Origin of the sequence: Sutcliffiella tianshenii (assembly GCF_016908565.1) — a bacterium.
GTDB classification, from domain to species: Bacteria; Bacillota; Bacilli; order Bacillales; family Bacillaceae_I; genus Sutcliffiella_A; species Sutcliffiella_A tianshenii.
Genome location: NZ_JAFBED010000009.1, coordinates 1 through 57,275 on the forward strand (window position 1 = coordinate 1; position 57,275 = coordinate 57,275).

Here is a 57,275-nt window from a genome sequence, read left to right on the forward strand (position 1 = left end):
GATCAGGTAGATAGGTTCGAGGTGGAAGCATGGCGACATGTGGAGCTGACGAATACTAATCGATCGAGGACTTAACCCAAAAACAATGAACGACATTTGTGAATCTTGATATGAAAAAGCGTTATCTAGTTTTGAAGGAATATAGCAAATAATGCTTGATTTTCTTTCAAAAGTTTATATAATATTAATAGTCTGGTGGCGATAGCGAAGAGGTCACACCCGTTCCCATACCGAACACGGAAGTTAAGCTCTTCAGCGCCAATGGTAGTTGGGGGCTGTCCCCCTGTGAGAGTAGGACGTTGCCAGGCTAGTATCGTTCCACCATAGCTCAGCGGTAGAGCATTCGGCTGTTAACCGAAGGGTCGTAGGTTCGAATCCTACTGGTGGAGCCATGCTTCCATAGCTCAGCAGGTAGAGCACTTCCATGGTAAGGAAGAGGTCACCGGTTCGAATCCGGTTGGAAGCTTAGTGAATATTATATAGGCCCGTTGGTCAAGCGGTTAAGACACCGCCCTTTCACGGCGGTAACACGGGTTCGAATCCCGTACGGGTCACCATAGTTTTTTCGCGAATACGAAAATAACTAAATTTTTTCACGATAGTGAAAATAACTATCCATTCAATGGAGGATTAGCTCAGCTGGGAGAGCATCTGCCTTACAAGCAGAGGGTCGGCGGTTCGATCCCGTCATCCTCCACCATGATTTTTTCACATAGTGAAATTAATTTCATATCCCTTGGAGGGGTAGCGAAGTGGCTAAACGCGGCGGACTGTAAATCCGCTCCTTCGGGTTCGGCAGTTCGAATCTGCCCCCCTCCACCATTCAACTTCGAAATGCAGATTCCGAAGTTTTTATTTGGAAAGCAGTATAAATCCTCAAGTATTAGAAATAATAATTGAAGTTAGGAAATACTCTTTTCGGGTAATATTACATAGAAGGCATTCAATTTTGAATGTGACTTCATCAATGGGCTATAGCCAAGCGGTAAGGCATCGCACTTTGACTGCGACATGCGTTGGTTCGAATCCAGCTAGCCCAGCCAACGTGCCATTAGCTCAGTCGGTAGAGCATCTGACTTTTAATCAGAGGGTCGAAGGTTCGAGTCCTTCATGGCACATATATTTTTACAAGACGCAGAAGTATTCCTGATACTTCTGTTTGTTTTAGGGGCCTTAGCTCAGCTGGGAGAGCGCCTGCTTTGCACGCAGGAGGTCAGCGGTTCGATCCCGCTAGGCTCCACCAACCCCAAAATACGAATACATACCATATTCCAAACCTTAGATTCCTTAGCGGATCTAAGGTTTTTTGTATCCCTTAAGTAAATAGACTCACAATTCTAAACTGCATATATATTCAAATTTGTGTCGAGTTGAGTCATAGACCCTTTTCACTATACAATAAATGTAATAGGGATAAGGGAGGACACTGTTCATGAAAAAGAATATCAGCATTATTGGGGTGCCTATGGATTTGGGGCAAACACGTCGTGGAGTGGATATGGGTCCTAGCGCGATTCGTTATGCAGGAATAGTGGAAAGGCTGGAACAGATTAATCTTGAAATTGAAGATTTAGGTGATATAGAGATCGGGTCGAGAGAAAGGACTGCCGGTGAAAGTAACCTGAAGAATCTGAAGGCAGTCGCAGAAGCGAGTGAAACGCTTTCCTCAAGGGTGGACGAAGTCGTCAAACAGGGTAAGTTTCCATTGGTATTGGGAGGCGACCACAGTATTGCGATTGGGACGATTGCTGGACTTGCAAAGAATTATTCGAACATGGGGGTCATCTGGTACGATGCCCATGGCGATTTGAATACAGGGGAGACCTCACCATCCGGTAATATTCATGGAATGCCGCTTGCGGTCAGCCTTGGTTTGGGAGACCCGGCTTTGACCGGTATCGGAGGAACCGGGACGAAGCTGAAGCCGGAGAATATTGTAATCATAGGTGCCCGCTCACTGGATGAAGGGGAAAAGGTCCTGATTAAGGAAAAAGGAATCAAAGTGTTTACCATGCATGAGATAGATCGCATGGGTATGACGGCTGTCATGGAAGAAACGATCGCCTACTTAAAGGATAGAACGGATGGGGTGCATCTTTCCCTGGATCTGGACGGATTGGATCCACATGATGCACCTGGTGTAGGGACACCGGTGATGGGTGGTATCTCCTACCGTGAGAGCCATTTGGCGATGGAGATGCTAGAAGAGGCCAATATCTTAACCTCAGCGGAGTTTGTGGAAGTGAATCCGATCCTTGATGAACGGAATAAAACGGCTTCAGTGGCGGTTGCCTTGATGGGCTCCCTTTTTGGAGAAAAGCTCCTTTAGAAGCAAAAAATAAACCAGCAACGTTAATTCGCTGCTGGTTTTCTTTTTATTTGAAGGTAAAGGTATTGATTGATTAATCTATCAAGCGAGGTACTCGCATCAATTACTTCTTTTGATTGAAGGTGATTGGTGGAGGAAAGGGAAATCATTTCTTCTCTTTTTCTCTCGATGGCTTCTTTCAAATGGATGGGAGATTGGGCAGACATCTGGAAACACCTCTCTTAATGGACTGGAAACAGTAATTTTAGTAAATAATACCCTGATTTATCCTTTTTGAAACATTTTTAGTTATTTTTTGTTAAAATATAATTATAGAAAAAAATGAAACCTTTTTTAGGCTAGGCTCGTAGAAAGAGACGACCGCCAGACAACGGGGGAACGGAATGGATGAACTAATAAAAAAGAGAATCAAGCAGATAAAAAAAGGCGATCAGGATGCGTTCGGGGAAATTGTGGAGATATTTAAAGACAAGATTTTTCAGCTTGTCTATCGGATGACCGGGAATGCGCACGAGGCGGAGGATGTTGCACAAGAGGCGTTTATCCGTGCATATATCAATATCAACAGTTATGATACAAACCGGAAATTTTCCACCTGGCTATATCGGATCGCGACAAATTTAACGATTGATCGTATCCGCAAGAAAAAGCCAGACTATTATCTGGATGCGGAAGTGGCCGGGACGGATGGACTGACGATGTATTCCCAGGTGGCAGCAGACATTGCGCTGCCCGAGGAGGAAGTGGAAAGCATGGAGCTGCAGGGTGAGATCCAAAAGCAGATCTTGAAGCTACCAGACAAATACCGATCTGTCATCGTATTGAAGTATATCGATGAGCTCTCCTTGATAGAGATCAGCGAGATACTTGAAATTCCGGTCGGGACTGTAAAAACAAGGATACACAGAGGGCGAGAAGCACTGAGGCAGCAATTGCGCCATGTTTAATTCTGGAGGTGTAAATGAAAATGAAGAAATGTCCGGAACAAATCGTCCAGTATATGCATGAGTATTTAGATGGTGATCTAGAGAAAGATCGAGAACAGGAGCTGAAAAACCACCTTCAGGAATGTCAGGATTGCTATCAGCAATTTCACGAACTGGAGAAGGCGATTGCCCTTGTACAGAGCACCTCTCATATAACAGCACCAAATGATTTCACGCAGAGAGTGATGAATAGTTTACCGAAAGAGAAGAAAAGGATCGGAATGAACCGCTGGATGAGAACGCATCCGGTGTTTGTGGCAGCAGCCATCTTCTTTGTACTGATGGCCGGGAGCATGTTCGGCGGCTGGCAGGAGGATAAATTGTCCTTCACCAATCAGTCAGGTCTGGTTGTCGAGGATAATACAGTGGTCGTGCCTAAAGGTGAGATCGTCGAGGGGGATGTCGTGGTGAAAAACGGCAATATCCGTGTCGAAGGGGAAGTGGACGGAAATGTCACCGTCATCAATGGAGAAGTCATCAACGGTGAGAACTATCTGGCTTCCGCGGGACAGGTAACAGGCGAGATCGAAGAAATCAACCAAGTCTTTGAATGGATCTGGTTTACGATGAAGGACGGCTTTAAAGAGGTTGTAGGAGTTTTTACAGAGTAAAGTGATAAGCGAAGGAGATGCTTGAATGATCAAGCATCTTTTTTGCTTGTTTTCTGGTTATATTAACTATAATTGAATTTATGCTATAATAACATAGTTACGGTTTTCGTACTTGATACATAAATCTCGTACTGACAAAGGAAGTGATAGGATGCCTTTTGAGATACCTTTTGGAGATATACCATATTTAGGTTATTTAGCGAATGTAATTGATATATTATTGGTCTGGTTTGTGATTTACAAACTCATCATGGTGATACGGGGTACAAAGGCGGTCCAGCTGTTGAAGGGGATCACGGTCATTGTCGTTGTCAGGATCATCAGTAGCTTTTTAGGACTGAGCACCCTGCAGTGGCTGATGGACCAGGCGTTGACCTGGGGATTCCTCGCGGTCATCATCATCTTCCAGCCGGAGCTTCGTCGTGCCCTTGAACAACTGGGACGCGGGAAATTGTTCTCAAGAAGCGGCATACCGGATGAGGAAGAGCATGCCAAGATGGTGGAGGCTGTCGTAAAATCGGTGCAGTATATGGCAAAGCGCCGTATCGGGGCACTTATCACCATTGAACGGGAAACTGGAATGGGCGACTACATAGAAACAGGGATACCTTTGAACGCAAAGGTATCATCCGAGCTTCTGATTAATATCTTCATTCCGAATACGCCCTTGCATGATGGGGCGGTCATTCTGCAAAAGAATCAGGTTGCGGCGGCAGCTTGCTATCTGCCCCTGTCTGAGAGCCCTTTTATATCCAAGGAGCTGGGGACTAGACATAGAGCGGCACTCGGAATCAGTGAAGTGACAGATAGTGTGACCATTATCGTATCAGAGGAAACGGGTGCAATTTCCGTTACGAAAAACGGGGAGCTGCACCGCGATTTAGAACCGGAAATCTTCAGTGACCTGTTGATGAAAGAGATGGATACAAGCCTTAAAACAGCTTCCTCAACACGTTGGCAATGGAGGGTGAAGAAGGATGGATAGATTTATCACCAATCGATGGATCATGAAGATAATTGCTCTTGCATTGGCCTTCATGCTCTATATGTCTGTGAACATCGATACAACATCCACTCAGCAGCGCAATAATACTGCTTCCCCTTTTCCGAGTTCACCGAATGTGGATGTGGAAACTGTGACAGATGTCCCTGTAGAGACGTACTATGACCGGGACAATCTCGTCGTAAGCGGGCTTCCGCAAAGTGTCGCAGTGACTCTGGAAGGACCTACCGGCACGCTGAAACCGACTGCATTGCAAAAGGATTTTGAGGTGTTTCTGGATTTAAGCGACCTGGAACTTGGAACGCATCAGGTGCCATTACAATGGAGAAATATCTCCGAAAAGCTGGATGTGACAGTGGAGCCGGGCTTTGCAACCGTGACGATCCAGGAGAAAGTAACACAGGATTTCCCGGTAGAGGTTGATTTTATTAATAGAGCACAGATTGAAGAAGGCTATCAGCCGGAACAGCCGATAGTGAAACCGAACATCGTGAAGGTGACCGGTTCCCGTGAGTTGATTGATAGCATCGCACTAGTGAAGGCACGGGTGGACTTGAAGGGCGTCAATGAGGCGATCAATCAGCAATCCAGGGTGACTGTATATGACAGCGAAGGGAATACCTTGAATGTGGAGGTTGAACCGGCTGTTGTGGATGTGAGTGTCCCTATTACGAGCCCATTTAAAGCGGTGCCTTTAAAAATCAACCGCAAAGGCACGCTCAAGGAAAACCTGAGCATCACCAAGGTGGAAGCCGTACCTGGCGAAGTGACGGTCTACGGTCCAAAAGGTGTGATTGATGGGTTGGAGTATATCGATAACATCGATCTGGACCTTACAAAAATAACGGAAAGTACCACCATTGAAGTGGATGTTCCTGTACCGGATGGCGTAAAGCGTGTGGTACCGGAAAAAATCAATATTAAGGTAGAGGTAGAGAAGGAAGAACAGAAAACGTTCACCAATGTACCTATCGAATATATCGGATTGCCTGAAAATATGGAGCTTGAAATGGTAGACCCGGAGAGCGGGAAGATGGATCTGACAGTCCGTGGTGCCCCAAGTGTGCTAGAAGGCTTGGAAAGTACGGATATGGAAATGTACATTAATGTCACAGACCTTGGAGAGGGGGAGCATGAGCTGCCTCTTGAAATCACCGGTCCGCAAAATGTATCCTGGGACCTGCCGAAGCGAAACGTGAAAATCAGATTAATAGAAACTATAGAGTAGGAAAAAGGAGCGAGTTACTTATGGGTAAGTATTTTGGAACGGATGGAGTGCGTGGGGTTGCCAACTCGGAACTGACGCCGGAACTGGCATTTAAATTGGGGCGTTTGGGAGGATATGTGCTGACAAAGGACCATTCCCGTCCAAAAGTATTAATAGGAAGAGATACACGCATTTCTGGTCATATGCTTGAAGGCGCACTTGTTGCGGGACTATTGTCCATCGGTGCGGAAGTGATGCGTCTTGGCGTCATTTCGACTCCTGGGGTTGCACATCTGACAAAGGCATTGGGGGCACAGGCCGGTGTCATGATCTCCGCCTCCCACAACCCGGTACAGGACAACGGAATCAAATTCTTCGGTCCGGACGGCTTTAAATTATCCGATGATCAGGAAGCGGAAATCGAAGCGCTCCTTGATGAGCCGACAGACAGCCTGCCACGTCCAATAGGTGCAGACCTTGGACAAGTGAATGATTATTTCGAAGGTGGACAAAAGTACCTTCAATTCCTGAAGCAATCAGTGGATGAGGATTTCTCCGGCATACATATCGCATTGGATTGCGCGCATGGTGCAACTTCTTCCCACGCAACCCATCTTTTTGCGGACCTTGAAGCGGATATCTCCACCATGGGATCTTCTCCGAACGGGTTGAATATCAATGATGGTGTCGGGTCGACTCATCCTGAGACACTTGCAGAACTTGTAGTGGAAAAAGGAGCGGACATCGGTCTTGCATTTGATGGAGACGGCGACCGTATCATTGCAGTGGATGAGAAAGGTCAGATCGTCGATGGCGACCAGATCATGTTCATCTGTGCCAAATACTTGAGCGAGCAAGGGCGCCTGCGTCATAACACAGTGGTATCAACGGTAATGAGTAACCTTGGCTTCTACAAAGCGCTTGAAGCGGCGGGTGTGGAAACGAAGCAGACGGCAGTCGGGGACCGCTATGTAGTGGAAGAGATGAAAAAGGGCAACTACCTATTAGGTGGAGAGCAATCCGGACATATCATCTTCCTTGACTACAATACAACTGGTGACGGAATGCTGACAGGACTTCAACTGGTCAATATCATGAAGCTGACGAAAAAGAGCCTTTCCGAGCTTGCGGCTGAAATGATAAAGTTCCCTCAGCTCCTTGTGAACGTAAAGGTGTCAGACAAGCACCATGTAACCGAAAATGAGAAAGTGGCAGCCGTGATCGCGGAAGTCGAAGCGGAAATGGAAGGCAACGGACGTATCCTTGTCCGTCCTTCCGGTACGGAGCCGCTGGTTCGCGTCATGGCAGAAGCGCCGACACAGGAGCTTTGCAACGAGTACGTAGAACGCATCGTAGCAGTCGTACGTGCTGAAATGGGCATCGAATAATATACACCAGTAACGCTAAAGATATGCATACATCGCACGTAAAACGCGGTGTGTGCATATCTTTTATTATAATTGCTTCTATTAATTGGAAGATAATTAACATAATGATTGACGGACTGGCCAAAGGAAGGTAAGATATTATTTGTTGTCATTGATGACGGAAAGGAGCATAGAGGAAATATTTTTTACAAAAGCGCCTGAACTAAGCGACGAACGGGTATTAATAGCTTAGTTGACGAGGTGGAGGTTTATCGATCTATCGGCGGATGCCTCCCGGTTGCCCATCAAAACCGACTAAAGACAGGTTCAAAGCATAAAGGCAACTTTATGTACAAAGACTTGTACTATGATGGAAAAATAATATGTCAAAAGGTAATGTGGGGGCAGGATGGTCCCCTTGTTAAGGTGTGCTTTCCTGTCCCTGCTACTTTAGGGAGGAAATCAAATTATGTGCGGAATCGTAGGTTATATCGGAACACAAGATACAAAAGAAATTCTTTTAAAAGGCTTGGAGAAGCTGGAGTACCGCGGTTATGACTCAGCTGGTATCGCTGTCATGAACGAAGATGGCGTACACGTATTCAAGGAAAAAGGCCGTATTGCAGACCTTCGTGAAGTAGTGGACGCAAACGTTGCAGCAACAGTCGGAATCGGTCACACTCGCTGGGCGACTCACGGTGTACCAAGCAAAGTCAATGCGCATCCACACCAAAGCACTTCCGGTCGTTTCACACTTGTTCATAACGGCGTAATCGAGAACTATGCAATCCTTAAGCGCGAATACCTTCAAGGTGTGAACCTTGTTTCTGATACAGATACAGAAGTAATCGTTCAGATCATCGAGAAGTTTGCCAACGAAGGGCAGCATATCGAGGTTGCCCTCCGCAACACGCTTGCGATCCTTAAAGGTTCTTATGCGATTGCATTAGTGGACAACGAAGATCCTGAAACGATCTATGTCGGGAAAAACAAGAGCCCATTGCTTGTTGGTGTCGGAAAAGGCGACTTTAACGTAGTGGCAAGTGACGCAATGGCGATGATCCAGGTAACAGACCAATTCGTGGAATTGATGGACAAAGAAATGGTTATCGTACGCAAAGAAGCGGTAACTATCAAAAAGTTGAACGGTGAAATCGTTGAGCGCGCTCCATATACAGCAGAATTGGATGCAAGCGATATTGAAAAAGGCACATACCCACATTACATGTTAAAAGAAATCGATGAGCAGCCATTGGTAATCCGCAAGCTCATCCAAAAATATCAAGATGAGAACGGCACATTGACGATCGATGCCGACATCATCAAAGCTGTGAACCAGTCAGACCGCATCTACATCGTAGCAGCAGGAACAAGCTACCATGCAGGTCTTGTCGGAGCACAGATGATTGAAAAGCTTGCAAAGGTGCCTGTTGAAGTGCACGTAGCAAGTGAATTCAACTACAACATGCCAATTCTATCCGAAAGACCGCTATTCATCTTCATTTCTCAAAGTGGAGAAACAGCGGACAGCCGTGCAGTACTTGTACAGGTGAAAGAATTAGGATATCCGGCATTGACTGTAACAAACGTACAAGGCTCCACGCTTTCCCGTGAAGCAGACTTTACGTTACTATTGCATGCAGGTCCTGAAATTGCAGTTGCATCCACAAAAGCTTACACAGCCCAATTGGGTGTACTTTCAATCTTCGCGGCAGTACTTGCTGAGTCAAAAGGCTACAACCTTGAGTTTGACCTTGTCCAAGACCTTGGAATCGTGGCAAACGCAATGGAAGTACTTTGCGACCAGAAAGAAGAACTTGAAGACATTGCACGCAAATTCCTATCTACAACAAGAAACTGCTTCTTCATCGGCCGTACAATGGACTACTATGTAGGCCTTGAAGGTGCATTGAAACTAAAAGAAATCTCCTATATCCAAGCGGAAGGCTTCGCTGGAGGAGAATTGAAGCACGGAACAATCGCCCTGATCGAAGAAGGTACACCAGTTATCGCGATCTCTACACAAGAACACGTAGACCTAAGCATACGCGGTAACGTCAAAGAGGTAGTAGCACGCGGTGCAAACCCTTGTATCATCTCCATGAAAGGCCTGGAAACAGAAGAAGACAGCTTCGTTGTACCACCAGTAAACGAATTGCTATCTCCACTGGTTTCTGTTATTCCGTTGCAGTTGATTTCTTACTATGCAGCACTTCACAGAGACTGTGATGTTGATAAGCCACGTAACTTGGCTAAATCAGTGACTGTAGAATAATAATCAAAAAAGACTCAACCAAATTTTCTTGGTTGAGTCTTTTTTATATGGTTTAATTAACTCGCTCTTTCCTCAAGCTGTACTGTTTGAGGCTTTCCTTTTTTAAAATTCCCCCAAACATACCCTAACACAGCACCGATAATCGCCGGGAAGATCCAGCCTAAGCCTACTTCATATAAAGGAAGGATGGTAGCAAAAAGGTTTTCAAGAGGCGCAATGCCCATACCCGCAGCCTTTAATGCATCAGATATTGCAACGATAGACGTGAAAATCATGCTTCCCTGATACACTTCTTTTCTTCCGTCAAAGAATGAATGTAAGAATGTTAAGGCCATTAGACAGACGACAAATGGATAAATGGCGACTAATACCGGTACGGATACGGCGATCAATTGTGTTAAGCCGACGTTTGCGAATATGGCACTGATCGTGGATAACAGGATGACAAATGTCTTGTACGAAATGCTTGGCAATAGCTTATGGAAATAAGAAGAACATGAAATGATAAGGCCGATACTTGTGGTTAGACAAGCGCCAATTACGATCAGGCTTAACAGAAGTCCACCGTAAGATCCAAAAAAGTGAGTGGAAGCACCTGATAGCACCGCTCCTCCATTTTCTAATTGCCCAAGAGCTTCTACACTTGTAGCACCAATATAGGATAGTGAAGTATAGATGATGGCAAGAAGTCCTGCCGCGATACTGCCTGCTTTTGCTACAGCGATCATGATTTCCCTTTTAGTTGTCGCACCTTTCGCTTTAACGGCGTTGATGACAACGATCCCGAATACAAAGGCAGCAAGGGCGTCCATTGTAAGATATCCCTCTTGGAATCCTGTGAAAAAGGAGCTATCTACGTAACTTTCTGCAGGGGCTTGGAAGCTTCCGATAGGAAAGATAAATGCCGTTGCTATTAAAATACCTAAGAAAATCAGTAAAAGTGGCGTTAAGACTTTCCCTACAATATCGACTATTCTAGAAGACTTCAAAGAAAAGAATGCAGTTATTCCAAAAAATAGAATGGTATAGATGATTAAACCGGCGCTACTGCTTTCCTCTGATAAGAACGGCCTGATTCCCATTTCAAAGGAAGCAGTCCCCGTTCTCGGGATTGCAAAGAGAGGGCCTATTGCTAGATATAAAATAACGGTAAATATAAGCCCAAAAACAGGATGTACCCTACTTGCTAAAGACTGGAGATCACTTTTTCCCGAATACCCCAAAGCTAATACACCGAGTAAAGGCAATCCAACTCCGGTAACGATAAAGCCCGCATTGGCAGACCAGATATTCGTTCCTGCAGATTGACCGAGCATGGCAGGGAAAATCAGATTTCCCGCACCAAAGAATAAAGCGAAAAGCATAAAACCTATGGCTAGTACAAATGAAAATGGCATTCTATTATTCATCCAAAGTCCTCCTGGCAGTCTAGTGATCTAGTTGTTGCTAAGTAAATATATATATAATTTTTCAGTGAGGTAATATATTGCATACCACAAGATATCATATGCAAAATATTTATGCAATATATCACGCCTGGTTAGTGCATGTAATATATTGTATTTAAACGCAGAATACTATACACTTTTAACATATCTAACTTGAATTCATATTGTTTTTTGTGAAATTTTTAAAGGTGGTTGTTCATAATGCCCATACCTACCAACTATTCTTCCCCCACTCGCGTGTCTGCAAAAAAGCGCGCCTTTGCTCAAATTCAAGAGTGGATTATCGATGGAACGCTTAAACCGAAAGAAAAGCTGAATGATGCGGAACTTGCACAAGCTTTGGGTGTGAGCAGAACGCCTATAAGGGAAGCGCTGCAATTACTTAATGTTCAAGGTTTAGTGGAAATGTTTCCGGGGGTAGGCACTCAGGTCACCTCTGTTAAAAAGGAAGACATAACGAAAATCCTGCCTCCATTAGGCGCTCTGCAGGCCCTGGCCGCTGAACTTGCAACACCCATCATTAGTCAGCATACGATTGATGCATTGCGTGAGATAAATGCTACATTCGCCCAAGCCATTAAAAAAGGTGATTTTTATTCGGCTTTAAAGCAGGATGAACAGTTTCATAATATTATTGTAGAGAATGCACAGAACCCTTATCTAGCAAGCTCAGTGTCAAATCTTCAGGCACATGTTCTGCGTCTCTATTTTTATCAGTCCATTATTCTTACGGATACCTCCATAGAAGAACATGAGAGCATCTTAAAAGCATTCGAGAATCGGGATAAAGAAACAGCTGCCAAAATAGCCCGCACTAATTGGCTGCGTGCGATTGATGAGTATTATGCAGGACAGGATGATAGTGGGGAATAGACAAATTATACTTTCGAACGGAGCATATCTATGGAAATTATCGAACTAAGAAATAAGGATAGGTTGCTTGATCAGGCAATCGAAGTATTTTGGCAGCAGTGGGGGAGTGAGGAGAACTTCAAGTTTTATGAAGATGCGATTCTTCATTCAGCTGCAACCTCATCTGATATACCAAGATTTTATGTGGCAGTTGAAGCGGGAGAGATCATTGGTACGTATGCCATTTTAAGAAATGATTTGAATAGCCGTCAGGATCTGTGTCCATGGTTGGCATGCCTTTATGTGGCTGAGGAGCATAGGGGGAAGGGGATAGGTGCAAAGCTGTTGGATCACGGATTAAGCGTGGCGGCAGAAAAAGGCTATGAGAATCTATACCTCACGACAGATATAGAAAATTACTATGAAAAGTACGGCTGGAAAAATAGCGGTATCGTATATGGAGCAGGCGGCGGCTCGATCAAGCTTTATGAAAAAGGGACCGCCAAATAAAAGAAAATCCGGATGAAGGGCCATAACCCCATCCGGATTTTTTTGCATTATTTTTTCACTTTTACATCATAACGATCTGCATCCATCACTTTCACCCATGCAGCCACAAAGTCCTTCACAAACTTCTCCTGGCTATCGTCTTGCGCGTACACTTCGACGAGTGCGCGGAGGACGGAGTGGGATCCGAATACGAGGTCTACTCTTGAAGCGGTACGGACGAGTTCGCCTGTACGGCGGTCTCGTGCTTCGTAGTAGCTTTCCCCTTCAGCAGGCTTCCACTCGACGCCCATATCAAGTAAGGTCACAAAGAAATCATTTGTGAGCGTACCTACCCGTTCGGTGAAGACGCCGTGCTTGGTGTCGCCGTGGTTGGCACCCAGCACACGCAAGCCTCCGATGAGAACGGTCATATCTTTTGCAGAAAGGTCCATGAGCTGAGCCTTGTCCACCATGAACTCTTCCGGTTTTAAGGAATAGTCTTTCTTATGGTAGTTGCGGAATGCGTCTGATACAGGCTCAAGCACTTCGAAGTTTTCTTCGTCTGTTTGGTCCTGAGTGGCATCACCGCGACCTGGTGTGAATGGAACTTTAACATCAAAGCCGGCGTCCTTGGCAGCTTTTTCAACGGCTGCACTTCCGCCAAGTACGATAAGGTCTGCAAGGCTGATGTACTTGTCGAGGCTTTGTTGCAAATCTTCTAATACATTGATGGCTTTTGCAAGCTGTTCTGGCTCGTTAGCTTCCCAGTCCTTTTGCGGGGAAAGACGTACACGGGCACCATTTGCACCGCCGCGCTTATCTGAATGGCGATAGGTGCTGGCAGAAGCCCAAGCCGTTTTCACAAGCTCGCTGACAGAGAGACCGCAATTCAAAAGTTTCCCTTTGAGATCTTCAATTTCAGCATCGTTTAATGTGTAGTCAACCTTCGGGACAGGATCCTGCCAAATGAACTCTTCTTCTGGCACTTCCGGACCAAGATATCTGTCGCGCGGTCCCATATCACGGTGGAGCAGCTTGAACCATGCGCGTGCGAAGGCATCGGCAAACTCGTCCGGATTCTCATAGAAGCGGCGAGAAATCTTTTCATATTCCGGATCCATGCGCATCGCCATGTCGGCTGTCGTCATCATCGTTTTTACTTTCTTGGACGGATCGTGGGCGTCTGGAGCCAGGTGATCTTCATCCGGATCGATCGGTGCCCACTGATAGGCGCCAGCTGGGCTCTTCGTCAGCTCCCATTCATAGCCGAACAGCATTTCAAAATAGCTCATATCCCATTGAGTCGGTGTCGGTGTCCATGCACCTTCGATTCCACTTGTTATTGTGAAAGCACCGTGTCCGGTTTCGTGTGTGCTTTTCCAGCCAAAGCCCTGATGCTCAAGGCCTGCTCCTTCCGGCTCTTCTGTCACATGAGACGGGTCACCGGCGCCATGTGCTTTTCCGAAGGTGTGACCGCCGGCAGTGAGTGCCACGGTTTCCTCATCGTTCATACCCATGCGCTTGAAGGTATCGCGGATATCAAAGGCACTTTTCTTCGGATCTGGTTCGCCATTCGGCCCCTCCGGATTTACATAGATCAAGCCCATCTGCACAGCAGCAAGCGGATTCTCGAGGTCACGCTCACCGGAATAACGGTTATCGCCAAGCCATTCCTTCTCTGGACCCCAGTTCACGTCCTCTTCAGGATGCCAGATATCTTCGCGGCCGCCGCCAAATCCGATCGTCTTTCCACCCATGGATTCAATCGCCACATTCCCGGCAAAGACGAGCAGGTCTGCCCAGGATAGCTTGTTGCCATATTTCTTTTTTATCGGCCAAAGAAGACGACGGGCCTTGTCCAGGTTCCCATTGTCCGGCCAGCTGTTAAGAGGAGCAAAACGCTGGGAGCCGCTTCCGCCGCCTCCGCGGCCATCCGCCTGACGGTATGTACCTGCAGCATGCCATGACATCCGGATGAAGAACGGGCCATAATGACCATAGTCCGCCGGCCACCAATCCTGGCTGTCTGTCATCAGATTATGTAGGTCCTGTTTCAGGCCAGCATAATCCAGCTTTTGAAATTCCTCTGCATAATTGAAATCTTCCCCGAGCGGGTTTGTCTTCGTGTCATGCTGGTGAAGCACATTCAGATCAAGCTGATTCGGCCACCAGTCCTTGTTTTTTGTACTTTTGATCGGTTTTTCAGAACCACTTTCACCCGTAAATGGGCACTTTCCAACGTTCTCATTGCTCATACATTTTTCCCCTTTCTGTTTTGAGAAGAGTAAACAGCAAACATTCATGCCTTTCAACGTACGAAATTGCAAATAGAGACAACATCAATTCTTACATTATAATTATAATAAATAATCCTTGAAATAAAAAGAAATATGCAGAAAATTTTAAAAACTAATGCAATATTACTAATAATAAGATAACTATTAGTTGGTTTTTTATACCATGAATTAAAAAATGGCTTTGGACCGGAAAGTAGTGAGTACAAAAAAGACCGCAGGAAAAATAAAAATACCCTCCAAGATTTTTTGTCCTGGAGGGTATTGATAAGATTGACCTTATCTTGGCAGGTCAAAGGTTACTGTTTTTTCACCAAATAAATATTCCTTTTCGCCAAAGAATGGACCAACTTCCATCTTGAAGGTCTTAAAGAGCTCAAATTCATCCTTGCGGAAAAGAAAGACGAAATATCTTTCAGCCTCTTCGCCGGGCTTGACGATATCAGGCTTGCTGGGCTCAGCAAAACCGTTGTTTCGGGCATAGCCACGATCACGATCAATCTCAACCTTTGCTGGAAGGTTGAACAGGGTCAGATCCTGGTCGGTATTGTTTTTCACCTTCGTCTTTACCGTCAAGGCGACCATTTCCACATCCTCAAAGCGGGATTCGTTCCCGTCTGTCGGGATGACCGTTGTATATTGGACGCCTTCGAGGGTGATTTCTGTGTCTTCGATCTTCTCTGTGGTGTTGATATCGGTTTTCTCAAAAATCATTTCCTTATCGGCGATATTGTTCGTGGTAAGCTGATCAGGATAGAAGGACTGTGCCCCAGCAGAGGACTCCTCATGGTCTCCGCTGTATGTAAAATCAAAAACCTTCTCTGTCATAAAATCTCCTGCGCCTTGGAAATCCTCGCTGTGGGAAGCGCTGGATTCAATGATGAATTTAGGATTGACACTTTTCATCATTTCGTACTCGTCCTCGCTCATTCTAAAGGTGACAAGGCCAGAAACCTGTTCCCCGTCCTCATACATGTTAATGTTGCCGTCCATACCAGGCTCATATCCCTTTGGCCTTAACCCTTTTCCGTCCTCGATGTAATCCTTTGAATTAGAGGGGACATAGGTATATTCATCCTGCAGACGAATATTCATGGTGCCGTTAAAATAAACAGGCTTACCGGTTTGATTGTCTACAGACACTAGCGCAGAGATGATGTACCCTGTGGTAGAATCATTGAACCTAGTTGCATTAGACTGATTCATGTCTGTCACTTTTACGATTTCATACTCGTCCACCGTTACCTTAAATCCGTTCTCATCACTAACAAAGCCTGGCTCTTTGTTGCTATATAAGACTTCCGATTTACCGCCTGTGCTTTCTTCGATGTAGGGATTCAGTGTCTCCCCATCGCTTGCGCTTGCAGCTTCTTCCTCATCTGGAGGAGTTTTCTCGCCATTCTCGGCATCCTCTACATTCTCTTCAGGTGCAGAAGCAGTTTCCTCCACCTCAGGCTCTTTATTTTTAGGTGCTTCCTCAGATCCTTGTTCACCGTTCCCGCATGCTCCAAGTAATAGGGCTGTGCACAGGAAAGATGTTAACATCCAAAACTTATTTGCTGACAACAAAAACCACATCCTTTTCTTTTAATTAATTGAAGGAAATATCCAATTTTATACGCACCTTTAATAATTTTCCATTTTAATAGACTGCTAAACCTTTTTCTGAGAGCTCGTAATGTAAGAGTGTGCTGAAAACTGCGATGGAGTGGACGCCAAGGTAATTTGGCATAGCCTTCCCACCGGCATAAAAGACTCCTCCCGTTCCAACATGCTCTTATAACTTTTGGTAGAATCCAAGCGCATTTTATTGAAAAGCCATCACAAATAAGCTAACGTTCAAGATAGAAACAATACCTGAATGGAGAGAGCGTTCATGATGTTAGCTTTAGGTATTCTAGGTGCACTAGTTTTAATAGGGGGACTTTTTGCAACAATCCAGTTAGCGGGACGGGGGGACAAAGAATATCAAAATGAAACAAAGGGGAATGTTACCCGCCTGACCCTTATGTATATAGCATTATTAATACTAATCATTCTAGGTTTTTTCATTTATTTAAAATGGTTTGTATGATTCCCATACGCATCGCGAAAAGGCCCCTGTCTTTGAACAGGGGCCTTTCATTTTATAACTTAAAAGAACTCTTCAGCGATACTATCTCATTGAACACGACTTGATCCTTCGTTGTAAGCTTAGGATCGACATTGAAGTAGCCGTGGCGGAAGAATTGGAATTTCTCCTGTGGCTCGACGCCCTTCATGTTTGGCTCGACAAAGCCGTTCATCACTTGAAGGGAGTTCGGGTTGACGTAATCGAGGAAGGATTTTTCCGTTTCCGCGGCTGCATCATCATTCGCTTCTACATCTGCTACATCCTTCACTTCCGCTTCTTCAGGCTCCTCATTTAGAAGCAATGGCTCGAACAGGCGGAATTCAGCCGGTACGGCCTGTGATGCTTCGACCCAGTGGAGGGTGCCTTTTACTTTACGTCCGGTGAAGCCTGTGCCGCTCTTTGTTTCCGGATCGTACGTACAGTGGATTTCCACGACATTGCCGTTTTCGTCTTTGATGAAATCCTCGCACTTGATGAAATATGCATGCTTCAGGCGAACCTCGTTGCCAGGGAAGAGGCGGAAATATTTCTTTGGCGGATCTTCCATGAAGTCATCCTGCTCGATATAGATCTCCCTTCCGAATGGAATTTGTCTAGTGCCCATTTCCGGATTTTCCGGGTTGATCTCCGCATCCAGCATTTCCACTTGGCCTTCCGGGTAGTTGGTGATCACCACTTTTAAAGGACGAAGGATTCCCATTGTACGCGGAGCCTTCAGCTTCAAGTCCTCACGGATGAAGAAGTCGAGCATCTGGGAATCGACAAAGCCGGATCCTTTGGTGACGCCTGTTTCACGGACGAATGCACGGATCGCTTCCGGTGTGTAGCCTTTTCGGCGCAGACCGGAGATCGTCGGCATACGCGGGTCATCCCAGCCATCGACGAAGCCTTCATCTACAAGCTTCTTCAGTTTACGCTTACTCATTACCGCATTTGTAACGTTTAGACGGCCGAATTCAATCTGTTGCGGGGAGGCTGTCATTTCCGTCTCTGCTACTACCCAGTTGTAAAGGGGACGTTGGTCTTCGAACTCGATCGTACAGATGGAATGGGTCACGTCCTCGATTGCATCCTCGATCGGGTGGGCGAATGCATACATCGGATAGATGCACCATTTATCTCCCGTATTATGATGTGTAGCGTGAGAAATACGGTAGATGACCGGGTCACGCAAATTGATGTTAGGTGATTTCATATCAATTTTTGCACGCAGCACCTTTTCGCCGTTTCCGAATTCACCGTTGCGCATGCGCTCGAAAAGGTCCAGGTTCTCCTCGACGGAACGCGTGCGGTAAGGGCTGTCTTTTCCAGGCTCTTTCAACGTTCCGCGGTATGCGCGGATCTCGTCCGGTGAAAGGTCATCCACATATGCTTTTCCTTTATTGATGAGCAGGACGGCCCTGTTATACATTTCCTCAAAGTAATCGGAAGCGAAGAATAGTCCGTCCCAATCATATCCGAGCCATTTGACGTCCTCTTTGATTGCCTCCACATATTCGGAATCTTCTTTTAAAGGATTGGTATCATCGAAGCGCAGATTCGTCCTTCCGTTGAATTCATCTGCAAGGTCGAAGTTGATGACGATGCTCTTGGCATGTCCGATATGTAAGTAACCATTCGGCTCCGGCGGGAAACGGGTGATCACATGGTTCCGTTTACCAGATTCCAGATCCTCTTTTATGATATTTTTAATGAAGTTAGAATGTTCCAAGTTATTCAACCTTCCTTATTTGGATGATGGGGAAGCCCCACACTTATGATAGTCAATATTGTAACACAAGATATGGGAGGCGCAAAAGCTTATCGGAGGCATTCCGGCAACTTTCAACCCTGTTGATGACCGCTGTTCACAGGCGGCTTCTTAGGGAAAACAGTATAGCTGAAACTGTAAAGGAAATCTGCCCCAAGAATGATGGCCCACAGTCTCATGATGTTGACCAATTCCTCTGTACGCGCGGGATCTCCTACAAGGACGATCATCCCCAATAGAAAGGCATTTCCGATTATCCATCCGAGCAGGTGGCGGAACCAGCCGTTTCTTTCCATTTTTGCATGGGAAGGTCCATGTGTACTCTTTTTGAGCGGTTTAGGACCATTTGAAAAGTGGTAGGCAAAGCGCTCATCCGCCCATCGGATCATGCTTTTACCGAATGCAACCGTCACACCGAGATAAATGGCCGCCAACCCGTGGATGGAAGTAGCCTGCTGGCCATTTTTCAGATCAATGATGGTTGCGACGACAAGCACAAGGTCGATTACCGGAGTGCTTGCCAAGAACATCATTCCGGTCTTTTTCCATTTAAATATGTATCGAGATATCAAACCCAGCAGAATAAAAATCCAAAAGCCAATTTCACATGCAATGATAAGCCAACCAATCATTTATAACCGCTCCTTTTTTAATACAAGTGTGTTAAAAAGATGATAACACAACTGTATTAAAAAAGGCAAGATGTGGTACAATAAATGCATGCCTAAAATAGTAGATCATGAAAAACAAAGACAATTGGTTGCAGAAGCAGTATGGAGAATCATCCGTCGTGAAGGGATGGAGGGAGCCACTGTCAGGAGGATCGCCGAGGAAGCTGGCGTGTCTCCTGGCTCTCTGCGGCATTATTTCGGGACACAGTCTGAGCTGCTTGCATTTTCGATGAGCCTTGTGTCGGAGCGGGTGAAGGAGCGGATTGCCCGTTTGGAGTTTACTGGCGAGCCTCTTGAAGATGCAGAGAAGCTGCTCCATGAATTTTTACCGCTTGATGAAGAAAAACGTGCGGAAATGGAGGTATGGATGGCTTTCACGATCAAAGCACTTTCGGATACCACCCTATATGAATTAAGTTCCCGGGTCTATGCAGAAATGAAAATGGCCGTAAGCTTGATCATCGATACGCTGATAGAAAAAGGTCTTGCACGAGAAGAAATAGACCGGGACGCACAAATCGAAATCCTGTACTCGCTCCTCGACGGCCTGGCACTCCACGGTATCATGCAGCCGGACCACGTGAATGCGGAGGCCATGAAAAACAGTATAGGGTACTACTTGAGAACGATTTGCCGTTGAAATGTCTTGGAACAAATAAACACCACCAGCTAGCTTGTATACCGTTCGTTTTGTGGTGCTTGACAGTTTTGAAGAACCAGCAAAAGTAAAATAAGCGGAGAATTTCCGGTTAAATGCAAAATGTAGCTTGTTTCGGGGGAAATAAGGGGAGTTTTTCCGCTTAAGTACACCCTAAACCCCAATTTTCGCTCTTTTAGAGTCAATAGGCGGAATTTCTCCGCCTATTTCAGCCTTTTTTCATGGTAATTACTAATTAAGCGGAATTTCTCCGTCTATTTATCAGCTCTAATGCTTAGCCTGAACTCCCAACCGTTAAGTGCGAACCCTCTTGAACCTTACAGCTTTCCTACCACCGGTGGTGTTCCTCTATTCTTCCTTAGGATGCCTGAATGAAAAATAACAGACAGCCAAAGACACGACCGTCAAGAATAGAAAAAATAAAGCATAGAGAGGCTTAAATTCAATCAAGAAAAAGTGATAGGTGGTGATTGCGGTAATCAAACCTATCACCGCAAAAACTATTCCTGTAAAAAGATTGCCCAACACGACTAGACAACCAGATGCTCGGTACAATGCTTTCATAATTTCCTTTCCTCCCCATGGTTATTCTGGATCGCGAAAACGGAACATGGATTCATAATAGACTGTCCGCTCGTCGGTCTTGAAGGAATACTTGCTCCAGACGCTCGTCTTTTCGATGGTTTCCTCTGTTTCCACCACCCTGAGCTCATTTGGACCGATTTTCATTACAAGTGAATCGATTACTTTCAATTCTTCGTTATCCTCATTCAAGGCGCGGATCTTCACTTGTACTTCCTTTTCCTTGTCCAGATTGTTTTTTACAAAAAAGATATTGTCATATTGATAGTCAGTGCAATCGCTCAAGCAATCCTTCGTCGACTCGAGGAAAAGGACTGTCATTTCCTCTTCCTGCGCGGAGGCTTCTATCTCACTCATGGCCGCCTCGATATTCAGGACATAGTTCGCCTTCTCGCTAAAAGGCAGGATCCATGCAAACAATAGAAGGAATACGAACCCTAAAGTACCGGTAAACGCCCACATCGCATTGGGATTATGTACTTCTTTTGGCATTCCGCGATGCAAAAATGAAACAAATAAATTGATCAGGGTGAGGATCAGTACAATGCTTCCTGTTACAATGAGCCCGATCGTCAAATCGTGTACATTGGGAAAGATGGAAAGATTGTATGTCTGATAGAAGTAGAAATTGGCGATTCCGGATAACAGGATCAAAACTAGCAGAAGCAGCATCGGCTTTTTCCACTCCGCTTTTTCCCTTTTCCCGCTTTTCACATCCATTAAAGACCATACGATCCAGATGAACGGGAGAGTAAAGATAATAATCATGATAGCGACCATAGGCAGTATCTCTTCCTTTCATAATGTATTGAACACTTTTGTTCTTTACCCGTTATGATGTAAAAAAATCCCACTTGCAAAAGAATTTCTGCCACATTTTATCATAGAAGACCAATCCCTATTTGTAATCTGCAGAAATACCCAATTTAATTGGATGCTGTCCAAAATGAAACATAAGAATGATAAAATATAAGAAAGTAAATCCAAAAGGAGTTCAAACCATGAATTCGGATAAAACGATCATTGAAAAATTGAATCTTACCAAATATTCCAGCCGGCTTGTAATGGGGGCGCCGGAGGACTTGAAGGACTTCAAGGGACTCGAGCATGATGCTTCCATTCAAAAGGATAAGTACGATCTGGTATTCCTGTTTATCTATTCACTCGAGGAGTTCGCCGACTATATCAAGCTTTTGGTGGAGCGTGACCTTGTATTGGACAAAGGCTATGTATTTTTTGCCTATCCGAAGAAGAACAATCCAAAGTACAAGGAATATATCGAACGCGACCGTTTCATCGAAGCGGCCAACATGGATGAAGAGGGCTATATTCCAGGGAGCAACCTGAAATTTTCCAGAATGGTCAGCTTGAATGACGTATTTACCGTGGTGGGACTTAAAGCAGCAGCAAAGAAAACGAAAAAAGCGGAGAGCACGAAGAAAAGCCAGTGTGTGGACGATTACATCGTACATATCGATGATATCCTGGAACATTTGAAAAACAATGAGGATATATTGAAGACATACAATGAACTCACCTACGGCTACCAGAAGGATTGGGCGCGCTATGTGTACAGTGCCAAAAGAAAGGAGACGCAGGAAAAGCGGCTCTTGGAGATGGAAACCATATTAGGGGAAGGATACAAGTCGATGGATCTGTATCGCAGAAAGAATAAGTAAGAGAGGGAGCTGCCGAAAAGTCTCGTGCAGCTCTTTTTTTTGTCGAGAAATATGGGAAGAGCACAGCCCCTATTTATGGTACATTAAAAATAGTGGGAGGAAATGGCAGACATGGAGAAACTTAAAAAGCTATTTATGGCGGTTGCGTTGATAGGGCAGGTTGTGGGAATCGTACTCGTCTTTGTTGACGTACTGCTTGCCGTGATTTTTTACATATTATATGGATTGGCCGTTGTCGCATTGTTCATTGTATTGATCATGGAACGCGACAAGGAAAAAGAGGAGGACGACAAGAATGATTATAGTGACTACTGAAACGGTACCAGGCAAGGAAATTAAACAATTGAAGGGATTTGTCCGCGGTAATACGGTCCAGTCGAAGCATATCGGAAAGGATCTGCTCGCCGGCTTGAAAACCATCGTCGGGGGAGAAATCAAGGAATACACCGAGATGATGACAGAGGCGCGCCAGAAGGCGATTGCCAGAATGGTAGAGGATGCGAAGGCGAAAGGTGCCAACGCCGTCATCTGTGTTCGACTTGAAACGTCCAGCATCATGGCGAATGCGTCCGAGATCATTGCTTACGGGACAGCGGTAGTGGTGGAAGAATAAAATAAGAAGCGCTTGGGACATTCCCAGGCGCTTTATCTGTTATTGATTCTTATTTTGCTTTTTTGTAGCAGGGTCATCCATATCCATCATGTCCTTCATCTCGCGCTTGAACTCAAACAGCGCCTGTCCGGCCGCTTTGCCAAGCTTAGGGAGCTTGTTGGGACCGAAGATGAGGAGGGCGACAATCAGTATGACTGCAATTTCACCTATACCCAGGTTCATATGTGTACACTTCCTTTTCCTTTTTGATTAGCAGGTTAAAAGGATGTGAAGAAAGATAAATAGTTGGATTGATAGAAATGAGGGGATAAGAAATACCTGGCATGCGGAAATACACCCAACGCAAAAGAAGGGAGTAGGTGCCTCGAAATGATGGGAGGGATCTGCCATTTTGGATTTACCGCTGCCTCTTCATTCTTGCCTGAAGAACCATTCGCATCATTGCCTTTGGAAGGCTGAACTAGTGCCAGCTCGTTTTCCATGCTGGCTTCAGATAGAATGTGCACTGTCTGATTGCTCACAGTTTCATGCTTTAAACCCAAGTAAAATACCATGCCAACAATCAGTGGCAGCAATAACCCTTTCTTCATCGTTTCTCCTCCTTTCGTATGGATTCCACTAAATTATACTTGATAATGTGATATCCGCAATAAATATAGGGGCCAGGCACCCTGGTAATTATTGCGGCTCGACATGTACATGGACACTGAAGACGCCATGCTCTTTCATCAGTATCGATTCCACGTAGGTGGCGATGTCATGGGCTTCTTTTATATCAAGGTGGGGTTTCACGAGGATGACCACGTCCAGCACCTCGTTATTGCCGTAGTTCCGCCCTTTGAGCTCCTTGATCTCTTCCACGCCGTCCGCTTCCTGGATGACACTTTCGTAAAATGCCAGCTTCTTTTCATCAAATCCATCCGAGAGTTCATGGGAGGATTGCCGGAAGATACCCCATGCTGTCGTACAGATGATCGCGCCGACAATGATGGCGGTGAGGGTATCGAGCCAAGGCATGTTGAACTGTGAACCGATAATACCGATTGTCGCCCCGATGCTGACCCATGCATCGGAAATGTTATCCTTCGCCGCAGCCATGACCGCTTTGCTGTCGATCTTTTGTGCCAACCGTTTGTTATAGCGGTATACCCCATACATGACAACCGCAGAAGCAAGGCCGACATATCCTGCCAACATATCCGGAGACTCATTCCTGCCCTGGAATATGGTACTGATCCCGTCCACCAATACTTGAATTCCTACGGCAAACATAATGAAGGAAGCAATCATGGAAGCAATCGTTTCACTTTTCCAATGGCCATAGGCATGGTCATCATCTGGCGGTCTTTGTGCAAGCTTCAGGCCGATCAGTACGGCGACAGAGGCTATGATATCCGTTGCATTATTCAATCCATCCGCTCGAAGTGCAGAGGAGTCGCTTATGTATCCGATAAACAATTTTATGGCAGACAGAACAAGATAGGCGATGATACTGATGATCGCCCCGCGTTCGCCAAGCTTCAGATTCTGATATTTTTCCTGTTCCATTTCATATAATGCCTCCCTTAAAGGTCTTTGACTATCATACCAATAGGAAATCGGGTGGGTCTAGAGCAACCTTTTTGCCCATTTTTATATATGTAGGAGAACAGAAATATTGTTGGAAAAGGGAAAAAGAGGCATCCCAGGAAGACTTTTGCCCCCATATGGAATGCCTCTTATTCTATGAATCTACTATTTCACCACTTTTACAATCTTCGCATCCTTGCTTTCCACACCGGTGTTGGAAACCGAGGTCACACCATACGTGTACTGCTTGCCTTCTTCAACTGTGCTGTCCACAATAGTGGTAACGCCATCTGCAGAATAAACGACATCCACGATATTCGCCGGATTGCTGTAATCCCCTTCTTGAAGTCCGTCGAAGCGGTAGATGACATATTTTCTTGCATCAGAGTGCTTTTTGTCATCTATGGTAAGGGTGATGCCATTTTCCGATTTGTCCGCTTTCACCGTGTTCGGCTTCTTAGGAAGCTCTTCGCCATTCCATGCTGTAGCAGGAACGAGAGCCGGCTCCGTATAGATTTCATTCGTAAGGATATCTGCATATCCTAAGCTGTTTTTAATGATCTGTCTTAGGGAGAAGTGCATCTGACCTTGTGTGTTTTCGTCCTGGCGGTTGTCAAGGATCTGGCCAGGAAGCTCGTATGGGTTATACCAGTTCTGGTCGGGGTTGGCCCCCACCTTATAGTCGGCTGTACCAATGTAGAGGTTCACTGGATGATTGTACGCATATTCCTCTACTTCGTTGCTCCACCAGTCAAGCAGGATGGAGTAGTCCGCAACTGCAAATCCGCGGGACCAATAGATCTGCGGCGTGATATAGTCGATGCTGCCGTCCTTGATCCACTGTCTTGTATCGGCATAAAGGTCATCATAGTTCGTTTGACCGGCCTGTGTCTTACTTCCAGTCGGGTCCATTGCAATATTTCTCCATACACCGAACGGAGAGATACCGAACTGCACCCAGCTCTTTGTTTCCTTGATGGTGGAGTTGATCGCTGCAACGAGTGTGTTTACGTTATCGCGTCTCCAGTCACCGATGTTATCGAATCCGCGCGGGTCCGCCTCGAATTGTGCTTGGTCAGGGAATTCCTCCCCAGCTCTGCGATATGGATAGAAGTAATCATCCATATGAACCGCTTCAATGTCGTATTTGCTTACAAGCTCTTCGACAGTAGAAAGGAGATAGTCCTGTACCCCTTGGATGCCAGGGTTCAAGTAGTATTGAGGACCATATTTCACGATCCACTCCGGATGTTCTTTTGCCACACTTTCGGGTGACAGGCTGTCCAATGATTCAAACGGCATCGTTACACGATATGGATTCACCCACGCATGCACCTCGATGCCGCGCGCATGGGATTCATCAATCATGATCTGCAGCGGGTCATAGCCAGGATCGGTTCCTTGGGCCTTTCCAGTCACATACTTGGACCACGGATCAATTTCAGACGGATAAAATGCATCTGCCGTAGGCTTTACCTGATAGATGATGGTGTTGAAATTTTTCCCCTTAAGAAAATCAAGCGTCTGCTCAACCCAAGCGGTATAATCCGCTTCATTCATGCCAGCTCTCATATCAATGTTCTGAACGGTGGCAATCCAGGCTGCCCTCATCTCATGCTTTGGTTGGTAAGCCATTTCTGCACTCCCTTTCGCGGTAAAAAGAGGGAGAGTTAAGGTGAACAGTAATGCCGTTATCATTATGTATTTACATGCTTGTCCAATTTTCATTTGTAGCCCCTCGCTTTCATATTTTGTTTGTTAACGCTTACAAAACTAATCGTTGAAATAATATTTCAAGAAAAGTTACAATAGTTGAAATATTATTTCTGTTATTATTATAAAAGTAATGACAAAAATGGTATATAGAGCCAAAGAAGCAAATTACTGAATATTCAAACTTGTATTCTTGGTAGTTTCGACACAGGTTGCGTAGTTATTTGGGACTAATTCGAGCATCGAAATAATTTTGTTTAAAAAAGCTATTTACCTTTACGCTACGTCAAGGTGTATAGTGAAATTGTCAGGAGGTGAGCACATGGAATATACCGTGCAGAAGCTAGCGGAATTGGCGGGGATAACGGGTCGGACCTTGCGCTATTATGATGAAATCGGGATTCTTAAGCCGGCAAGAATCAATTCATCTGGATACCGCATTTATGGTCAAAAGGAAGTGGACCGCCTGCAGCAAATCCTTTTTTACAGGGAGCTGGAGGTGGATCTGGAGAGCATCAAGCAAATCATGACCTCTCCGACCTTTGACCCGGCTCATGCATTGAAAGAACATCGCGAAAAACTTCTGACAAAACGTGAGCAATTGAATCAGCTGATTGCCAATGTCGATAAAACATTGGCGGCGCAGGAAGGGAGAATAACAATGAGCGACAAGGAAAAATTCGAAGCATTCAAGCAGAAGCAAATAGATGAAAACGAAAAGAATTATGGCAAGGAAATCCGTGAGAAGTACGGAGAAGAGGCTGTCGAAAAATCCAATGCAAAATTCAAAGGCATGAGTAATGATCAGCATGCCGAAGGGGAAAAACTCGGGCAAGAGATTCTGGATGTTCTGGATGCTGCGATGCAGACGGGCGATCCTGCCGGGGACCTCGGACAAAAAGCGGCTGCACTGCATCACAAGTGGCTGGGCCTATACTGGGACAGCTATTCCAAGGAGGCGCATGCAGGACTTGCACAGATGTATGTGGATGATGAGCGGTTCACCGCATACTATGACAAGAAGACCCCAGGCACCGCAGCATTTTTGCGGGATGCGGTGTTTGTTTATACGGGGACGGCGAAGGACTGAGAGAATAGTTTGGCAGGCGGCGCGTGAGGTGCTGCCTGTTTTTTTTTGAGGGAAAAGGGAAGCGCGAGGATTAATGTCGGTTGCGTGAGGAAAAGTCGGGCTAATGTGAGAATCCGGGACGGTTACGTGAGGATAAAACGGAGTTCCGTGAGAATAGGTCCGACTTGCGTGAGGATTAGGCAAGATGAAGGTGCGAAAAGGTGCTCAAACGAAGTTACACCATCCAAAGAAGAACGGATTTTATGAAAATAGGTGACTAGCCACTTCCACCGCATGTGGTAAGCGGCTGAAAATGAAGTTCGAAAGAGAAAAGGCTGGAATAGAAAGCGTGAGAATGCAGGCGGGTTGCGTGAGGAAAAACTGAGTAGCGTGAGAATCCAGGACCGTTACGTGAGAATAAAACGTGGTGTAGTGAGAAAAGTTGGAGTAGCATGAGGATATTTGAATGCCCATAACCCATAATCATGACTTGTTTTTTAATAAGAAAGCAACGCGATTTCCTTTTCAATAAATCCGAACACAAACATTTAAAGTATGTTTCAATAAGCTTGTAACGGATTTTAAACTCAATCGACTATTAGATATAAAGAAAAGAGCAGAGGGGGCATTCGGTTGGGGGAACATAGTAAAAGGGATGCGTTTATTCGAGAGGTGTATCAGCCATTTTATCAGGATGTATATCAATTTTGCCTTTATTTTACGAACCATGAAGAGGAAGCGAAGGATCTCACGCAAGAGACTTTTATTAAGGCACTGAAAAACATAGATAAATTTCAAGGGAGATCGAGCACGAAGACTTGGATCATTTCAATAGCAAGGAATACTACTATAGATCATCATCGAAAGAAGAAATTTCAAAGGCTTCTTCCGCATAAATGGGCAAAGGAGCAAATTACGTCCACATCTTCTTCAGATTATAAAGTAGAAAATCAAGGTGATTGGGAAGTGTTACAAAAGTCGCTGGTGAAATTGAAAAGTGACTATAGACAGGTGGTTATTTTGAGAGCATTAAAGGATTTTTCCGTCAAAGAGACTGCCGAAATACTTGGTTGGAGTGAGTCCAAAGTACGCGTTTCCTATCATAGAGCCTTAAAAGAAATGAGAAAAACAGTAGGGCTGGATTCGGAAGGAGTGGTGTTCTATGAAGAAGCAGAATAGCTTGGAATGGTTAGAGCCATTGAAAAATAGACCAAACCTCTATATGGATGAACAGGATAATCTAAAGATTGAGAGAGTATTAAAAAACAACAGTCTCAAACCTAGTAAACCCTTCTACATTCCAGCTTTACTGGTAACGGTGGTTGCTGCACTTGTAATAGCTTTTAATTTCCTGCCTCTGGTTTTCGATAAGGAAAAGGGAGCACCTTCCTCTGCGGAAGAGAAAAGCTCTCTTTCCACTGAGCTTCTTGAAGATTTATCAGCATTTGAAGAGATAGATAAGCCCATTTTCCATGCTGCGTATCTACCATTTGAAAGAGCAAATATTGTGTCTGATCAGCTTCCTGGACCATATTGGAAATATGTTGATGTGAGATATTCTAGTCCCAAACAAGAAATTATTTCTTTGCAGGTGTATTTTTTTGAGGCAGATGCAGATTTAAACTATGATTTCTCAGAAAGAGCAGTAGAATACAAAACGAAACAGGGAAAAAATATTACTTACGAAAAAAAAGCAAATGGTTATAGTGTTGTATGGAATGAGAGCGAAAATATCCAACTGCTTTTATTAGTAAGTAATCGTGATTATCCAGTAGAAGAAATTGGAAAAATAGTAGATTCGGTTAAAAGGTACGAATAGTTAAACGCTCACTTCTGTCGACGGAAGTGAGCGTTTTTATAAAATTTAAAGGTTTCTCACTAAAAAATAAAGAAATAATAAATTAATAGTTGACCCTGTGGTGTACCCCACGGTTTATGATAGGAGGGGGAGGGAAGGAATGTATAAGGTCAGTGAGTTTTCAGAGATGACGGGGCTGAGCAAGGAGACGCTCCGGTATTATGCAGAAGTGAAGTTGCTCGAGCCAGCCTACATCGACCCGAAGAATCATTATCGTTATTACGATGATGGCAGCTTTTTTTTGGCAGTTCTATTGGGGAAGCTGAGGCGGTTCGGTTTTACGATACAGGAAATGATTTCGGTGATGGAGGACGAGTCCTTCGCTCACTTGGAAGAGTTGATTCAGCAAAAGAAAAGGAATATACAGATGCAGATGGAGGACCTTCAATTGAAATTGGAAGAGATGAGGGAATTTCTGGAATCTGGGAAGGAGGAAGAAGGATGATTCAGTGGAAAGTGGAGCGGGTGATCCCTGTTCATATCGAAAAGCTATGGGAGTTGTTTTTGGACAAGAATATCAAGAGGACGATGCCGAAAGTGGAAGAGCACATCCTGATCGAGAAGACCGAAGGCGAAGTGGGGGCGAAGCATCAGCAGAAGTATCGCGAGGGTAAAAGGGTAGAGACATATATTGTGGAAACCTTGGCGTATGAGAATCAAGCGGACCATAAGCTGAAGCAAATCGCCTTTGTACTAGGTAAGGCTTTTGAAATCAACCTCACATTTGAGCTTCAAAAAATAGACGAAACGAACACAAGGTTCATTTATTCCGGCTACAACAAAGGTGTCAATTTTGTAGGGCGTGCCATGCTGAAGCTAGGAAGCGAGAAGGCCAACCAGAAGGTCGTGCAGGAATACATGGATAGGGTGGAAACAGAAGCAATGAAACTGTAACACTAGAAAGAGCTATTAGCCCAGTGGGCTGATAGCTCTTTTGCGCTGGGCTTAATTTGATAGCCGTTGAAGCAATTTACTTATCAGAAAGAACACTCCACCAATCCCAAGATACACCCACCATTCCAAGTCAAGGTTTGGCCCGAAGTCAGGAGCAAGCCAGGTAATCAGCATAATAAGAGCCATTCCCCCGGCTCCAAATAGTCCGGCCTTCCAATACGCTCTGCGCTGTTCTTTTTTCTGCTTGAATAGAGTGGAACGCATAAGCTTGAAAATGACATTGACACCTAGACCGGAAAACATGATGACTGCCAAGGCGAGAATCATCAGATTGCCAAGGGAGATTGCATCCCGGACCTCAACGAATCTTGGCAAAATCAAATGAACCAACCCCAGGATGAGACCGAACCAGGCTAAGGAGCTTGCAACCTGGGAGAGAATAAAAGGAATGGCTTTGCGTTTCTTCTCGCTTGGAAGGCCTGATATCAGTTCTTCCGCATAAGCCTTGGGGGCGTCCCCGAAAAGGATGCTTGCGGATTTCCCTTCCTGCTGAGCTATCAAGAGATGATCAAGTAGCTCAAGCAACAGCTCTTCGCCTTCGCGTTCTGCAATTCGAAGGTCTGTTCGGATGTACAATAAGAAGTCTTCATACAGTTTTAGATTTTCTTTATTCAATAGCTCGCGTTTTTCTTTGTTTTCTTCAATATAGTACTTGGTTGAATTTGTTTTAAGCATCTTTTTCCCCTCTTTGCAGTAGTTTGCTTACAGGACCGGCAATCAACATCCACTCGTTTGCTATGCTGTCGAGCTCTTCTTTTCCGCTGTCTGTCAGATAATAGTATTTTCTGTTGGGACCGGATGCAGAAGGCTGCATTTCCCCTCGTATGAAGCCGTTTTTCTGCAACCTCAGAAGGACAGGGTAGATGGTACCCTCGCTGATATCCGGCAGCCCGACCTTCTGCAGCCTCTGTGACAGCTCGTATCCATAAACGGCCTGCTCCTCGACGATGGACATCACACATGCATCCAATATCCCTTTTAATAGCTGGCTTCTTGCTGCCATATTTTCACCTCATCATTGGTACTTTGTTATGCAAGGTAGTGGTGTAAAAAAATTTGCCCGCCCTGAAAGCATCAGCTACCTTGCATTGCCTGATACCATCATTATATGCGGAGCTATCTTGTAATGCAAGGTATAAATGGAAAAATATTTATTTTTTAGAGGAGTTTAGGTATGTGTAGGAAATATATTAAGAGAAGGGGGGATTCTGATGAAAGTTCAATTTAAGGTGCTGATTATAAGCCTCGCATTCTTGCTTCTTGCCGCATGTGGAGTTGCAGATGGCGGAAAAGTGACGGCAAGGGATGTACTGAAAAATAATGAAGACGCAGATATCCTCATGTATAACGATTTCATCTATAGCAATGTGACAGACCTGGATTGGATCCAGGAGGATAAAGAAAGTTATTCAAAGGGTGAACACCTCGGTGACATTAAAAAGACTACTTCAAGCAGTTTCTGGTTCCGCGATTTTTACGCAACGGTGCTGCCAAAAGGAACGAGCATCTACTCTACCAATGAAGATAAGGAAGGGGTTGGCATGATCCTTGTCGAAGTTGATGGGGAGGTCTTGTATTATATGCAGTTGCTGGAAGGATAAAAAAGAGCCTGATTTTCATAACGAGTTCCGCGTTACCAATCGCAAACACAAAAACTTATAATAAATTGCCTATCAACTTGCACGAATAATAGGTGAATATGCAGGTTAATTTGAACACTATTTGCAACATAACTCCAACCGGTGTAAGACGGCAAATACACCTTCAATTTAGTTTCAAATTCAGATACATGAATTCGTGAAGTAAAATAGCATAGCATTTTTAATGAAGGTTTTCTGGAATTTTATGTTAAAATAAAACAAGTTACAACGTAAGCGTTATTCCATTAAAGGGCAGGATAGTGGAAAAGTTTTTAAGCAATAAAACAATGTGGATGGGGAGATTCTGTGCTTGATATTCCTCACGATATAAAAACCCAAAAAAAATTAATTTCTACTCTAATTTTTTGGGGGCGGGTCTGTTTTTATTTTAGGCTGGTATTCTTAGCTTCATGCTACTGACCAACCAATGGATACGTACGGCTTTCTTTTAGCGTGTCATTTATTAGTTCTACTTCCCATGCATGAAAATCTAGGGCTGCCAATTGAATAGCATTTTCAAATACTGTCCGATCTGCGTCCGTCACTTCATTTTCATCCATCGTGTATTGTACCTTAGCAACATCGTTCGTAATAGACGAGTTTACAATCTCTATCCCTTCAACAATCGCTGACGAATAAAACATATCGGCCTCAACTGACCGCATTTTCTCAATTGTTTCCGGGAAAGACAGTGGCTCACCGCTTTCATTTACAACTTGCTCGCCTAACTCACCACCAGCAATAAATAGCGTTTCTTCTAACTCTTTATCATAGACCGCATAGTAGCCTCGTGTTTCTCCCCTTTCATTTTTAACAACGATCGTATCATCGACTGTTCTTTCAGCTACGGTTATCCTTTGTTCACCGTCAGGATTCAGGAATGTAATGTATTCAACCCCGTAAAAATCACTAATTCCAAATAACGATTCATAAAATAAAAGACTTTGCGCAGAAGTTGCGGCTAATTCATTCCCCTCTTGATTAAACTCGACGTATAAGTTAGGCCTTTCAAGTGTCAAATCAGCATACGAACTGAGTATATCCTGCTCAGAAGGGTCATTATTGAATAATGACGTTTCCAAGCGCTGTTCCGGAGGGCCCATTTGTTCTTTTTCCCTATCACGGTCTATAGCGTATGCAATATAAAAACGGTCAGGTTGATTAATGACTTTAGTGTCAATAAAATAATTCGGATTCAACTGAGCTCCGCCATAAACCTCAGTATCGCTCCCTTTTTCATTAGATGTTCCAGTTTCTTCTTCATTGGATTTACCAGTTTCTTCTGACGCGTCCACATTCTCAGCGTCTCCATCATCCGATGTGCCTTCTTCCGTGTCTATGTTGACATCGCTTTCAACATTATCTTCGGCATTTTCCTCAGTGTTACCATTAATTTCTTGTGAAACCACCGTTTCGTTTTCAGCCGGATCAGCAGTCTGCGAGTTTGTCTCCTCCCCTGAGCTTGAACAGCCAGCAATTAAAAAAGCGGCTGTAAACAATCCGGAGATTTTTGTCATTTTTCCCATTTTTAACGCCCCCTCATTTAGCTATACCCCCCCAAGCAGGTTAATAAAAGTTTTAAGTATTAATGGGTGGTTAAATGAATGGTAACAACCTGATTGTGAAGAATTGCACTTAAACAAACGGGTGCGTTAGTTCAATAACACTCTTCAGCAATCTGGAGCTTTAATGGAATAAGCAACTAATAAAATCTAAGGTTTATATGTAACTCAGTTCGTTTTCGAGCTGGGTTATTTTATATAAAAAAGCACTGCAAAAAGCAGTGCGATTTCATTGACATATTAACTTGCATTTAATGATGCAAAAAGTGTTTTTGCGAAAGGTAACGGAACCCGTTGTGATTTTCAGGCTCTTTTTGAGGTTTATGCAGCCATGCCTCTACAAGCATCGGCACATCTGAAGCAAGCCTCTGCACACTTCTGGCAATGGTCATGATCATGCTGCTTGCATTCGTTCCCGCACGCTTCACAGATTTCCGCACAAAGCTGGCAGATCTGGCTGACAAAAGGGCTGTTGGTCTGCATCGCTTTCACTGCAAGGCTGCATATATCCGCACATTCCCGGTCGAGACGGATGCAGCCTGCCATCATTTTGACATCGTCCTCATTCAAGCAAGCGTCATAACAGGAATTACATGCTTCCAGACATTCCAGGCATGCTTGGATACATGCTTCGTATTGTTCTTTGGTCATCAAAAATTCCTCCTTTAATAGTTGCTTTCCTAATACCTCTACCCCTCCTCCATCAGATAAAACGTATTTTTTACATTAGATTGGAAAAAGAAACCCTGATATGCATGTCCAATCTGCCTGCGGAATAAAGTGTAGGAAGGAGGGATATCATGGACGGATTTTTTCTATATATACTTTTTTCCATCTGCATGTTTATTGTGCTGGTACTGGTCTTTTCAAAAAAAGAGCAAGGTAGAATGGGGTCGATGCAACGGATGGTGCTGGCGATGGGATCAGCCATGTCCATTGGACTGACGATCGGCGTGCTTGCTGGTGTCATTTTTAAAGGCAGTTTATTTGAATCGACCATTATTTCCGTGCTGCTAGGAGTAACGGCCGGTATACTTTGTGGTGCCTTTTTCGGTTTGCTTCCGGCAGTGGAGGGGGCAATGTCCGGGCTGATGGGCGGGATGATGGGGGCGATGCTTGGGGAGATGCTCAGCCTCACAGAAGCTGCGACGATGCTGATGGTTTTACTTTTGCTCTGTTCTTGTTCGATTATGTTGGGTTTCGCCATCCGTTCGGAAAAAGAAAAAGTGAAGGTTACATGGATATGGAAACCGATCGTGGTTCTGCTCCTTCTAGGGGGATATATGGTTGTTGGTATCCACTTAAGCGAAGATGTCGGAAAGCAGCCTTCATCTGGAGAGCATCATCATTAGATTTTAAACAAACGTTTGATCAAGAATGTGGCAGGACTCTCCTTCCTTTTTGTAGAAATATGTCTATAGGAAAAAGGAAAATAAAGGAGACGTTTGAATGGGACAACCTATTATCCATACATATGAAGAGGCCGTGGACGTTATAAATGAATGGGGATTACTGCCCCTTGCACCACTTTTTGAAGAATATCCTTCCTTGAGCGGGGTGACGGAAAAAGAGAACTGGTACACGGATACCGCGCAAGACCCATGGAAATGGCGCACCCGATTCGCTGCAGATGGAGCTGCCGCCTACGGGAAGTTCATGAAAAAGAAGGCGGTGTTCATCTCAAGGGGGCTTTTGCCTTTGATGGTGGCGGCCCTTGGCAGCAGCCGATCGGTAAAGGATAGATATGAATCTGGTAATATCTCAAAGGATGCACTGAATCTATATTCCATCATTTCAGAAGAAGAAGGAATCGATACAAGGGTCCTGCGGGTGAAGGCCGGCATGAAGGACAAGGAGAAAAAGAAAGCTTTCGATCAGGCGTTACTGGAGCTGCAGGGAAGCCTGGATATTGTCGTGAGCGGAACGAAGGAAAAGCAGGACGAAAATGGCGAGAAGAACGGCTGGAGCAGCACCTCCTATGAAACGATGGGGGAATGGATGAAAAAGCACAATATCGAAGTGACGGGGATGGAAAAGGAAGCGGCGAATCGTGAGCTTGAGGGACATTTTTCAAGGATAGCGAGTGAAACGGCGATGAAAAAAATAAAGAAGGCAATCGGTTAATCAAACGTTTGTTTAAAAGGGGTGAAGCGAGATGCGTAGCATGCTTTTATGGGTGAAGTTCGTATTCATCTGCACGTGCCTGCTGCTTATTCCGATCTTTCATACTCTTTCCGAGACGAACTTGTCTGCTTATCTCCTTATTGCCGGAGTCTTTCTGGCAATCTATTTCACTTTGCCCTTATGGAAATGGAGATGGGCCGCCTATGCGCTGGCAGGTTCATCTCTTGCGGTGTTGCAGATCTTTGTTCTGGAGCCTACCGATTTGCTTCCTTGGCTCTTGTTCTATTTTTTCATCATGGATGGCATGATTGCGAGTTCCAAAATAAGTGGACTGATTGCGGTCCTGCTTCCTTTTTCAATAGTGTTATTCCAATTGGAGGAGCCTGGACTGGGCCTCTTTCATGCGATGTTGAGCGTGCTTTTGATAGGGATGGGGGCTCTTTTGCAAACCTACTATAGTGATCATGAAAAAATAGATAAAGAGTGGAAGGCGCTCTTAATGGAATATCGACTACTGAAAAGACAGGTGACGGAGAACGAGGAAGCGGCAAGGGTCGAGGAGCGTAACCGGATTGCAAGGGATATTCATGATTCGGTCGGACACCAGCTGACTGCGCTGATGATGCAGCTTGCAGTGGCGGAGCAGTCTGCAAAGGAGTCCGAGGTGAGTGGAATACTTGGACAGTCCAAGCAGTTGGCCAGGGAAAGCCTGGATGGCATGAGAAAAGCGGTGAAGGCATTGCAAGGAGAAGAAGACAAGGGAATTGCGTCCGTGATTCATCTTATCCGTAAGCTTGAGGCGGAGAGTAGGATGCGGGTGCAGCTGACAACCAAAACCGGTGTTCTGTCTGTTCCTCTGACAAATGAACAGAATATTACCATCTACCGGTTTGTCCAGGAAGGATTGACCAATGCGATGCGGCACGGGAGCTCACGTGAAATTAGCGTGACGGTGGAGATCATCGGGGAGCATAGCCTTCAGATTGCGGTCGTGAATAAAATAGATGGACCGCTTCAAATTGTAGAAGGCTTCGGTATGGAAAATATGCGCAAACGCTTGGAGGAGCTTCAAGGCCGGATGGAGCGTGTGGTGACAGATGGGGATTTTACGATCAAAGGGATTTTTCCTCTGAAGGGGGAGACATAATTGATACATATTTTATTGGCAGAAGATCAGGCGCTTGTCAGGCAGGGAATCAAAATGATGATCGAGCAGCACGCCAATTTCAAAGTGGCTGCAGAAGCGACCAACGGCCAGGAAGCGGTAGAGGCGTTTGAAAGGCATGTCATCGATTTGGTGTTGATGGATATCAGGATGCCGGTAATGACCGGAATTGAGGCGACGAAACGGATAAAAAGCAGAAATCCGCAGGCGAAGATCCTCATTCTCACCACATTTGCAGATGAGGAATATGCGATGGAGGCTTTGAGGCTTGGGGCGCTGGGCTACTTGTTGAAGGATGCTGATGCCGCGAGCTTGATCGCCTCCATTGAAAGCGTGCTGGACGGAGGGATCTCCATTGATGCGTCGGTTGCAGGAAAAGTGGTGCCAAGGCTGATCCAGCCAAGGGTGCCCAAGGAAGACGTGACCCTGCTGACAAGTCGGGAGCGGTCGATCCTGCAGCTGGTCGGCGATGGGAAGAACAATCAGGAGATAGCGGAAATGCTCCATCTATCGATCGGTACCGTAAAAAATCATGTGACTGTCATTTTGCAGAAGCTCGGGTTGCGCGATCGTACCCAGCTGGCCATTTATGCGATACGGAATGGGTTGATATGATGGGTGGAATTCCGGATATAAACGTAAGAAAGAGGACCGGAGTGCAGCGTAAAAAGCTGCACTCCGGTATTTTTTTTGCTTTTGCTTGTTTGTGGAGCAGAGGCAAAACGGCGGTCTTTTTGGAAGTGAATGTAAAGTCGATCGATTAGTATGGGTTTTGGATCGATAACTTCTACTTTTGGATCGTTAACTGCATCATTTGGACAGATTAGTGCTTGTTTTGGATCGATTCCCGTCCCGCGCCGTCTTTGCAATAAAAGAAATTCAAAGATTCCTGTGTACGAGCCGCCCTCGCAGTAAAAAAATCCTAGATTCCGCCCCCAAAACAATAAAAAATGACTTAAGTCACCCCCACAAGCACCATCTAATGACTTTTTACAGGTTAACGCGCCATCAACCGATAGTAAGATAAGAGTATCAAAGGGGGCTATCAGATGTTAGAAGCGATCAATTTAACAAAAACCTTTAAAAATACGCAGGCGGTCAAGGGCGTGAACTTATATTTGGAAAAAGGCGAGACGGTGGGGCTGCTCGGGCCGAACGGAGCGGGCAAGTCGACGACGATCTCGATGCTGTCTTCCCTGGTAAGGCCGACGACAGGGGATGTGCTGCTCAAAGGGGAAAGTGTGAAGGAGCAGCCGAAGCACTTGCGGGAGATACTCGGTGTGGTGCCGCAGGATATTGCCGTTTTTCCTGACCTGACGGCAAGGGAGAATATGGAGTTTTTCGGCAAGGTGTATAAGCTGCCGAAGCGGGAGCTGAAGTTGAGGATAGAAGAGGTGCTGACACTTGTCGGCCTGGAGCATCGCCAAAAGGAGCTTGTCAAAACGTTTTCCGGCGGGATGAAAAGAAGGCTGAATATCGCTGTTGCGCTTTTGCACGAACCGGAGCTGCTCATTATGGATGAACCGACGGTCGGCATCGATCCGCAGTCACGGAATTATATCCTTGAGACAGTCAAAAAACTGAATGAGGAAAAAGGCATTACCGTCCTGTACACCAGTCATTACATGGAAGAGGTGGAGTTCCTGTGCCGCCGGATTTATATTATGGACCGCGGGGAAGTGATTGCGTCCGGTTCGAATGAGGAAGTGAAGAATATCCTCTCCTCCGAGCACTCGATCGAAGTCGAGGTGGAGGTGGTGAAGGAGGATTTCCTTCAGAGGCTGCAGTCGCACCCGGCCATATCCCGGGTCACCTCGACGGAACATAAAGTCATCCTGCTTGCCCCAAAGGAAATCAATCTGCTTGAGGACGTATTTTCGATTGCGAACCAAAGCGGAACGACCTTAAAGGGAATCCAGATCCAGGCCCCATCGCTCGAGGACGTGTTCCTTCATCTGACAGGCAGAACATTAAGAGATTAGGAGGGATGGACCATGCTGTTAGCTTTTATAAAAAAAGACCTCCTGCATCTATTAAGGGATAAAAAAGAAGTGTTGATCCTGATAGCGATGCCGTTTATCCTGATCACGATCCTCGGTTTTGCGCTCGGAGGGGTGACCAACCAAGAAACAAAGCTTGATATAGCGGTGGCTGTGGTGGACCAGGGTGATGTTGCGGGAGATCTGCAACTGCTCGAGGAATGGATGACCGGACAGAACATACCGGAAGCGGCGCAAATGCAGATAAAAGAGGCGGCGGAGCAGTCATCGCTGCCGGAGATTCTGGTAGATCAGGTCATGAAAGAGGAACTGAAGGAGCTCTTGACGGTCACGGAAGAAAGATCGCTCTCTGAAACGCTCGAGGAGGAGAAGTATGCGGCCGTGTTGTCTTTTCCAAAAAACTATCGTTATGAAACTTGGAAACAGCAATTTTTCGATGCGGAAGAAGCAAACAAGGAATTTGAGCTTTTTCTGAACGAGGAAAATGGCCTCGAAGCGAACGTCGTTTCCGACCTGATAGAAAATTTCACTAGTCAGATGCGTTTGTTTACGGTGCTGAATAAGGATGCGCAAATGGCAGGTCAAACTCCTCTCGACTTTACAACTTTTGCAGAGGAAATCAAAGGTGAAAAGGTTACCTTGGATGGGAAGGACCCCATAGGTTCCTTCGATTATTTTGCGGTAGGGATGAGTGTGATGTTTGCGCTGTATGTCGTCTCCTTTGTCGCAGGTTATGCTTACCATGAGAAGAGGACGTTTGTTTATGACCGGGTCCTGCTGGCAAACGCCCCTCCATGGTTGTATGGGGCAAGTAAATGGATTTCAGCGGTACTTGTCGTATTTGTCCAGCTTTGTGTGCTGTTTGGATTGAGTGCACTTTTGTATAAGGTGTATTGGCCGAATGTGGTTCATTTCCTGCTGATCACGTTCTTGTTCAGCTGTGTGATCGGCTCGTTCGCGGTCCTGATCACGGCCCTGAACTATCGTTTTGAAACAGAGCGGATTTCCACAATGTTTTCAGGTTTCCTGGTCAGTATCCTTGCCTTTTTAGGGGGCAGCTTCATCCCGTGGCATGATGTCTCGGAAGTTATGTGGAAAATAGGGTCTTACACACCAAATGGTGCTGCCCTGCAGGGGTATCTTCAAGCTATGCAGGGTGACACACTGGGAGATCTCATGGATCCGCTCCTCACATTAGGTGTGACAGCGGTCCTGTTATTGATTATTGCGGTGTCCCTGTTCCCGAAAAGGAGGTTAGGATAAATGCGCACGATACTATGGATCCATATTCGTCATCTACTCCGTCAGCCTTTTGCGGTACTTGGGATGATCGTACTGACAGTGATATTTGCGGTGGCAACCGGCCAGGTTAATCGCACCTCCGTCATGGAAGTGCCGGTTTTTACGGAAAACCTCTCAGCAGAGGAAACAAACGCGCTCTTGGAGGAATTAAATAAAGAGGAAAGCATGGTTTTCCAGCTGGAAGACCAGAAGCAACTCGAGGAAAAGATAAAACAAAATGCAATAGACATGGCCGTTCAATTGGAAGAGGGGGAGTATACCATCTATACTACCGCAGAATCAGCGAACATTTCGATTGTAGAGGCTCATGTCAGGAATGTTTTGCAGACAGAAGCGGTGTTGAAGGAGACTTCTCTGGCGTTTGATAAAAGTGTGGGTGAGTTAAAGGAGCTGATCGCTTCCAATGAGGATCTCTATGCGGTGAGCACGAAGTCCTTCCAGGAGGATGATTTCATCTATGATTCTTCCATTCAGTCATTATTCGGTTTTTCACTGTTCTTTGTCATCTTTACGGTTTCTTTTACCGTAAGCACGATCTTACAGCAAAAACAGAATGGAATGTGGAACAGGTTGATTCTTTCTCCGCTGTCCAAGTCCCGAATTTATTTGGGTCATCTCGCATTCAGTTTCCTGCTCGGATATGCGCAGCTTGTGCTGATTTACACTTTCTTTGAATTTGTAATAGGAGTCGATTTGTACGGGGGCTATCCGTTTGTACTGATTGTGGTGATACCTTATCTGTTTGCGCTTGTGTCATTGGGAGTATTGATCAGCGGACTCGTGACCAACCCCCGCCAGCTCGATGCCGTCATTCCACTTATCGCTGTCAGCATGGCAATGATCGGGGGAGCCTATTGGCCGCTCGAGATTGTGCAATCCGATATCCTGATCACCCTCTCCAAGCTGGTCCCGATCAAGTACGGCATGGATATGCTGAAAGGCGCGACCATCCTAGATTGGTCCTTCGGTCAATTTCTTCTTCCTGCATCGGTGCTGTTCTGCATGGGAGTGCTGTTCATGGGGATAGGGCTGAACCTGATGGAGCGGAGGGCGGAATGATTTTTTGAAAAAGGCAGTGGATATTTTCCGCTGCCTTTTGATATTTGAAGCGGATCCGAGTCAATGCACGCCCTGACTCGGATCCCACGCTTCCTGCTGCTTCCTGATATGGACGATTTGACCGATATGGTAGGCGTTATGGATGGTGAGTTGGGTGATGTCCCCGACCCATTTATTCAGTGCCACTTCGTCACAATCGTTGAGGGCTTTGCTCCAATCGGATAGGATGCTGTTCATTCGGTCGAGGGTAATGCTCCAATCCGGATCGGTAATTTGAAAGGTATAGTCATTGCTTTCGACGCCTTTTGGGACATCGGTGCCTTGCAGTCTGAATAGGTATCTTTCGTTGTAGTAATTCAGATGAGAGACAATTTCCCAGATGGAGTTTGAGGATTCATTCATTTTCCATGATGCTTGATCTGTGGAGAGGTCCTTGATGGCATGATACAGGGAAACGAACCATGCGTTCTGGTTGTGGCATGCGCTTAACTGCTCGAGAAACACTTCTTTTACACTCATGTTTAAGCCTCCTCGTTAAATATCTCATTTTTCTGTACATTCCCAATATAGCACGCTTACAGGAAAAAAGCCTACTGATAAAGTAGTCAGCAGGCTAAAGCTTCATTGTTTATAGCACGTTAAAATATCTCGCTTCCGGATGGGCAAAAACGATGGCCGATACGGATGCTTCCGGCTCCATCATGCAGCCATCAGTCAGCTCGATCCCGATATCCTCTGGACGGATCAGCTTGAACAGCTTTTCTTGATCCTCGAGATTCGGACAGGCCGGGTAGCCAAAGGAGAAGCGCTGGCCCTGATATTTGGCGGCGAAGCGTTCTTTCATCGTGAAGCTTACTGGATCTGGGAATCCAAAGCGGTCGCGCATCTGCTGGTGCACGAGTTCCGCCAGTCCTTCCGCGGTTTCGAGGGCAAGTGCCTGAAGCGCGTGGCTTTCCAAGAAACGTCCTTCTTTTTTATAGCTGGAAGCAAGCTCCCGGATGCCTCTTCCGGCCGTGACTGCAAAAAGTCCGACATAGTCCATCACGCCGCTATCCGTTGATTTCACATAATCGGAAAGGCAGAGGTAGGGCTCCTTCTCCTGTCTCGGAAACTCAAATCTCTCGATGACTTTGGAATGATCCTCAGGATGGTAGATCAGTAGGGTATTGTCCTCCGACTGTGCCGGGAAAAATTGATAGACGGCTGCAGGGGTGATCAACCCTTTCTGCTTCGCTTCCGCTAGCAGTTGATCGACTACTGCCTTCACTTGAAGGGTCCGTTCGTCCTTTTCTGCGATCAGGTTGGCGATTTTGCCTTTTACCCCAAGGTGATGCCCGATCAGCATCTGCATATTGATGTAAGGCTCCACATGCGAAATGGAATAGTTCCGCAGCAGATGACGCTTCGTATCGCTCGGCTCAAAGACCCGGACATCACGCGAGACCTTGGAGCGAACCTTTACTGCCGTTGCCACGGCCCCTTGATCCGCGGGAATGGCAGGAACGTCGACCAGCTTGCTTTTCTTCTCCTGATGGGCAAGTGTCAGCTCTGCAAGTTCCTCGGGAGAGCGGAGCTGGTTGGCAAGAGAGAGGCCATTCATCGCGTCTTTTGCGTATAATACAAGCCCTTCATATTCTTTGGAAATTTTATTGTCGGTGAATTTCCGTGAAAGTGCGGCGCCTCCGACCATGATCGGGGTCGAGATGCCGGCCTGCTTCATGTCGTGTGCGGTGATGACCATTTGCTGCGCCGATTTTACAAGCAAGCCGGAGAGGCCGACAATGTCCGGCTTTTCTTTTTGAATCGCCTGAATGAGATCATTCGGTGTGACCTTGATCCCTAGGTCCACCACATCAAATCCGTTATTGCTCAAAATGATGTCGACGAGGTTTTTCCCGATATCATGCACATCCCCTTTGACGGTAGCCAGCAGGATCTTTCCTTTGGAGGAGGAGGCATCATTCTTCTCCATATGAGGCTCAAGATAGGCAACGGAAGCCTTCATGACCTCTGCGCTTTGCAGCACTTCGGCGACGATCAGTTGGTTATCATTGAAGAGCCGTCCGACTTCCTTCATGCCGCTCATCAACGGTCCATTGATAATATCGAGTGGGGTAGGGTAGGCGGCAAGCGCAAGCTCCAGGTCCGGAATCAGCCCTTCTTTTGTCCCTTCCACCACATAGTAGGCAAGGCGTTCTTCAAGCGGCATGTCTGGAAGGGTGGACTTCACTTCCTTTTTTTTGCCTCGGTAGAAGTCCGTGAACTGTGCCAATGCTTCATCCGTTGTCGCAAAAAGAAGCTTTTCCGCCATGGCTACCTCCTCTTTTGGAATCGAGGCAAAGCGCTCCAGCTTTTCCGTATTCACCAACGCATAGTCCAGTCCTGCCTGTGTACAGTGGTAGAGGTACACGGCATTCAGCACCTCGCGTCCGACAGGCGGAAGACCGAATGAGACATTGCTGATGCCAAGGACGGTCAAGCATTGCGGAAAATGCTCCTTGATGAGGCGGATCCCTTCAACTGTTGCATTGGCAGAGCCGATATACTGCTCATCCCCGGTCCCCACCGGAAAGACAAGCGGATCAAAAATAATATCTGTCGGGGAGACCTTGTACTTATTCACCAAAAGGTCATAGGAGCGCTTGGCAATTTCGAGCTTGCGCGCCGCCGTCACTCCCATGCCCTCTTCATCGATCGTCCCTACCACGAGCGCTGCGCCATATTTATGGACGAGTGGGATCACTGCTTCAAAGCGCTCTTCGCCATCTTCTAGATTGATAGAGTTGATGATGGCCTTCCCCTGGGAGTATTTCAACGCCGCTTCAATGACAGCCTCGTCCGTCGAATCGATTACAAGCGGCACCTTGACCTTCTTGACTACTTCCTGTACAAAAGCGGTCATGTCTTCAAGCTCATCGCGGTCAGGATCAGCGAGGCAGATATCGATGACATGCGCGCCGCCTTTTACCTGGGCCCGTGCAACCTCTGCAGCCTCTTCATATTTCTTTTCTGCAATCAATCTCTTAAACTTGCGGGAGCCGATGACGTTCGTTCTTTCACCGACCATGATCGGTCTGAGGGTCGGATCGTCATAGATAAAGGATTCGATCCCCGAAACTCGGTGGTTTGATGGTGCTTCCACCTGGCGCGGCTGATAGTCCTTCATTTTCTCCGAGATGGCACGGATATGTTCCGGTGTTGTTCCGCAACATCCGCCAACGATGTTCAGCCACCCTTGCTCGGCAAACCCTGCAAGCTTGGCAGCAAGGGAGTGCGGCGTTTCATGGTAGTGGCCCTCTTCATCCGGCAGCCCTGCATTCGGATAACAGCTGACTGCACTTTGGGAAAGGCCGGATAGGGTCCGGATATGATCTTGCATGAATTCCGGTCCTGTTGCACAGTTCAACCCGACCGCGAGCGGCTTCATATGCTCGACTGAAATGTAGAAGGCATCGATCGCCTGGCCTGCAAGCGTGGTTCCCATCGGTTCAATCGTTCCCGAGATGATGATGGGGATCTTGCCGCCTGTTGCTTCAAAGGCCTGTTGGATGCCGAGGAACGCACATTTTACATTGAGAAGATCCTGGCTTGTTTCGATCAAAAGGCAGTCGGAGCCCCCGTCGATCAGCCCTCGTGCCTGCTCAGCGTAAGCTTTGGTAAGTGCATCGAATGTGGTTCCACCCGTGACACTCAGTGTTTTGGTGGTCGGGCCGATGGATCCCGCAACAAACCTTGGCCACTCTTCCGTGGAAACCTGGTCTGCCGCTTTCTTGGCAATTTCAGCTCCCAATCTATTAATCTCATAGGCGTGTGCACCGAGGTTATATTCATCAAGGACAAGGTTGGTCCCGCCGAATGTATTGGTCTCGATGATATCTGCACCGGCTTTTAAATATTCGAGATGGATGGTTTCGATGACATCGGGTGCTGTGATATTCAAATACTCATTACAGCCGTCGTATTCCTCTCCGCCGAAATCTTCGGCAGTCAGGTTTGCCTGCTGCAGCATCGTCCCCATGGCGCCGTCCATGATGAGGATCTTCTGTTTCATTTGCTGTTCTAATAATGTGAGTGTCTTAGACATTGTGCATCCTCCTTGATGAATGGAACGGTCCATATTTTTTGGCGTAGGTGGCAAGCTCCACCGTCAGCTCGTATCGCATAAATGGGGTGATGAGATAAATGCCGTTAAAAAGCTCCAATGCCGCATCGAGCAGTCCTTTTGCAATCGTCAATCCTTCCTGGCTGGCCTGTTTCGGGTCATCCTTATGCTTGCCCATCGCTTCTAATATGTCTTTGGTCAGCTTGATGCCGGGAACCTCATGATGCAGGAAATTGGCATTCTGGCTGCTGGTCAGTGGCATGATGCCGATATAGATCGGTGCATCGATGTGCCTTGTTGCCTGATAGACCTCCATAAGCTTCTCTTCTGAAAAGACAGGCTGGCTGATGAAATAATCCGCACCGCTCTCGATTTTCTTTTCCAATCGCTCCACCGCCTTGTCGATGAGCCGGACATTCGGATTGAAGGCGGCCCCGACAGAAAAGCTCGTGCGCTCGCCAAGGTCCTTCCCAGAAAGGGAAATCCCCTGATTGAACTGTTTGATCATATCGATCAGTCCGAATGACGTCACATCATACACCGAGGACGCACCGGGAAAGTCGCCGACCTTGGTCGGATCGCCGGTTACAGCGAGCACATCATGGATGCCAAGTTGGTGCAGGCCCATCAGGTGGGATTGAAGGCCGATCAGGTTCCGGTCGCGACAGGTAATATGAATGAGCGGGCGCAAGCCGATTTCCGACTTCACGATCGATCCAAGCGCCGTGTTGCAGACGCGCGGGGAGGCCAATGAGTTATCAGCCAAAGTGATGGCATCGATTCCTGCATCCTTGAGTGCCTGGGCCCCCTGCATGAAGCGGTCCGTGTTCAGCTTTCTTGGTGGATCAAGCTCCACGATGATCGACTGCTCCTTTTTCGCCTTTTCGAAAAGGGGAGGGGCTGTCTTTTTAGCTGGTGGTGTCACAACGGTCATTCTTTCCCGGGTCTTCACCTTTTTTTCTGTTACAGGCGCTGCGCCTTTCAGTGCAGTGGAAAAAGCCTCGATATGTGCAGGCGTCGTCCCGCAGCAGCCACCAAGGAGCCGCACCCCCTGATCGCGGAAGGAGAGGGCAGCCTCCGTGAAGTAATCTGCATCACTTTCATATTGCAGTTTCCCATCCACATAGGACGGCAAGCTGGCATTCGGATAGGCGGAAAGATAGGCGTGCTTCGGAATTGCAACCTCCTCGAGCGTGGAAAGCATATGATATGGCCCAAGCCTGCAGTTGAGCCCGACGATATCCGCTCCGAGCGCTTCAAGTCGGGAGAGTGCTTCCGAAATTGGCACCCGGTTCTGCATGAATCCGACCTCCTGCAAGGAAACCTGGGAGATGATAGGAAGCGTCGTTTCCTTTCTTGCGATGGAAAGGACGGTCTCGAGCTCCTCGAGGTCATAGAAGGTTTCAAGGAGAATGCCATCGACCCCTTCAAGCAGCAGGCAGTAGAGCTGTTCACGGAAGGTGCGCTTGATTTCTTCGATTGGCGTCGCCTGGGGCTTGATGCCACGGATACCACCGATTGTTCCTACCACAAATGCATCGTGATTGGTGACAGCCTTTCTCGCCAATCGTACAGCCGCGCCATTAATCTCTTTCACCTGATCCTGCAGGCCGTAGCGCTCCAGCTTATGATAGTTTGCTGCGTAAGTATTGGTCTGGATGATATTGGCTCCTGCATTCAGGTAGGCCTGATGGATGTTGTAGATCTGATTGGGCTGGGAGAGGTTCAGCTCCTCAAAACAGCAATCCGAGCCGTAGGAATAGAGAAGGGTTCCCATGGCACCGTCCGCAATCAATATTTTATCCTGCTTTATGCTATCCAAGATTCCCATGGTAAACCCTCCCGTTGACATTTGCTTTTACTACGCTGGTTGCTTGCAATGCTTTTTCAAAATCATGAATCAGGTCCTGCTCATCCTCCAAGCCGACCGATAGTCGGAGCAGGGAGTTGGAAATGCCTCGTTTTGCGCGTTCCGCTTCCGGCATGGCGGCATGTGACATTTTTGCAGGATAGGAAAGAATCGATTCCACAGCCCCGAGACTCACGGCGAAAACCGGGATTTCCACGCTTGAGACGAAGGTGCGAAGGGCTTCTTCATTTTCCAGCTCGAAGGAAAGGACGGCGCCTGCGCTCTTGGCCTGGCGGTGCTGCAGCCCGCAGCCTTTATGGGAGACGAGCCCTGGATAGTAGACCTTTTTTACGAGCGGGTGCTTTTCCAGGTAAGCCGCGATTTTGCTTGCCGATTTTACCGATTGCTCCATCCGGACATGCAGGGTTTTCAAGCCACGTAGGACAAGCCATGCATCCTGCACCCCAAGGATGGCGCCGAATGAATTTTGCAAAAAGCTGAGTTTCCCTGCCAACTCCTCATCCCGTGCGACAGCAAGCCCAGCTACGACGTCGCTATGTCCGGATAGGAATTTCGTTGCGCTGTGGAGCACAAGGTCAGCGCCAAGCGTGAGCGGCTTCTGGAGCGCAGGTGTCAAAAATGTGTTGTCCACGAAGGTCCAGGCACCTATCGACTTTGCAAGCTTTGCGACCGCCTCGATATCCGTCACTTTCAGAAGCGGATTTGATGGCGTCTCGACATATAGGACCTTCGTATTCGGCAGTATGGAGGCTTTCACATTCTCAAGATCGGTCATATCAACAAACGTATATTGAATGCCGTAGCGCGAAAGCACCTCGGATACCATGCGGTAAGTGCCCCCGTACACATCCTCTGAAATCAGGACATGGTCTCCCTGTGACAGGAGCAGAAAAGCGGTGGAGATGGCCGCCATCCCGGAGGAAAATGCAAATCCCCTCGATCCTTCTTCGAGGTTGGCAATCGTATCCTCAAGTGCCTCGCGTGTCGGATTCGCCGATCGCCCGTAATCGTATTTGCCGAAATGGTCGACATCAAACTGATGAAAAGTGGACGCATGCTGGATCGGCACACTCACCGCGCCAGTCACAGGATCGACTTTGTGCTTGTTGTGCAGGAGCTTCGTTTGAAAGGAATGGCTCACGACAGCACCTCCTTTGCGATGGTTGCGGTCTTGGCTGCCTGCTCGAATGCAAGGTTAAGGTCATGAATCAGGTCATCACTATCTTCAATTCCGACTGAAAAGCGCAAGAGACGGTTGCATACTCCCGTGCTTAAACGGATCTCTTCCGGGATATCGGCATGCGTCTGTGTGGCAGGGTAGGTGATGAAGCTCTCCACACCGCCCAGGCTCTCAGCAAAGGTAATGAGATTGAGATTTTGAAGGAAGGGGTTCACCCACGATTCTTCTTTGATGCGGAAGGAAAGCATTCCGCCTTTTCCAGGGTAGAGCACATCGGTGACCGCCCCGTGCTGTTTCAGATAGTCAGCGAGAATAGTTGCGTTCTTTTGATGCCGTTCCATCCGGAGGGCGAGCGTCTTCATGCCGCGGATGAGCAGCCAGGAGTCGAACGGGCTGAGCACAGCACCGGCCGCATTGTGATAGAGTGCTAGTGAGTCGCATAGCGCACGGCCCTTTGCCACGATCAATCCTGCAAGCACATCGTTGTGGCCACCCAAGTACTTGGTTGCACTATGCACCACAATATCGGCGCCAAGCTCGATCGGCTTTAAGAGAATGGGAGTATAAAAAGTATTGTCACAGATCAATAGCAGTCCATGCGCTTTTGCCAAGCGCGCCACTGCCTCTATATCCGTTTCCACCATCAGGGGATTGGTAGGGGATTCTACAAAGATGGCTTTTGTTTGCGGGGTGATCGCTTCTTCAACCTTGGTAAGGTCACTTGTTTCCACATACTTGCAACACAGTCCCCATTTTTTATAGCCTTCTTCAAACAGACGGTACGTCCCGCCGTAAAGGTCCTTGCAGACAATCAGCTCATCACCGGACTGGAAAAGGGATAGAACGGTAAGGATCGCCGCCATGCCGGAGCTGCACGCATAGCCCTGGTCGCCATGCTCAAGATCCGCGATTGCCTGCTCGAGCAATTGACGGGTCGGGTTTCCGGAACGAACATAATCGTATCCCGAGGACTGACCGATTCCTTCATGACGGTAAGCGGTAGAAAAATAGACCGGTGGATTCACGGTGCCTGTGGCCGTTTCACTGCGATTGCCGATTTGCGCGAGCTTCGTTTCTGTCTTATACATAAAAATATCCTCCTCTATGGTAAGTGGACAACGTTCATCACCAGAGAGGAGGACAGGGACTCTTTTAGGGAAAATAAAAAAGCCTTCTGTAAGAAGAAGACTTTTGCAAAAAAGTTCATTCTTCTCATCTGTACAGGTTTTTAAATGAAAACCTGCTGGAATTAGCACCTTTTCAGTCGTCAGTGAAGACGCTGCTGGTTGCTGAGGTGTCTACGGGCCATTTCCCTCGACCTCTCTGGATAAGAAAGTTCACTATGAAATTTACGGATCATTTTGATTATTTAACTAATTTACAACAGGTGAGGGTGGAATGCAATGGTTTTTTCCGAATGGATTAAATTATTTTTATGCAGGGGGTGGGGGGAATAGACTTGAATTGTTGGGTGAGGGCCTTCATATTTGTCCTTTCTACGGCTGATTCTAACAAATCATTCTCTCATTCTAACAAAATTCAGGAACATTCTAACAAACTTCAGAAACATTCTAACAAATCGGTCCTTCATTCTAACAAATCGGTCCTTCATTCTAACAAATCAGCCCAGCATTCTAACAAATTGCTTTTTCGTCCAACTTTAAAAGGCCTAAGAAAAGATTCATTCCCCTCCTTTTCGGGAACATACAAATTGTCATAAAAAGGTCAATCTCCAAACGGGCAATTAGTACCGTGATGCATTATAATGAGTATAGTATGTGAAATGTTTCACGTACTCTCGAACCACACTAAATTAAACCATTTAACATATACGCCAATCTAAAAGGAGAAGTGGCAAAGGATGAAGGATCTTAAAACGATAGCAAAGGCACAACGGAATACAAGGGCAGTGCTTATTTTCCTTGCTGTTCTGTCGGGGTTCACTGTCATCGGGCAGGCTTACTTTTTCGTGACGATAGTGGATCGCATCTTCCTGAAGGGTCATACATTCGAGGAAATCATCCCATTCCTCTCGGGCCTTTTGGCTATCATGGCGTCAAGGGCCTTGCTCACCTATCTGAACGGGGTGGCAGGAGTGAAGATGGCCTCCAAGGTGAAGCGGGATTTCCGCCATGCACTTTTAAATAAATTTTCTAAAAGCCCTATTCTTGCGTCCTTGAAGGGTCAGTCCGGGCAGAAGGTGAGCGTGATGATGGATGCGGTGGATGAGATAGATCCTTATTTCAGCCGCTATATCCCCCAGATGATCCAGTCATCCGTCGTGCCGATCATGATTCTGGTTGCGATTTTCACGCAGCATATGAATTCTGGCTGGATCATCCTCGTGACGGCGCCGTTCATCCCGATTTTCATGATTGTGGTGGGGCTGAAAACGAAGAAGAAATCCGAGGAGCAGATGGATAAGCTAGCGGCATTCTCAGGGAGGTTTCTTGATACGCTGCAAGGCTTGACGACTTTGAAGCTGTTCGGAAGGTCACAAAGACAAAAGGAAACCATCCGTGACAGCAGTCTATCCTTCCGTGAAGCGACGATGGAAGTGCTGAAGATCGCGTTTCTCTCATCACTCATGCTTGAGCTGATTTCGATGCTTGCGATCGGGCTTATCGCATTGGAAATCGGCCTGCAGATGGTCGTGTTTAAAAATATGACATTCTTTCCGGCGTTCTTCGTGCTGGTGCTCGCACCTGAATTCTACTTGTACCTGAAGGATCTCGGCAGTGCGTTCCATACAGGGCGCGGCAGCATGGGAGCGGCGAAAAAGGTGACAGACGAGCTTGCGGTGGAGGAAGAACCGATCGAATGGGGCAGCGAAGAGCTGGCCAACCCGGAAATGCCTCCGGTCATCGAGCTTAACAGCATCGGTTTCAGTTATGCGGAAAACGGCTTTACCTTGAAAAACATACAAACTAAGCTCCCGGCTTACGGACAGATCGCCGTCGTCGGCCGAAGCGGGGCGGGAAAATCCACGCTGCTTAACTTGATGGCAGGCCTGATTCGCCCGACCGAAGGGGAAGTGCTGGTAGACGGCCGGCCGTTATATGGCTACAAGGAATCAGATTGGTTCGATCAACTCAGCTACATCTCACAGAATCCATATCTTTTTTCCGGGACGATTGCCGAAAACATCGCCATTGGTGGAAAAGGGAATGCGACCCGTGAGGAAATGGAGCAGGCGGCAGAAAAAGCCGGCATCCTCCCACTGATTCAATCATTGGAGCATGGATTTGATACAAAAATCGGGGAAGCGGGGAGAGGACTTTCCGGAGGCGAAAAGCAGCGGCTTGCTTTGGCGAGGGCTTTCCTGAAGAGGCCGAATATCATTCTTTTCGATGAACCGACGACAGGACTGGACCTGCAGACCGAGCGGATTTTGCAGAGATCGATGGAGGAATTGGCGAGGACGTCGACCGTCATCACAGTGGCGCATCGTCTTCACACGATTAAAAAAGCGGATAAGATCCTACTGTTGGAAGCAGGCGTGCTTGTTGCAGAAGGAACACATGAAGCGCTGCTAAGCACGGTTCCCGCTTACAGGCAAATGGTTTCCGTACAACAGGGAGGTGAAGAGGAATGAAGGATTTAGCGATCGTGATAAAGCTGATGATGGTGGAGAAGAAGGATGTTTTCCTTTCCATCTTGCTAGGATTCACGGCAGGAATTGCGGCAGTGGGGCTTTTCGCATCAAGCGGATACTTGATTTCAAAAGCGGCGCTCATGCCTCCGATCTACGCGCTGACCGTCATGATTGCCCTCTTGAAGCTGTTTGGCTTTGCGCGCGCGCTTAGCCGATATGGCGAACGGTATTTTTCCCACCGTGCGACGTTTACGATCCTTAGTAACTTACGGGTTTCTTTTTATGAGAAGCTGGAGCCGCTTGCCCCGGGGATCTTCCAAAAATATCGGAGCGGCGACCTGCTCTCAAGAATCGTCGGGGACGTGGAGAGCCTGCAGAACTTCTTTTTGCGCGTCTTCTATCCGCCAATTGTACTCGTCATCGTATTTTTGAGTACGATATTCTTTCTCTCGTTCTATTCTGTTTATATTGCACTCGTGATTTTCTTGGGGCTGCTTTTAACAGGATTTATAGTCCCGGCGATATTCGCGTGGAAGCAGCGTAAATTATTGAGCAAGGTCCGCGAGCAGCGGGGTGAGCTTTCGACGGAAGTAACGGAGCTATTGTACGGATTCCGTGATTTGAAAATCTACCAGAAGCTTGCTGGAAAAGAGGAGCAGCTCGTGAAGGCGGCCGACTCTTATCTGAAGGAGCAGGAACGCGAAGGTGTGCAGGCGATGTTCAATCAATCGGTGAACTCTTTTGCCTCACTTTTTGTATCCTGGATGGTGCTTGCGCTTGGGGCATTTTTAGTGGTGGAAGGCGATTTGAACGGTTTGTTCCTGGCGATGCTCGTGATGATCTCGTTGACCGTCTTTGAAAATGCCACTCCGATGGCGGTGTTCCCGAACCATCTGGAGGATAGCCGCAGGGCGGCAAAGAGACTGTATTCGGTGGTGAAGGACGAGAAAAAGGTGAATGGTACGGATTCTTTAGAGCCGTTGCCGTTTGGTAAAGCACTGGATGTGGAGCTTGAGAAAGTCAGCTTTACTTTTCCCGACGAGCCGCGGATTACGCTGAATGAAATCAGCTTGAGACTGTCTGCCGGATCGAAAACGGCGATTGTCGGTCCGAGCGGTTCCGGGAAATCCACGGTTCTGCAGCTGCTCCTTAAAATCCAGGAGGCGGACTCCGGTTCAGTTCGCATCGGAGGTATCCCGATCTCACAGATTGAACAGGAAAACCTTTGGGAGAGTATGAATGTCGTGCTGCAGGAGAATCATTTTTTCTATGGCAGCATCCGCGATAATCTGTTGCTAGCCGGTGAGGAGCTGGAAGATACGGCGTTGTTGTCGGCACTTGCGAAAGTTCGACTCGACTATTTCGCGTTGGAGGATCAGGTGCTGGAAAAGGGAGAAAACCTCTCAGGAGGAGAAAAACAACGCTTGGCCATCGCCCGTGCAATGCTGAAGGGCAGCCGCTTATGGCTCTTGGATGAGCCGACCTCGTCTGTCGATGTGTTGACTGAAAAAACGATTTTCCACCACCTTTTTGAGCAGGCGAAGGACGATACGCTCGTTCTGGTGAGCCACCGATTGACCGGTTTGGAAAAGATGGACCAGATCATCGTCATGGAGCAGGGACGCATCGTGGAATCGGGAAGCTATACCGAACTGATGGAGCGTAAAGGGTACTTTTATGAAATGAAACAGATAGAGAAGAGCGTGTTTATGTGATTTCTGTGAAGATCGCCCCGATTTTTGGAGTGGGGCGGTCTATTTTTCCGTTGTTTAACTGAGGGTTTTAGGGTTCGGAGCTGTGCTGTGGGAGTCTATCGAACTTTTTTTGAGGTCTATCGGACTTTTTTTAAGATCTATTGAACTTTTTTTAAATTCTATCGAACTATTTTCAAATTCTATCGGACATTTTTCACGTTCTATCGAACATTTTCCAATTATTGGGTCGATTTTGACCCGAGCAGTGCATGGCCCGGACCGGCACACAAATAAAGCAGCCAACTCCACCGAGTCGCCTGCTCCACAAAATTAATCCTAATCATCCCATTCTACATAAAGCATTTTCCCTGTCACGGCATCCACATAGACGGTAACATCCTCATCGTCGTCGCCATTTTCCTTGCCTGTATCAATTTCGATTTCATATACATGGGATCCGTTTTCCCGATCAAGCTCCACGCTTTCCACGGTTCCTTTGACTTCTTGTAGCGCAACCTCTTCTGCTTTTTCCAAAGTGATTAACGTTACGTCTTTATCTTCTGTAGAAGCATCCTTTTGGCGGTTACTGTCGTCGTCACGGTTTTCCTTTTTCTCTTTCAAAATTTCGCCATTCTCCTCGGAGATTTTGAAATCATATTCAAACTGGCCGTCCTCGACTTCGATTTCATATACGTAGCGGCCGTTTTCACGGTCCTTTTCCGCCTCGGTGATGACGCCGTTCTTTACTTTTGCCAACGCGATCTCGGATGCTTCATCGAGCGTGATTCCCTTTTGATTTGTTTCTGCATTTTCCACCTGCTGAAGGTTCTGCTCCTTGTTATCCTTCTTCAATACCTCTGCCCCAACACTGACTCCGCCGATCAAAACGGCTCCTGCCATGACTGCTGTGAAAATTTTCATTATGTTTTCCTCCTTTAATTTCTGTTAGTTTTACTTGCTACACTTACACTATAGCCAGCGAACATTAATAGAAAAGGAGTGCAACATTAAAAATTTTTAATGAAAGCAAAAAGGACGATCTGGCAAGCGCGCAGCAACTAAGCAGCGCTTGTCAGATCGTCCATATTTTAGTCCCAAGTCAATGATAGGATCTCTCCGGTATAGGCATTGATGATGACAAGTGCCTCCGTTTCTTCGTCGACTTCGATTTCGATTTCGTAGACCCTTATCCCATCCTCATCATCGAGTTCGATGTCGTCCACTTTCCCTGAAACCTCCTGCAGTGCGATTTCTATCGCCTGCTGTTCGGTTAATATCGTAGGGGGAGGTGCTTCTTCAGAAGGCGGCGTTTCTGCAGGGGGGTCAGTCGGTTTCGGTTCCTCGTGAGCAGGAGGGGTTCCGTCAACATTTGCTTGCAGTCGCTTCAAAGAGGTGACCTCACTGGATTCCCCGTCGATGACGATCTGGTACACACCTTTTTCATTTTCGATCATGACAACATACTCAGGTTCCTTCAGGGAAATCGATTGGATGGTACTGCCTTCATATTGCGTCTCAACCAGTTCCTGGATTTCCTTTTCTGAAGCAAGAGCTGCAGTCTCCTTGAAAAAGAGGAAGTAGACGGAAACTGCCCCGGCTATCAGTAATAATAGAACTGCAAGCAATATCCATTTACTTCTCATCTTTCTGTGCCTTCCTTTCAGCGGTTTTAGGGAGAGTCACCGTCACCGTCGTACCCTCTCCCTCGGTGCTGTCGAGGGTGATGCGGCCTTTGTGCGCCGCCACTAATTTCTTGGCGATGGAAAGACCGAGTCCTGCCCCGCCAGTCTCACGGGTCCGTGCTTGATCCACCCGGTAAAAGCGGTCAAATATCTTATCCTTGTCCTCCTCTGGGATCCCGACCCCTCTATCCTGTATAGAAAAGGAAAGGGTCCGCCCAGTCTCGGTCAATTCCAACGTGATAGGTTCCTGACTGTATTTCCGGGCATTGTCCAGTAAAATATAGACCACTTGCTTCAACTTGTTCTCATCGGCCAATAAGCGGAAGTCTGAACCATTGGTAATAATCTCGATATCACGTTTAAAGGTGACGCTCATATGCTTAGCGGCATTTTCACATAACTGCAGTAGGTCCAGCTCGTTCTTTTCAAGCGCCAATCTCGAATCGGCATTCGCGAGCTCGAGCATCTGCTCTGTCATCTCCCTCATACGTACCGCTTCCGAGTAAATCGCATCGACCGACTCCTCAAGAAGCTCTGGATTCTTCATACCCCAGCGCTTCAGCATGCTTGCATAGCTTTCAATGACCGTAAGCGGCGTCTTCAGTTCATGGGAAGCATCGGAAACAAATCTATGCTGCTTTTGATAGTTCTTCTCCAAAAGGTCGATCATCTGGTTGAAGGTCAGTCCCATTGTATAGAGCTCATCCTTGGATGATGCGGTCGGCTCGATCTTCTGGTAGTCCCCGGTGGATTGGATCTGCTTCATGGTGCTTGTAAGTGCATGAATCGGTGTCAGGATCAGCCTGCTGAGCATATTCCCAAAGAACAATGCAGGTATGAGGACAAATAGGGATGCCAGGGAAAGAACGATCAATAAAGTCCGCAGCGTATTCTGCGATTCCTCGAGACTTTCTGTCACTTCGAGCATTACGATGCTGCCGTCAGTCCAGATGAGAGGCATCGATACTACGGCATAGGCAATATCATCGAACGTGCGTATTTCCATCGATTGCTCGTTCTGAAATTTGGTGGGCAGCTGCCTCATATAAGCTTTGCGCGAGGTGGCAAATACGGATTTCGTGTCCTCATTGATCACCCGGATCATGCCGTTTCCAGGAAGATAGGCACGCAGCAGATTATCGAGATTATCATCGAGTGCTATCGCGTCGTTCACCTCTTTTACCACCGTCTTGGTGTGCTCTGTCACACGGCTCACTTCATTGTCAAAAATGATTCTTTGAAAAAGGAAATAGATGGCCCCGTTGATTAAGAGGAGCATGATGACGAGCCAGACGCTCGAAAATAAGAGGATTTTACTTTTTATCTTCATCCGTCTACTCCTTTAAGCGATAACCGACACCGCGGATTGTCTGAAGGGATTCTGTGATGGGCAGTTTTTTCCGGAGATGCCTCACATACACATCTACAATATTCGTGTCGCCATAATAGTAGAAGCCCCATACGTTGGTGAGGATCTGCTCGCGGTTCAGGGCCTGGCCCCTATTTTGAATAAAAAAGACTAGGAGCTCGAATTCCTTTGGGGTGAGGTCGATTTGTTCGTCCCCGTGTTTCACTTCTCTTGTCTTTTCATTGACGGAAAGGTCATGAAAGGTGAGGATGCCGCTTGCTTCCACTTGTGCACTTACGGTCCGGATGGTGGCCCGGACTCTGGCAAGCAGCTCCTCGATTTCGAATGGCTTTGTTATATAATCGTTCGCACCAAGGTCGAGTCCGCTCACTTTGTCGGGGATGGAGTTTCTCGCTGTCAGAAGGATGACCGGCGTGGTGGAGCCGGTGGTCCGTATCCGGCGCAAGACCTCCAACCCGCTCAGCTCAGGAAGCATGACATCAAGGAGCACAAGGTCCCAGCTTCCTTCCTTGAATTTCTCAAGCCCGCTTGCCCCGGTAAAGGCAGCATCCGTTTCATAGCCTTCATGCTCCAGCTCAAGCTGCAGGACCCGCGCGATCTTCTTTTCATCTTCGATTATCAAAATATTGGTCATCGCTATTTCTCCTGTTCTGTAAAAATAGGATTCGTTTGTATTCTTTATAACACAATTTGCTGCTGAATTCCTATCAGAGCGTTGACGGGCAGAAAAGGGAAGTAGTATAGTGGAATTAATTGAAAATCATTATCATTAGTGTCCCGAAAAAAATAATACTAGAATCTGAGATTTATAGGTACAATATAGAAAACTACTACATAGAAA

The 57,275-nt window shown here is 46.6% G+C and carries 55 protein-coding genes, 8 tRNA genes, 1 rRNA gene and 1 riboswitch; of the genes, 38 read left to right on the forward strand and 26 right to left on the reverse strand.

What is annotated here, in order from left to right:
• Positions 1–191 precede the first annotated feature (191 nt).
• The 10 genes from rrf (at position 192) to rocF (ending at position 2,329) form a co-directional block, all read left to right on the forward strand.
• Positions 192–308: ribosomal RNA gene (gene rrf, locus JOC95_RS16850) — 5S ribosomal RNA — on the forward strand.
• Positions 309–317: 9 nt separating this feature from the next.
• Positions 318–392: transfer RNA gene (locus tag JOC95_RS16855), tRNA-Asn, on the forward strand.
• 1 nt (position 393) lies between these two features.
• A tRNA-Thr gene (locus JOC95_RS16860) sits at positions 394–466 on the forward strand.
• A gap of 16 nt (positions 467–482) precedes the next feature.
• A tRNA-Glu gene (locus JOC95_RS16865) sits at positions 483–557 on the forward strand.
• 67 nt (positions 558–624) lie between these two features.
• Positions 625–700: transfer RNA gene (locus JOC95_RS16870), tRNA-Val, on the forward strand.
• Positions 701–738: 38 nt separating this feature from the next.
• Positions 739–822 (forward strand) — tRNA-Tyr (locus tag JOC95_RS16875).
• A 146-nt stretch (positions 823–968) separates the two neighbouring features.
• Positions 969–1,043, forward strand: a tRNA-Gln gene (locus JOC95_RS16880).
• 2 nt (positions 1,044–1,045) lie between these two features.
• A tRNA-Lys gene (locus JOC95_RS16885) sits at positions 1,046–1,118 on the forward strand.
• Between the two features lie 49 nt (positions 1,119–1,167).
• A tRNA-Ala gene (locus tag JOC95_RS16890) sits at positions 1,168–1,243 on the forward strand.
• Between the two features lie 189 nt (positions 1,244–1,432).
• Positions 1,433–2,329, forward strand: coding sequence for an arginase (gene rocF, locus JOC95_RS16895; RefSeq protein WP_204418374.1), 897 nt, complete (start codon positions 1,433–1,435; stop codon positions 2,327–2,329).
• Positions 2,330–2,352: 23 nt separating this feature from the next.
• On the opposite strand, the gene JOC95_RS16900 is transcribed toward rocF, so the two are convergent.
• A complete protein-coding gene (locus JOC95_RS16900; protein WP_204418375.1) occupies positions 2,353–2,535 on the reverse strand; it encodes an aspartyl-phosphate phosphatase Spo0E family protein in 183 nt (60 codons plus the stop codon).
• A 177-nt stretch (positions 2,536–2,712) separates the two neighbouring features.
• On the opposite strand from JOC95_RS16900, the gene sigW reads away from it, so the two are divergent.
• The 6 genes from sigW (at position 2,713) to glmS (ending at position 9,778) form a co-directional block, all read left to right on the forward strand.
• Entirely contained in the window at positions 2,713–3,276 is a 564-nt protein-coding gene (gene sigW / locus JOC95_RS16905) for an RNA polymerase sigma factor SigW (protein ID WP_204418376.1), read from the forward strand.
• Positions 3,277–3,296: 20 nt separating this feature from the next.
• On the forward strand, positions 3,297–3,926 hold the full coding sequence (locus JOC95_RS16910) for an anti-sigma factor family protein (protein ID WP_204418466.1): 630 nt from the start codon (positions 3,297–3,299) through the stop codon (positions 3,924–3,926).
• Positions 3,927–4,089: 163 nt separating this feature from the next.
• Entirely contained in the window at positions 4,090–4,911 is an 822-nt protein-coding gene (gene cdaA, locus JOC95_RS16915; RefSeq protein WP_204418467.1) for a diadenylate cyclase CdaA, read from the forward strand.
• Complete coding sequence (locus JOC95_RS16920; RefSeq protein WP_204418377.1) at positions 4,904–6,157, forward strand: CdaR family protein; 1,254 nt, start codon at positions 4,904–4,906, stop codon at positions 6,155–6,157. Before cdaA ends, JOC95_RS16920 begins: the two co-directional genes overlap by 8 nt.
• A gap of 20 nt (positions 6,158–6,177) precedes the next feature.
• The gene (glmM, locus tag JOC95_RS16925; protein ID WP_204418378.1) at positions 6,178–7,524 is read left to right on the forward strand and encodes a phosphoglucosamine mutase; all 1,347 of its coding nucleotides are present in this window, start codon (positions 6,178–6,180) and stop codon (positions 7,522–7,524) included.
• A 448-nt stretch (positions 7,525–7,972) separates the two neighbouring features.
• The gene (glmS, locus tag JOC95_RS16930; RefSeq protein WP_204418379.1) at positions 7,973–9,778 is read left to right on the forward strand and encodes a glutamine--fructose-6-phosphate transaminase (isomerizing); all 1,806 of its coding nucleotides are present in this window, start codon (positions 7,973–7,975) and stop codon (positions 9,776–9,778) included.
• 56 nt (positions 9,779–9,834) lie between these two features.
• Here glmS and brnQ read toward each other — a convergent pair whose 3' ends face one another.
• On the reverse strand, positions 9,835–11,187 hold the full coding sequence (gene brnQ / locus JOC95_RS16935) for a branched-chain amino acid transport system II carrier protein (protein WP_204418380.1): 1,353 nt from the start codon (positions 11,185–11,187) through the stop codon (positions 9,835–9,837).
• Positions 11,188–11,427: 240 nt separating this feature from the next.
• Here brnQ and JOC95_RS16940 point away from each other — a divergent pair, with 240 nt between their 5' ends.
• Together JOC95_RS16940 and JOC95_RS16945 are read left to right on the forward strand one after the other, a co-directional pair.
• Positions 11,428–12,099 (forward strand): GntR family transcriptional regulator, encoded by a 672-nt coding sequence (locus JOC95_RS16940; protein WP_204418381.1) that lies wholly within the window; start codon positions 11,428–11,430, stop codon positions 12,097–12,099.
• Between the two features lie 30 nt (positions 12,100–12,129).
• Complete coding sequence (locus JOC95_RS16945; RefSeq protein WP_204418382.1) at positions 12,130–12,588, forward strand: GNAT family N-acetyltransferase; 459 nt, start codon at positions 12,130–12,132, stop codon at positions 12,586–12,588.
• Positions 12,589–12,635: 47 nt separating this feature from the next.
• Here JOC95_RS16945 and katG read toward each other — a convergent pair whose 3' ends face one another.
• Together katG and JOC95_RS16955 are read right to left on the reverse strand one after the other, a co-directional pair.
• Positions 12,636–14,822, reverse strand: coding sequence for a catalase/peroxidase HPI (gene katG, locus JOC95_RS16950; protein ID WP_204418383.1), 2,187 nt, complete (start codon positions 14,820–14,822; stop codon positions 12,636–12,638).
• Between the two features lie 318 nt (positions 14,823–15,140).
• Complete coding sequence (locus tag JOC95_RS16955) at positions 15,141–16,427, reverse strand: DUF5068 domain-containing protein (protein ID WP_204418384.1); 1,287 nt, start codon at positions 16,425–16,427, stop codon at positions 15,141–15,143.
• A gap of 310 nt (positions 16,428–16,737) precedes the next feature.
• Between JOC95_RS16955 and JOC95_RS16960 the strand changes: the two genes are divergently transcribed.
• On the forward strand, positions 16,738–16,935 hold the full coding sequence (locus JOC95_RS16960; RefSeq protein WP_204418385.1) for a hypothetical protein: 198 nt from the start codon (positions 16,738–16,740) through the stop codon (positions 16,933–16,935).
• Positions 16,936–16,987: 52 nt separating this feature from the next.
• Here the strand turns inward: JOC95_RS16960 and JOC95_RS16965 are convergent, their stop codons facing one another.
• Positions 16,988–18,685 carry a glutamine--tRNA ligase/YqeY domain fusion protein gene (locus tag JOC95_RS16965; RefSeq protein ID WP_204418386.1) on the reverse strand — a complete coding sequence of 566 codons (1,698 nt, stop codon included), beginning with the start codon at positions 18,683–18,685 and terminating at the stop codon, positions 16,988–16,990.
• 113 nt (positions 18,686–18,798) lie between these two features.
• Entirely contained in the window at positions 18,799–19,356 is a 558-nt protein-coding gene (locus JOC95_RS16970) for a hypothetical protein (RefSeq protein WP_204418387.1), read from the reverse strand.
• Positions 19,357–19,444: 88 nt separating this feature from the next.
• On the opposite strand from JOC95_RS16970, the gene JOC95_RS16975 reads away from it, so the two are divergent.
• Entirely contained in the window at positions 19,445–20,035 is a 591-nt protein-coding gene (locus tag JOC95_RS16975; RefSeq protein ID WP_204418388.1) for a TetR/AcrR family transcriptional regulator, read from the forward strand.
• A gap of 366 nt (positions 20,036–20,401) precedes the next feature.
• Here JOC95_RS16975 and JOC95_RS16980 read toward each other — a convergent pair whose 3' ends face one another.
• Together JOC95_RS16980 and JOC95_RS16985 are read right to left on the reverse strand one after the other, a co-directional pair.
• A complete protein-coding gene (locus JOC95_RS16980; protein ID WP_204418389.1) occupies positions 20,402–20,617 on the reverse strand; it encodes a hypothetical protein in 216 nt (71 codons plus the stop codon).
• 21 nt (positions 20,618–20,638) lie between these two features.
• Positions 20,639–21,415, reverse strand: coding sequence for a hypothetical protein (locus JOC95_RS16985; RefSeq protein ID WP_204418390.1), 777 nt, complete (start codon positions 21,413–21,415; stop codon positions 20,639–20,641).
• 221 nt (positions 21,416–21,636) lie between these two features.
• On the opposite strand from JOC95_RS16985, the gene JOC95_RS16990 reads away from it, so the two are divergent.
• The 3 genes from JOC95_RS16990 to JOC95_RS17000 all read left to right on the forward strand — a co-directional run bounded on the left by JOC95_RS16990 (position 21,637) and on the right by JOC95_RS17000 (position 22,927).
• Complete coding sequence (locus JOC95_RS16990; RefSeq protein ID WP_204418391.1) at positions 21,637–22,314, forward strand: YdeI/OmpD-associated family protein; 678 nt, start codon at positions 21,637–21,639, stop codon at positions 22,312–22,314.
• Positions 22,315–22,425: 111 nt separating this feature from the next.
• Complete coding sequence (locus JOC95_RS16995) at positions 22,426–22,629, forward strand: hypothetical protein (RefSeq protein ID WP_204418392.1); 204 nt, start codon at positions 22,426–22,428, stop codon at positions 22,627–22,629.
• Positions 22,610–22,927, forward strand: a complete 318-nt coding sequence (locus JOC95_RS17000; RefSeq protein ID WP_204418393.1) for a YbjQ family protein — start codon at positions 22,610–22,612, stop codon at positions 22,925–22,927. The genes JOC95_RS16995 and JOC95_RS17000 overlap by 20 nt, the downstream gene beginning before the upstream one ends.
• Before the next feature lie 39 nt (positions 22,928–22,966).
• Here JOC95_RS17000 and tatA read toward each other — a convergent pair whose 3' ends face one another.
• The 4 genes from tatA to JOC95_RS17020 all read right to left on the reverse strand — a co-directional run bounded on the left by tatA (position 22,967) and on the right by JOC95_RS17020 (position 26,131).
• Positions 22,967–23,149 (reverse strand): twin-arginine translocase TatA/TatE family subunit, encoded by a 183-nt coding sequence (gene tatA / locus JOC95_RS17005; RefSeq protein WP_204418394.1) that lies wholly within the window; start codon positions 23,147–23,149, stop codon positions 22,967–22,969.
• Positions 23,150–23,184: 35 nt separating this feature from the next.
• Positions 23,185–23,517: a hypothetical protein gene (locus JOC95_RS17010; protein ID WP_204418395.1), complete on the reverse strand. Its 333-nt coding sequence runs from the start codon at positions 23,515–23,517 to the stop codon at positions 23,185–23,187.
• Between the two features lie 88 nt (positions 23,518–23,605).
• A complete protein-coding gene (locus tag JOC95_RS17015; protein ID WP_204418396.1) occupies positions 23,606–24,475 on the reverse strand; it encodes a cation diffusion facilitator family transporter in 870 nt (289 codons plus the stop codon).
• Between the two features lie 186 nt (positions 24,476–24,661).
• Positions 24,662–26,131 carry a glycoside hydrolase family 10-like protein gene (locus JOC95_RS17020; protein WP_239582983.1) on the reverse strand — a complete coding sequence of 490 codons (1,470 nt, stop codon included), beginning with the start codon at positions 26,129–26,131 and terminating at the stop codon, positions 24,662–24,664.
• Between the two features lie 400 nt (positions 26,132–26,531).
• Between JOC95_RS17020 and JOC95_RS17025 the strand changes: the two genes are divergently transcribed.
• From JOC95_RS17025 to JOC95_RS17045, 5 genes are all read left to right on the forward strand, one after another.
• Positions 26,532–27,299, forward strand: a complete 768-nt coding sequence (locus tag JOC95_RS17025; RefSeq protein ID WP_204418398.1) for a MerR family transcriptional regulator — start codon at positions 26,532–26,534, stop codon at positions 27,297–27,299.
• Positions 27,300–27,911: 612 nt separating this feature from the next.
• Positions 27,912–28,457, forward strand: coding sequence for an RNA polymerase sigma factor (locus JOC95_RS17030; protein ID WP_239582984.1), 546 nt, complete (start codon positions 27,912–27,914; stop codon positions 28,455–28,457).
• The gene (locus JOC95_RS17035) at positions 28,441–29,097 is read left to right on the forward strand and encodes a hypothetical protein (protein ID WP_204418399.1); all 657 of its coding nucleotides are present in this window, start codon (positions 28,441–28,443) and stop codon (positions 29,095–29,097) included. The genes JOC95_RS17030 and JOC95_RS17035 overlap by 17 nt, the downstream gene beginning before the upstream one ends.
• Before the next feature lie 139 nt (positions 29,098–29,236).
• The gene (locus JOC95_RS17040; RefSeq protein ID WP_204418400.1) at positions 29,237–29,581 is read left to right on the forward strand and encodes a MerR family transcriptional regulator; all 345 of its coding nucleotides are present in this window, start codon (positions 29,237–29,239) and stop codon (positions 29,579–29,581) included.
• Positions 29,578–30,030, forward strand: a complete 453-nt coding sequence (locus JOC95_RS17045; protein ID WP_204418401.1) for an SRPBCC family protein — start codon at positions 29,578–29,580, stop codon at positions 30,028–30,030. Before JOC95_RS17040 ends, JOC95_RS17045 begins: the two co-directional genes overlap by 4 nt.
• A 51-nt stretch (positions 30,031–30,081) precedes the next feature.
• Here the strand turns inward: JOC95_RS17045 and JOC95_RS17050 are convergent, their stop codons facing one another.
• Positions 30,082–30,765 carry a DUF1129 family protein gene (locus JOC95_RS17050; protein WP_204418402.1) on the reverse strand — a complete coding sequence of 228 codons (684 nt, stop codon included), beginning with the start codon at positions 30,763–30,765 and terminating at the stop codon, positions 30,082–30,084.
• A complete protein-coding gene (locus JOC95_RS17055; RefSeq protein WP_204418403.1) occupies positions 30,758–31,093 on the reverse strand; it encodes a PadR family transcriptional regulator in 336 nt (111 codons plus the stop codon). Before JOC95_RS17055 ends, JOC95_RS17050 begins: the two co-directional genes overlap by 8 nt.
• A 208-nt stretch (positions 31,094–31,301) precedes the next feature.
• Here JOC95_RS17055 and JOC95_RS17060 point away from each other — a divergent pair, with 208 nt between their 5' ends.
• A complete protein-coding gene (locus tag JOC95_RS17060; protein WP_204418404.1) occupies positions 31,302–31,691 on the forward strand; it encodes a hypothetical protein in 390 nt (129 codons plus the stop codon).
• A 452-nt stretch (positions 31,692–32,143) separates the two neighbouring features.
• On the opposite strand, the gene JOC95_RS17065 is transcribed toward JOC95_RS17060, so the two are convergent.
• On the reverse strand, positions 32,144–33,256 hold the full coding sequence (locus tag JOC95_RS17065) for a hypothetical protein (protein WP_204418405.1): 1,113 nt from the start codon (positions 33,254–33,256) through the stop codon (positions 32,144–32,146).
• 357 nt (positions 33,257–33,613) lie between these two features.
• Positions 33,614–33,943, reverse strand: coding sequence for a four-helix bundle copper-binding protein (locus JOC95_RS17070; RefSeq protein WP_204418406.1), 330 nt, complete (start codon positions 33,941–33,943; stop codon positions 33,614–33,616).
• A gap of 149 nt (positions 33,944–34,092) precedes the next feature.
• Here JOC95_RS17070 and JOC95_RS17075 point away from each other — a divergent pair, with 149 nt between their 5' ends.
• The 4 genes from JOC95_RS17075 (at position 34,093) to JOC95_RS17090 (ending at position 37,196) form a co-directional block, all read left to right on the forward strand.
• Positions 34,093–34,644 (forward strand): hypothetical protein, encoded by a 552-nt coding sequence (locus JOC95_RS17075; RefSeq protein ID WP_204418407.1) that lies wholly within the window; start codon positions 34,093–34,095, stop codon positions 34,642–34,644.
• Positions 34,645–34,741: 97 nt separating this feature from the next.
• Positions 34,742–35,416, forward strand: coding sequence for an AlkZ-related protein (locus JOC95_RS17080; protein WP_204418408.1), 675 nt, complete (start codon positions 34,742–34,744; stop codon positions 35,414–35,416).
• 31 nt (positions 35,417–35,447) lie between these two features.
• Entirely contained in the window at positions 35,448–36,563 is a 1,116-nt protein-coding gene (locus tag JOC95_RS17085) for a sensor histidine kinase (protein ID WP_204418409.1), read from the forward strand.
• Positions 36,564–37,196 carry a response regulator transcription factor gene (locus tag JOC95_RS17090; protein ID WP_204418410.1) on the forward strand — a complete coding sequence of 211 codons (633 nt, stop codon included), beginning with the start codon at positions 36,564–36,566 and terminating at the stop codon, positions 37,194–37,196.
• Here the strand turns inward: JOC95_RS17090 and JOC95_RS17095 are convergent.
• Entirely contained in the window at positions 37,169–37,450 is a 282-nt protein-coding gene (locus JOC95_RS17095; protein ID WP_204418411.1) for a hypothetical protein, read from the reverse strand. The genes JOC95_RS17090 and JOC95_RS17095 overlap by 28 nt on opposite strands.
• Before the next feature lie 180 nt (positions 37,451–37,630).
• On the opposite strand from JOC95_RS17095, the gene JOC95_RS17100 reads away from it, so the two are divergent.
• Genes JOC95_RS17100 through JOC95_RS17110 form a run of 3 tightly spaced genes read left to right on the forward strand, consistent with a single transcriptional unit; the run spans position 37,631 to position 40,942 of the window.
• Positions 37,631–38,563, forward strand: coding sequence for an ABC transporter ATP-binding protein (locus JOC95_RS17100; RefSeq protein WP_204418412.1), 933 nt, complete (start codon positions 37,631–37,633; stop codon positions 38,561–38,563).
• 12 nt (positions 38,564–38,575) lie between these two features.
• A complete protein-coding gene (locus tag JOC95_RS17105) occupies positions 38,576–39,844 on the forward strand; it encodes an ABC transporter permease (protein WP_204418413.1) in 1,269 nt (422 codons plus the stop codon).
• The gene (locus JOC95_RS17110; protein WP_204418414.1) at positions 39,845–40,942 is read left to right on the forward strand and encodes an ABC transporter permease; all 1,098 of its coding nucleotides are present in this window, start codon (positions 39,845–39,847) and stop codon (positions 40,940–40,942) included. It begins immediately after the preceding gene.
• 60 nt (positions 40,943–41,002) lie between these two features.
• On the opposite strand, the gene JOC95_RS17115 is transcribed toward JOC95_RS17110, so the two are convergent.
• The 5 genes from JOC95_RS17115 to JOC95_RS17135 form a co-directional block, all read right to left on the reverse strand.
• Positions 41,003–41,461 carry a DinB family protein gene (locus JOC95_RS17115; RefSeq protein ID WP_204418415.1) on the reverse strand — a complete coding sequence of 153 codons (459 nt, stop codon included), beginning with the start codon at positions 41,459–41,461 and terminating at the stop codon, positions 41,003–41,005.
• A 109-nt stretch (positions 41,462–41,570) separates the two neighbouring features.
• Positions 41,571–45,026 carry a methionine synthase gene (gene metH / locus JOC95_RS17120; protein WP_204418416.1) on the reverse strand — a complete coding sequence of 1,152 codons (3,456 nt, stop codon included), beginning with the start codon at positions 45,024–45,026 and terminating at the stop codon, positions 41,571–41,573.
• Entirely contained in the window at positions 45,019–46,875 is a 1,857-nt protein-coding gene (locus JOC95_RS17125) for a bifunctional homocysteine S-methyltransferase/methylenetetrahydrofolate reductase (protein ID WP_204418417.1), read from the reverse strand. Before JOC95_RS17125 ends, metH begins: the two co-directional genes overlap by 8 nt.
• The gene (gene metC, locus JOC95_RS17130) at positions 46,859–48,055 is read right to left on the reverse strand and encodes a cystathionine beta-lyase (RefSeq protein ID WP_204418418.1); all 1,197 of its coding nucleotides are present in this window, start codon (positions 48,053–48,055) and stop codon (positions 46,859–46,861) included. The genes JOC95_RS17125 and metC overlap by 17 nt, the downstream gene beginning before the upstream one ends.
• A complete protein-coding gene (locus JOC95_RS17135; RefSeq protein WP_204418419.1) occupies positions 48,052–49,182 on the reverse strand; it encodes a methionine biosynthesis PLP-dependent protein in 1,131 nt (376 codons plus the stop codon). Before JOC95_RS17135 ends, metC begins: the two co-directional genes overlap by 4 nt.
• A gap of 121 nt (positions 49,183–49,303) precedes the next feature.
• Positions 49,304–49,428, reverse strand: a riboswitch (SAM riboswitch).
• A gap of 527 nt (positions 49,429–49,955) precedes the next feature.
• Here JOC95_RS17135 and cydD point away from each other — a divergent pair.
• Together cydD and cydC are read left to right on the forward strand one after the other, a co-directional pair.
• A complete protein-coding gene (cydD, locus tag JOC95_RS17140) occupies positions 49,956–51,689 on the forward strand; it encodes a thiol reductant ABC exporter subunit CydD (protein WP_204418420.1) in 1,734 nt (577 codons plus the stop codon).
• Positions 51,686–53,404, forward strand: coding sequence for a thiol reductant ABC exporter subunit CydC (gene cydC / locus JOC95_RS17145; protein ID WP_204418421.1), 1,719 nt, complete (start codon positions 51,686–51,688; stop codon positions 53,402–53,404). The genes cydD and cydC overlap by 4 nt, the downstream gene beginning before the upstream one ends.
• Before the next feature lie 315 nt (positions 53,405–53,719).
• Here cydC and JOC95_RS17150 read toward each other — a convergent pair whose 3' ends face one another.
• The 4 genes from JOC95_RS17150 to JOC95_RS17165 form a co-directional block, all read right to left on the reverse strand.
• Positions 53,720–54,304, reverse strand: coding sequence for a PepSY domain-containing protein (locus JOC95_RS17150; RefSeq protein ID WP_204418422.1), 585 nt, complete (start codon positions 54,302–54,304; stop codon positions 53,720–53,722).
• A gap of 167 nt (positions 54,305–54,471) precedes the next feature.
• Positions 54,472–55,026 (reverse strand): PepSY domain-containing protein, encoded by a 555-nt coding sequence (locus tag JOC95_RS17155; protein WP_204418423.1) that lies wholly within the window; start codon positions 55,024–55,026, stop codon positions 54,472–54,474.
• Positions 55,016–56,395: a HAMP domain-containing sensor histidine kinase gene (locus tag JOC95_RS17160; RefSeq protein ID WP_204418424.1), complete on the reverse strand. Its 1,380-nt coding sequence runs from the start codon at positions 56,393–56,395 to the stop codon at positions 55,016–55,018. The genes JOC95_RS17155 and JOC95_RS17160 overlap by 11 nt, the downstream gene beginning before the upstream one ends.
• A gap of 4 nt (positions 56,396–56,399) precedes the next feature.
• Positions 56,400–57,068: a response regulator transcription factor gene (locus JOC95_RS17165; RefSeq protein ID WP_239582985.1), complete on the reverse strand. Its 669-nt coding sequence runs from the start codon at positions 57,066–57,068 to the stop codon at positions 56,400–56,402.
• Positions 57,069–57,275: the final 207 nt, after the last annotated feature.

Bases quoted from the DNA above. Each gene is read 5' to 3' on its own strand.
- glmM (WP_204418378.1), top strand. From the start codon at position 6,178: ATGGGTAAGTATTTTGGAACGGATGGAGTGCGTGGGGTTGCCAACTCG.
- JOC95_RS17125 (WP_204418417.1), bottom strand. From the start codon at position 46,875: ATGGGAATCTTGGATAGCATAAAGCAGGATAAAATATTGATTGCGGAC.
- JOC95_RS16990 (WP_204418391.1), top strand. From the start codon at position 21,637: ATGAATTCGGATAAAACGATCATTGAAAAATTGAATCTTACCAAATAT.
- JOC95_RS16900 (WP_204418375.1), bottom strand. From the start codon at position 2,535: ATGTCTGCCCAATCTCCCATCCATTTGAAAGAAGCCATCGAGAGAAAA.
- JOC95_RS17060 (WP_204418404.1), top strand. From the start codon at position 31,302: ATGAAAGTTCAATTTAAGGTGCTGATTATAAGCCTCGCATTCTTGCTT.
- sigW (WP_204418376.1), top strand. From the start codon at position 2,713: ATGGATGAACTAATAAAAAAGAGAATCAAGCAGATAAAAAAAGGCGAT.
- JOC95_RS16920 (WP_204418377.1), top strand. From the start codon at position 4,904: ATGGATAGATTTATCACCAATCGATGGATCATGAAGATAATTGCTCTT.
- cydD (WP_204418420.1), top strand. From the start codon at position 49,956: ATGAAGGATCTTAAAACGATAGCAAAGGCACAACGGAATACAAGGGCA.
- JOC95_RS17160 (WP_204418424.1), bottom strand. From the start codon at position 56,395: ATGAAGATAAAAAGTAAAATCCTCTTATTTTCGAGCGTCTGGCTCGTC.
- JOC95_RS17105 (WP_204418413.1), top strand. From the start codon at position 38,576: ATGCTGTTAGCTTTTATAAAAAAAGACCTCCTGCATCTATTAAGGGAT.
- JOC95_RS16970 (WP_204418387.1), bottom strand. From the start codon at position 19,356: ATGATTGGTTGGCTTATCATTGCATGTGAAATTGGCTTTTGGATTTTT.
- JOC95_RS17110 (WP_204418414.1), top strand. From the start codon at position 39,845: ATGCGCACGATACTATGGATCCATATTCGTCATCTACTCCGTCAGCCT.
- JOC95_RS16960 (WP_204418385.1), top strand. From the start codon at position 16,738: ATGATGTTAGCTTTAGGTATTCTAGGTGCACTAGTTTTAATAGGGGGA.
- JOC95_RS16945 (WP_204418382.1), top strand. From the start codon at position 12,130: ATGGAAATTATCGAACTAAGAAATAAGGATAGGTTGCTTGATCAGGCA.
- JOC95_RS17040 (WP_204418400.1), top strand. From the start codon at position 29,237: ATGTATAAGGTCAGTGAGTTTTCAGAGATGACGGGGCTGAGCAAGGAG.
- JOC95_RS16980 (WP_204418389.1), bottom strand. From the start codon at position 20,617: ATGAAAGCATTGTACCGAGCATCTGGTTGTCTAGTCGTGTTGGGCAAT.
- JOC95_RS16940 (WP_204418381.1), top strand. From the start codon at position 11,428: ATGCCCATACCTACCAACTATTCTTCCCCCACTCGCGTGTCTGCAAAA.
- brnQ (WP_204418380.1), bottom strand. From the start codon at position 11,187: ATGAATAATAGAATGCCATTTTCATTTGTACTAGCCATAGGTTTTATG.
- JOC95_RS17165 (WP_239582985.1), bottom strand. From the start codon at position 57,068: ATGACCAATATTTTGATAATCGAAGATGAAAAGAAGATCGCGCGGGTC.
- JOC95_RS17045 (WP_204418401.1), top strand. From the start codon at position 29,578: ATGATTCAGTGGAAAGTGGAGCGGGTGATCCCTGTTCATATCGAAAAG.
- JOC95_RS16995 (WP_204418392.1), top strand. From the start codon at position 22,426: ATGGAGAAACTTAAAAAGCTATTTATGGCGGTTGCGTTGATAGGGCAG.
- katG (WP_204418383.1), bottom strand. From the start codon at position 14,822: ATGAGCAATGAGAACGTTGGAAAGTGCCCATTTACGGGTGAAAGTGGT.
- tatA (WP_204418394.1), bottom strand. From the start codon at position 23,149: ATGAACCTGGGTATAGGTGAAATTGCAGTCATACTGATTGTCGCCCTC.
- JOC95_RS16910 (WP_204418466.1), top strand. From the start codon at position 3,297: ATGAAGAAATGTCCGGAACAAATCGTCCAGTATATGCATGAGTATTTA.
- glmS (WP_204418379.1), top strand. From the start codon at position 7,973: ATGTGCGGAATCGTAGGTTATATCGGAACACAAGATACAAAAGAAATT.
- JOC95_RS17055 (WP_204418403.1), bottom strand. From the start codon at position 31,093: ATGGCAGCAAGAAGCCAGCTATTAAAAGGGATATTGGATGCATGTGTG.
- JOC95_RS17080 (WP_204418408.1), top strand. From the start codon at position 34,742: ATGGGACAACCTATTATCCATACATATGAAGAGGCCGTGGACGTTATA.
- metH (WP_204418416.1), bottom strand. From the start codon at position 45,026: ATGTCTAAGACACTCACATTATTAGAACAGCAAATGAAACAGAAGATC.
- JOC95_RS16985 (WP_204418390.1), bottom strand. From the start codon at position 21,415: ATGGTCGCTATCATGATTATTATCTTTACTCTCCCGTTCATCTGGATC.
- JOC95_RS17115 (WP_204418415.1), bottom strand. From the start codon at position 41,461: ATGAGTGTAAAAGAAGTGTTTCTCGAGCAGTTAAGCGCATGCCACAAC.
- rocF (WP_204418374.1), top strand. From the start codon at position 1,433: ATGAAAAAGAATATCAGCATTATTGGGGTGCCTATGGATTTGGGGCAA.
- JOC95_RS17150 (WP_204418422.1), bottom strand. From the start codon at position 54,304: ATGAAAATTTTCACAGCAGTCATGGCAGGAGCCGTTTTGATCGGCGGA.
- JOC95_RS17050 (WP_204418402.1), bottom strand. From the start codon at position 30,765: ATGCTTAAAACAAATTCAACCAAGTACTATATTGAAGAAAACAAAGAA.
- JOC95_RS17155 (WP_204418423.1), bottom strand. From the start codon at position 55,026: ATGAGAAGTAAATGGATATTGCTTGCAGTTCTATTATTACTGATAGCC.
- JOC95_RS17135 (WP_204418419.1), bottom strand. From the start codon at position 49,182: ATGTATAAGACAGAAACGAAGCTCGCGCAAATCGGCAATCGCAGTGAA.
- JOC95_RS17025 (WP_204418398.1), top strand. From the start codon at position 26,532: ATGGAATATACCGTGCAGAAGCTAGCGGAATTGGCGGGGATAACGGGT.
- JOC95_RS17035 (WP_204418399.1), top strand. From the start codon at position 28,441: ATGAAGAAGCAGAATAGCTTGGAATGGTTAGAGCCATTGAAAAATAGA.
- JOC95_RS17000 (WP_204418393.1), top strand. From the start codon at position 22,610: ATGATTATAGTGACTACTGAAACGGTACCAGGCAAGGAAATTAAACAA.
- JOC95_RS17075 (WP_204418407.1), top strand. From the start codon at position 34,093: ATGGACGGATTTTTTCTATATATACTTTTTTCCATCTGCATGTTTATT.
- JOC95_RS17020 (WP_239582983.1), bottom strand. From the start codon at position 26,131: ATGGCTTACCAACCAAAGCATGAGATGAGGGCAGCCTGGATTGCCACC.
- JOC95_RS17070 (WP_204418406.1), bottom strand. From the start codon at position 33,943: ATGACCAAAGAACAATACGAAGCATGTATCCAAGCATGCCTGGAATGT.
- JOC95_RS17100 (WP_204418412.1), top strand. From the start codon at position 37,631: ATGTTAGAAGCGATCAATTTAACAAAAACCTTTAAAAATACGCAGGCG.
- JOC95_RS17085 (WP_204418409.1), top strand. From the start codon at position 35,448: ATGCGTAGCATGCTTTTATGGGTGAAGTTCGTATTCATCTGCACGTGC.
- JOC95_RS17010 (WP_204418395.1), bottom strand. From the start codon at position 23,517: ATGAAGAAAGGGTTATTGCTGCCACTGATTGTTGGCATGGTATTTTAC.
- JOC95_RS17065 (WP_204418405.1), bottom strand. From the start codon at position 33,256: ATGGGAAAAATGACAAAAATCTCCGGATTGTTTACAGCCGCTTTTTTA.
- JOC95_RS16975 (WP_204418388.1), top strand. From the start codon at position 19,445: ATGCCTAAAATAGTAGATCATGAAAAACAAAGACAATTGGTTGCAGAA.
- JOC95_RS17015 (WP_204418396.1), bottom strand. From the start codon at position 24,475: ATGGAACAGGAAAAATATCAGAATCTGAAGCTTGGCGAACGCGGGGCG.
- cydC (WP_204418421.1), top strand. From the start codon at position 51,686: ATGAAGGATTTAGCGATCGTGATAAAGCTGATGATGGTGGAGAAGAAG.